47 protein-coding genes and 2 riboswitches (1 of these 49 running past the window's edge) are annotated in these 57671 nt (G+C 57.2%); of the genes, 27 read left to right on the top strand and 20 right to left on the bottom strand.

Annotation, left to right across the window (positions count from 1 at the left end):
* From JAO77_RS23870 to JAO77_RS24665, 3 genes are all read left to right on the top strand, one after another.
* Positions 1 to 903, top strand: the end of a protein-coding gene (locus JAO77_RS23870; RefSeq protein WP_198993064.1) for a TonB-dependent receptor. Its footprint begins 1623 nt before the window's first position; 903 of the gene's 2526 nt are visible here — the last part of the coding sequence; its start codon lies beyond the left edge, outside the window; it ends in the stop codon at positions 901 to 903.
* Positions 904 to 1075: 172 nt separating this feature from the next.
* Positions 1076 to 2266: an erythromycin esterase family protein gene (locus JAO77_RS23865; RefSeq protein ID WP_198993063.1), complete on the top strand. Its 1191-nt coding sequence runs from the start codon at positions 1076 to 1078 to the stop codon at positions 2264 to 2266.
* 174 nt (positions 2267 to 2440) lie between these two features.
* Positions 2441 to 2995 carry a DUF4468 domain-containing protein gene (locus JAO77_RS24665; RefSeq protein ID WP_370550334.1) on the top strand — a complete coding sequence of 185 codons (555 nt, stop codon included), beginning with the start codon at positions 2441 to 2443 and terminating at the stop codon, positions 2993 to 2995.
* A 98-nt stretch (positions 2996 to 3093) separates the two neighbouring features.
* Here the strand turns inward: JAO77_RS24665 and JAO77_RS23855 are convergent, their stop codons facing one another.
* The 3 genes from JAO77_RS23855 to JAO77_RS23845 form a co-directional block, all read right to left on the bottom strand.
* Positions 3094 to 3822 carry a LytR/AlgR family response regulator transcription factor gene (locus tag JAO77_RS23855; RefSeq protein ID WP_198993061.1) on the bottom strand — a complete coding sequence of 243 codons (729 nt, stop codon included), beginning with the start codon at positions 3820 to 3822 and terminating at the stop codon, positions 3094 to 3096.
* Entirely contained in the window at positions 3813 to 4928 is a 1116-nt protein-coding gene (locus tag JAO77_RS23850) for a sensor histidine kinase (protein WP_198993060.1), read from the bottom strand. The genes JAO77_RS23855 and JAO77_RS23850 overlap by 10 nt, the downstream gene beginning before the upstream one ends.
* A 90-nt stretch (positions 4929 to 5018) precedes the next feature.
* Positions 5019 to 6110, bottom strand: a complete 1092-nt coding sequence (locus JAO77_RS23845; RefSeq protein WP_198993059.1) for a DUF5700 domain-containing putative Zn-dependent protease — start codon at positions 6108 to 6110, stop codon at positions 5019 to 5021.
* Positions 6111 to 7784: 1674 nt separating this feature from the next.
* Between JAO77_RS23845 and JAO77_RS23840 the strand changes: the two genes are divergently transcribed.
* The 11 genes from JAO77_RS23840 (at position 7785) to JAO77_RS23790 (ending at position 19456) form a co-directional block, all read left to right on the top strand.
* Positions 7785 to 8822, top strand: a complete 1038-nt coding sequence (locus JAO77_RS23840; protein ID WP_198993058.1) for a PDDEXK nuclease domain-containing protein — start codon at positions 7785 to 7787, stop codon at positions 8820 to 8822.
* 228 nt (positions 8823 to 9050) lie between these two features.
* A riboswitch (cobalamin riboswitch) is annotated at positions 9051 to 9241 on the top strand.
* A 120-nt stretch (positions 9242 to 9361) separates the two neighbouring features.
* A complete protein-coding gene (locus JAO77_RS23835) occupies positions 9362 to 9667 on the top strand; it encodes a (2Fe-2S) ferredoxin domain-containing protein (RefSeq protein ID WP_198993057.1) in 306 nt (101 codons plus the stop codon).
* A gap of 12 nt (positions 9668 to 9679) precedes the next feature.
* Entirely contained in the window at positions 9680 to 10555 is an 876-nt protein-coding gene (locus tag JAO77_RS23830; RefSeq protein ID WP_198993056.1) for an NAD-dependent epimerase/dehydratase family protein, read from the top strand.
* A gap of 8 nt (positions 10556 to 10563) precedes the next feature.
* Positions 10564 to 11502, top strand: a complete 939-nt coding sequence (locus JAO77_RS23825; protein WP_198993055.1) for a sirohydrochlorin chelatase — start codon at positions 10564 to 10566, stop codon at positions 11500 to 11502.
* Between the two features lie 3 nt (positions 11503 to 11505).
* Entirely contained in the window at positions 11506 to 12234 is a 729-nt protein-coding gene (gene cobI / locus JAO77_RS23820) for a precorrin-2 C(20)-methyltransferase (protein ID WP_198993054.1), read from the top strand.
* Positions 12225 to 13583, top strand: coding sequence for a precorrin-3B C(17)-methyltransferase (cobJ, locus tag JAO77_RS23815; protein ID WP_198993053.1), 1359 nt, complete (start codon positions 12225 to 12227; stop codon positions 13581 to 13583). Before cobI ends, cobJ begins: the two co-directional genes overlap by 10 nt.
* Positions 13584 to 13598: 15 nt before the next feature.
* Positions 13599 to 14789, top strand: a complete 1191-nt coding sequence (gene cbiE, locus JAO77_RS23810; protein WP_198993052.1) for a precorrin-6y C5,15-methyltransferase (decarboxylating) subunit CbiE — start codon at positions 13599 to 13601, stop codon at positions 14787 to 14789.
* Positions 14786 to 16660, top strand: a complete 1875-nt coding sequence (cobM, locus tag JAO77_RS23805; RefSeq protein ID WP_198993051.1) for a precorrin-4 C(11)-methyltransferase — start codon at positions 14786 to 14788, stop codon at positions 16658 to 16660. The genes cbiE and cobM overlap by 4 nt, the downstream gene beginning before the upstream one ends.
* A gap of 161 nt (positions 16661 to 16821) precedes the next feature.
* Entirely contained in the window at positions 16822 to 17631 is an 810-nt protein-coding gene (gene cobK, locus JAO77_RS23800; RefSeq protein ID WP_198993050.1) for a precorrin-6A reductase, read from the top strand.
* Between the two features lie 7 nt (positions 17632 to 17638).
* Positions 17639 to 18703: a cobalt-precorrin-5B (C(1))-methyltransferase gene (locus JAO77_RS23795; RefSeq protein WP_198993049.1), complete on the top strand. Its 1065-nt coding sequence runs from the start codon at positions 17639 to 17641 to the stop codon at positions 18701 to 18703.
* Between the two features lie 54 nt (positions 18704 to 18757).
* Positions 18758 to 19456, top strand: coding sequence for a hypothetical protein (locus JAO77_RS23790; protein WP_198993048.1), 699 nt, complete (start codon positions 18758 to 18760; stop codon positions 19454 to 19456).
* 159 nt (positions 19457 to 19615) lie between these two features.
* Here JAO77_RS23790 and JAO77_RS23785 read toward each other — a convergent pair whose 3' ends face one another.
* A complete protein-coding gene (locus JAO77_RS23785; RefSeq protein WP_198993047.1) occupies positions 19616 to 21607 on the bottom strand; it encodes a magnesium chelatase subunit D family protein in 1992 nt (663 codons plus the stop codon).
* 85 nt (positions 21608 to 21692) lie between these two features.
* Entirely contained in the window at positions 21693 to 25988 is a 4296-nt protein-coding gene (gene cobN, locus JAO77_RS23780; RefSeq protein WP_213019476.1) for a cobaltochelatase subunit CobN, read from the bottom strand.
* 263 nt (positions 25989 to 26251) lie between these two features.
* Here cobN and JAO77_RS23775 point away from each other — a divergent pair, with 263 nt between their 5' ends.
* The 7 genes from JAO77_RS23775 to JAO77_RS23745 all read left to right on the top strand — a co-directional run bounded on the left by JAO77_RS23775 (position 26252) and on the right by JAO77_RS23745 (position 35245).
* Positions 26252 to 26905: a hypothetical protein gene (locus JAO77_RS23775; protein WP_198993046.1), complete on the top strand. Its 654-nt coding sequence runs from the start codon at positions 26252 to 26254 to the stop codon at positions 26903 to 26905.
* Positions 26906 to 26930: 25 nt separating this feature from the next.
* Positions 26931 to 27130, top strand: a riboswitch (cobalamin riboswitch).
* A gap of 426 nt (positions 27131 to 27556) precedes the next feature.
* Complete coding sequence (locus tag JAO77_RS23770) at positions 27557 to 27850, top strand: hypothetical protein (protein WP_198993045.1); 294 nt, start codon at positions 27557 to 27559, stop codon at positions 27848 to 27850.
* Positions 27851 to 28532: 682 nt separating this feature from the next.
* Positions 28533 to 28907 (top strand): hypothetical protein, encoded by a 375-nt coding sequence (locus tag JAO77_RS23765; RefSeq protein WP_198993044.1) that lies wholly within the window; start codon positions 28533 to 28535, stop codon positions 28905 to 28907.
* A gap of 313 nt (positions 28908 to 29220) precedes the next feature.
* Positions 29221 to 31590, top strand: a complete 2370-nt coding sequence (locus JAO77_RS23760) for a TonB-dependent siderophore receptor (RefSeq protein WP_198993043.1) — start codon at positions 29221 to 29223, stop codon at positions 31588 to 31590.
* Between the two features lie 23 nt (positions 31591 to 31613).
* Complete coding sequence (locus tag JAO77_RS23755) at positions 31614 to 32321, top strand: ABC transporter ATP-binding protein (protein ID WP_198993042.1); 708 nt, start codon at positions 31614 to 31616, stop codon at positions 32319 to 32321.
* On the top strand, positions 32322 to 33719 hold the full coding sequence (locus tag JAO77_RS23750; RefSeq protein ID WP_198993041.1) for a DUF2705 family protein: 1398 nt from the start codon (positions 32322 to 32324) through the stop codon (positions 33717 to 33719).
* Positions 33720 to 33781: 62 nt separating this feature from the next.
* On the top strand, positions 33782 to 35245 hold the full coding sequence (locus tag JAO77_RS23745; RefSeq protein ID WP_198993040.1) for a DUF3526 domain-containing protein: 1464 nt from the start codon (positions 33782 to 33784) through the stop codon (positions 35243 to 35245).
* A 278-nt stretch (positions 35246 to 35523) separates the two neighbouring features.
* Here JAO77_RS23745 and JAO77_RS23740 read toward each other — a convergent pair whose 3' ends face one another.
* Entirely contained in the window at positions 35524 to 36171 is a 648-nt protein-coding gene (locus tag JAO77_RS23740) for a hypothetical protein (protein ID WP_198993039.1), read from the bottom strand.
* A gap of 662 nt (positions 36172 to 36833) precedes the next feature.
* Here JAO77_RS23740 and JAO77_RS23735 point away from each other — a divergent pair.
* Entirely contained in the window at positions 36834 to 37022 is a 189-nt protein-coding gene (locus JAO77_RS23735; RefSeq protein ID WP_198993038.1) for a hypothetical protein, read from the top strand.
* A gap of 418 nt (positions 37023 to 37440) precedes the next feature.
* Here JAO77_RS23735 and JAO77_RS23730 read toward each other — a convergent pair whose 3' ends face one another.
* The 6 genes from JAO77_RS23730 to JAO77_RS23705 form a co-directional block, all read right to left on the bottom strand.
* Positions 37441 to 38712 (bottom strand): erythromycin esterase family protein, encoded by a 1272-nt coding sequence (locus JAO77_RS23730; RefSeq protein WP_198993037.1) that lies wholly within the window; start codon positions 38710 to 38712, stop codon positions 37441 to 37443.
* A 429-nt stretch (positions 38713 to 39141) separates the two neighbouring features.
* On the bottom strand, positions 39142 to 40125 hold the full coding sequence (locus JAO77_RS23725; protein WP_198993036.1) for a glycosyltransferase family 2 protein: 984 nt from the start codon (positions 40123 to 40125) through the stop codon (positions 39142 to 39144).
* Positions 40115 to 40768 carry an LbetaH domain-containing protein gene (locus JAO77_RS23720; protein WP_198993035.1) on the bottom strand — a complete coding sequence of 218 codons (654 nt, stop codon included), beginning with the start codon at positions 40766 to 40768 and terminating at the stop codon, positions 40115 to 40117. The genes JAO77_RS23725 and JAO77_RS23720 overlap by 11 nt, the downstream gene beginning before the upstream one ends.
* Positions 40765 to 41475, bottom strand: coding sequence for a WbqC family protein (locus tag JAO77_RS23715; protein WP_198993034.1), 711 nt, complete (start codon positions 41473 to 41475; stop codon positions 40765 to 40767). The genes JAO77_RS23720 and JAO77_RS23715 overlap by 4 nt, the downstream gene beginning before the upstream one ends.
* A 56-nt stretch (positions 41476 to 41531) precedes the next feature.
* Complete coding sequence (locus JAO77_RS23710) at positions 41532 to 42995, bottom strand: lipopolysaccharide biosynthesis protein (RefSeq protein WP_198993033.1); 1464 nt, start codon at positions 42993 to 42995, stop codon at positions 41532 to 41534.
* A gap of 85 nt (positions 42996 to 43080) precedes the next feature.
* Entirely contained in the window at positions 43081 to 44163 is a 1083-nt protein-coding gene (locus JAO77_RS23705; RefSeq protein WP_198993032.1) for a DegT/DnrJ/EryC1/StrS family aminotransferase, read from the bottom strand.
* A 639-nt stretch (positions 44164 to 44802) separates the two neighbouring features.
* Here JAO77_RS23705 and JAO77_RS23700 point away from each other — a divergent pair.
* Positions 44803 to 45255: a hypothetical protein gene (locus JAO77_RS23700; protein WP_198993031.1), complete on the top strand. Its 453-nt coding sequence runs from the start codon at positions 44803 to 44805 to the stop codon at positions 45253 to 45255.
* A gap of 160 nt (positions 45256 to 45415) precedes the next feature.
* Here the strand turns inward: JAO77_RS23700 and JAO77_RS24695 are convergent, their stop codons facing one another.
* The 3 genes from JAO77_RS24695 to JAO77_RS23685 form a co-directional block, all read right to left on the bottom strand.
* The gene (locus tag JAO77_RS24695; protein ID WP_198993030.1) at positions 45416 to 45847 is read right to left on the bottom strand and encodes a DUF433 domain-containing protein; all 432 of its coding nucleotides are present in this window, start codon (positions 45845 to 45847) and stop codon (positions 45416 to 45418) included.
* A 249-nt stretch (positions 45848 to 46096) separates the two neighbouring features.
* Complete coding sequence (locus JAO77_RS23690; RefSeq protein WP_198993029.1) at positions 46097 to 47590, bottom strand: IS1182 family transposase; 1494 nt, start codon at positions 47588 to 47590, stop codon at positions 46097 to 46099.
* A gap of 155 nt (positions 47591 to 47745) precedes the next feature.
* Positions 47746 to 48162, bottom strand: coding sequence for a hypothetical protein (locus JAO77_RS23685; RefSeq protein WP_198993028.1), 417 nt, complete (start codon positions 48160 to 48162; stop codon positions 47746 to 47748).
* Between the two features lie 290 nt (positions 48163 to 48452).
* Between JAO77_RS23685 and JAO77_RS23680 the strand changes: the two genes are divergently transcribed.
* Positions 48453 to 49094, top strand: coding sequence for an AAA family ATPase (locus JAO77_RS23680; protein ID WP_198993027.1), 642 nt, complete (start codon positions 48453 to 48455; stop codon positions 49092 to 49094).
* A gap of 5 nt (positions 49095 to 49099) precedes the next feature.
* Positions 49100 to 49426, top strand: a complete 327-nt coding sequence (locus JAO77_RS23675) for a hypothetical protein (protein ID WP_198993026.1) — start codon at positions 49100 to 49102, stop codon at positions 49424 to 49426.
* A gap of 138 nt (positions 49427 to 49564) precedes the next feature.
* On the opposite strand, the gene JAO77_RS23670 is transcribed toward JAO77_RS23675, so the two are convergent.
* The gene (locus tag JAO77_RS23670) at positions 49565 to 50719 is read right to left on the bottom strand and encodes a replication initiation protein (RefSeq protein WP_198993025.1); all 1155 of its coding nucleotides are present in this window, start codon (positions 50717 to 50719) and stop codon (positions 49565 to 49567) included.
* 766 nt (positions 50720 to 51485) lie between these two features.
* On the opposite strand from JAO77_RS23670, the gene JAO77_RS23665 reads away from it, so the two are divergent.
* On the top strand, positions 51486 to 52049 hold the full coding sequence (locus tag JAO77_RS23665) for a Crp/Fnr family transcriptional regulator (protein WP_198993024.1): 564 nt from the start codon (positions 51486 to 51488) through the stop codon (positions 52047 to 52049).
* 116 nt (positions 52050 to 52165) lie between these two features.
* On the opposite strand, the gene JAO77_RS23660 is transcribed toward JAO77_RS23665, so the two are convergent.
* A complete protein-coding gene (locus JAO77_RS23660; RefSeq protein WP_198993023.1) occupies positions 52166 to 53596 on the bottom strand; it encodes an amidase in 1431 nt (476 codons plus the stop codon).
* A 1053-nt stretch (positions 53597 to 54649) separates the two neighbouring features.
* Between JAO77_RS23660 and JAO77_RS23655 the strand changes: the two genes are divergently transcribed.
* Positions 54650 to 54967, top strand: coding sequence for a hypothetical protein (locus JAO77_RS23655; protein ID WP_198993022.1), 318 nt, complete (start codon positions 54650 to 54652; stop codon positions 54965 to 54967).
* Positions 54968 to 55062: 95 nt separating this feature from the next.
* Here the strand turns inward: JAO77_RS23655 and JAO77_RS23650 are convergent, their stop codons facing one another.
* From JAO77_RS23650 to JAO77_RS23640, 3 genes are all read right to left on the bottom strand, one after another.
* The gene (locus JAO77_RS23650) at positions 55063 to 55338 is read right to left on the bottom strand and encodes a contact-dependent growth inhibition system immunity protein (RefSeq protein WP_198993021.1); all 276 of its coding nucleotides are present in this window, start codon (positions 55336 to 55338) and stop codon (positions 55063 to 55065) included.
* 185 nt (positions 55339 to 55523) lie between these two features.
* A complete protein-coding gene (locus JAO77_RS23645) occupies positions 55524 to 56090 on the bottom strand; it encodes a hypothetical protein (protein ID WP_198993020.1) in 567 nt (188 codons plus the stop codon).
* Between the two features lie 903 nt (positions 56091 to 56993).
* The coding region (locus JAO77_RS23640; RefSeq protein WP_198993019.1) for an IS3 family transposase at positions 56994 to 57671 on the bottom strand (678 nt) is incomplete at its 5' end.

Genomic DNA, 57671 nt, shown 5'->3' with positions numbered 1-57671 from the left:
ACCGGCATCCCTTACCGCAGCTACGTCACGCCGCTGCCCAATGCCAACCTGAGCTACACGCTGAGCAAAACCAGCAGCCTGCGCCTGGCCTATAGCCGCCGCATCAGCCGCCCCTACATCTACTACCTGAACCCCTACGTTGACCGCAGCAACCCCATCAGCTACTCCTACGGCAACCCGGACCTGGACCCCGAGCTGACGCACTCGGTAGAGTTGAGCTACAACAATTTCATCAAGACGACGTCCTTCAACGTGGCCCTGTCGGTGCTGCGCACTGGCAACTCCATCGAGCGGGTGAGCTTTGCCAGCACCCAGCCGCTGCTGCCCGTGCCCGACGAGATTGTGCCCGCCCCGAACCTAGTGCTGGAAACCAGCGCCAACGTGGCCAGCAACACGGCCTTCCAGCTCAACGGCTACCTGTCCGCCAAGCCGACCGAAAAATGGAGTCTCAGCTTGGGCGGTAACCTAGAGTACCTGCTGTTGCGCAGCACGGCGTTGAACTTGACGCGGCGCGGCTTTGCGGGCAACTACAACGTCAACACCTCTTATAAAGCGACCAAGACGCTGACGCTGCAAGGCAATCTCTACCACAGCTTGGCGCGGCCAGTACTACAAGGGCGCAGCAGCAGCTTCATCTACTACGGGCTGGGCCTGCGCCAAACCCTGCTCAAGGGCCGCGCCGACCTCTCGTTCAATTCCCAGTTCCCCTTCACGGCGCGCCGCACGTTTGCATACGAGACGAGTACGCCCGCCTTTTCGCAGCACAGCCGCTTCACCAACCAACAGCGGCAGTTTCGGGTGGGCTTCACCTACCGCTTCGGGCAGCAACAAGCTACGCGCCAGCGCAAGAGCATCCGCAACGACGATATCAAGGGCGGCGGGGGCCAAAGCAGCGGGGGCTAGCGACTGAGCAGCGGGGCAGCTTGCGCGCTGCCCCTAGGGTAGGCTAACCCCTCATCCTGAAAAGGGGGCAGCTCTTGTCGAACCTTCCTAAAGGCGCATTCCGCGAAGTAGCTAGCCCAGGCTGAGACGTTTTAGAATCGTTGGTTTAAGAAATATTATAAGCTCGCCTATTTTGCCTTTTCCGGACATGCTGTCTCGCTCCCCATTGCTTCTTTTCGGGGTACTACTACTGGGCTACCTCTTGGCCTGGCCCGCAGTCGGACAACCTAGCTTGGTGCAGGTGCAGAAGAATACATTTGCCGTTACGCCAGAACAGGCTACTTTACTCACGCCAGTTTTAACCGAGGTAGCCGCCGCGTCGGTCGTCTTCGTAGGAGAGTTAGACCATGGGGATGGCTCTACCCATCCCTTGAAAGTGAAGCTGCTGCAACAACTACGGCAGTTAGGTCGCTCAGTGGCGGTGGTTTACGAGGCCGACTTCTTCGCCTTGAATCACCAGGCCCAGGCACGCCCTTTAGCCGAACGGTTGCGCAGCCTGTACCCTGTCTGGACCGAATGTAGTCAATTTGAACAGGTTATACAGTATTTGCTCGCTCAAAACCTGGCCGTGTATGGGACCGACCCCATGCTTACTTCGGATTATTCGCAACAGCAGTTAGTCCCCTACCTTGATAGTTTGCTGCCGGCGCACGCGCAGAAGGCTGTTTTCCTGCAAGATCTAAAAGACTTGCAGCAGAAAACTTACTTTACCTCGACTAGCCCTGAGCGCCGGGCGCAATTTTTGGCCACGCTCCACGCTTACCATCTGGTAGTCAGCACAGGCTTTGACCATCAACTCTTACGCACGATCGAAGCCTTTGCCCACCATGTCTGGCAGGGGTTGGCGCCTAAACACGATGCCTACTATCGCGACCAAGCGATGGGGGACAATCTATTCTGGCTCACAACCACAGCGCTACGCGACCAAGCCGTCGTCTTTTTCGGGGCCAATATCCATATTGGCAACACTCAAGTCCTACCCGCTCCAAAGGCTATCACCACGGTGAAGGCAGCGTTTGATGCCCACCAAGGTGCACCGTCTTACGCCTTGGCAATGATTGCGTACGAAGGCGTTGCCAAACGGCCCACCCTGCCAAAGCCCTTCCCCATCCCGGCCTATATGGGCCAAGGCTTGGAGCAGAGCTTACATGACCTAGCCCTCCCGTTTGCCTTGATCAACCTGCGGGCACCCGATTTGCGGGCGCGGAAGTTCTACGTGCGCGGCTTCGGCCACGCTACCAAGCAGCAGGCGGTGTGGAGTCAGGTGTATGATGCCTTTCTCTATACGCAACTAGTAGAGCCGTGCGGACAAATAAGCAAGTAAGTAGCACTTTAGGGGTAGTAAGGTGGTAAATACTTTCCCTCTTGTTCCTTAGAAAAGCCACTTAACATAACGCCTCATCTCAGACAAACCTTGGAATCAGTACAGTTTTGGACTTGCTCAACTGCTGGTAGAATGTAGTATTTTGCCATTATGTCTTCTAGCTAATTGCCTTTCATGCGGCTAATTGCTCTGCTAACGCTCCTTTTCGGTGTTCATTCCCTGGCCTCTGCACAGACTAGAGCCGTGGATTTTCCACTAGATTCCGCTACCCATCTTGTTACTTACTCGGGCGTAGTGCCGCGCCCAGGGGCTCCCAAAGCAGAACTATATGCTCTGGCCAAGCGGTGGTTTACGGCTGTATTTTCCATTCCGAATGGGGAATCCGTTTCCTTCAATGAGGCGGCAGGAACATTAGAAGGTACACAACACCGGTACTATAACAATACTATCGGTGGCTCAGCGGTGCCTCAGACTAGCATCCTCTGGTACACTGTACGCGCAGCCGTGAAGGATGGGCAGTACAGTTACAGTATCAGCCAGTTTCGGCTGGCAAAGTACCCTGGCAATCCGACGCCTTATTTGCCGGCAGGACCAATTGAAGCCTTCATCTTAGCTCATCCGGCCAACCATTTTCTACGAGACCTTACAGACCAGCAGCGTCAACACGTAGAGGCTGCGGTAGAGAACTTTCTATTGAATTTTAACGGCAATATGAAGCGTAAGCCATGATTTTACAGACTGTAAACGACCGATTATAGCTTGTAAAAAAGTAGACTGCTTACCTTGGTAAACGTCTGTCCTAAAAAGCACTACGGCTTCTCGTTGGGTTATAGCAGGCCACCCGTTAGCAGCTCCCGTACAGCCTCCCGGTAGCTGATGCCGATCGGAACCTGCAGGCCATTGACGAGCTCTAACATGTTGCCGTCGAGGGCCACAATGGCACCCTGGTGGACCAGGTACGATTTGTTGACCCGCAAAAAGGCGGCCTCGGCTAGCGAGCTGGCGATGCGCGTCATCGTCACGTGCGTGAGGATGACCTGCGTGCGCGTGTAGACCTTCACGTAGTCCTTCATGCCTTCCACCAGGAGAATATCTGCCGCCGGCACCCGCCACACCTTCTTATGCTCCTTCAACAGCAGCACCTGCGCGGGGGCGGGTACGGGGGCTGCCGGGGGGCTCTGCGCCCCGAGGTACGCTTGGACTTTGGTGATGGCTTTGGTAAAGCGCTCGAACGAAAAGGGCTTGAGCAGAAAATCCACCGCATCCCCGTCAAACCCCTGCACGGCATATTCGGCGTACGCGGTGGTCAGCACCACGGCCGGCCGCGGGCTGGGTAGGCCCCGCAGTAAGTCCAGGCCGCTGAGCTGCGGCATGTTTACGTCGAGCAGCAGCAGGTCGGGCCGCAGCTGCGGCAAGTGACCCAGGGCGGCTACCGCGCTATCGAAGACGACGGGTGGGGCTAAAAAGGGCAGTCGGCCGACGTATTTGCGCAGTAGGTTCTGCGCCAACAGCTCATCGTCGATGATGACGCTCGTCAGTAGGGGCGCTAAGACCATAAACGTAACAACACATGGTGGCGCGTGGCGTCGGTGCGAATCTGCAGCGAGTGGGTGGCGGGGTAGAGCAAGGCCAGCCGCCGCCGGGTATTGCGCAGGCCGATGCCTTCGGCGGGCGGCCCCCCTTCGGCCGTCGGCGGCCGGGTGTTGCTGACGGCAAAGCAAAAGGTGCCCGTCTCGTCCCGGTAGGCCCGCACCTGCACCCAGGCCTCGTGCAGGAGCTGGTCCACGCCGTGCTTGATGGCATTTTCCAGGAATGTGACCAGCAGTAGGGGCGGGATGCGTTGTGCCCCCAGGTCCGGGGCTAGCTGCACGTCCAGGCGCAGGCGGCGCTGATGGCGAATTTGCTGGATGTCCAGGTACTCGCGGATAAAGGCCAGTTCGCGGCCCACCGCCACGTGCGGCACAGCCGAGTCGTAGAGGGCGTAGCGCATCATGCCGGCCAGGGCGAGCACGAGCGTGGCCGCGGTCTGCTCTTTGTCTTCGACCAGCGCGTAGACGCTGTTGAGCGTGTTAAAGAGAAAGTGGGGATTGATTTGCGCGCGCAGAAATTCTAATTCTAACTGCAGGTTGTCTTTTTCCAGGGCGACCGTGCGCACGCGCGCCTGAACCAGCGCCCGCCCACTTTGCAGGGCAAACGGCAGAAAGAGCAGCAGCAAAAACCGCGTGGCATGATAGTAGAGCAGGCCGTTGTGCAGAAACGTCCAGGGTCCGTGCTGAGAAAGGTTGCCTACCAAGCGATGGAAATAGGCGGGCATATCGGGATAGGCCGCCGCCACATACCCGTAGAGGTAGTAGTTGCTCAGGCAATAGAGGCCGAAGCTGATGAGCAGAATCGTCAGGCCGCGCAGCCAGGCCGCCCCACTGGTGCGGGCCCGGTGCACGGCGAAAGAGACCGCATAGAAGGTCAGCAGTACGGTCAAGGCGGCTTGCGCGCTCATTAGCCACGTCGCCTGCGGGTGCGCGGCGTCGCTGAGCCAGGCCCCCGTCAGCGCAATCCATTTGGCGTACACCAACCAGAAGACTAGGTGCTGGACCACCCTAGTGCGGCGGCTTTGCGCCGTGCCCAGCAGCCAATCGAGAATACGTGTAGTAGAAAACGTCATAACCTAGCCCGCCAACCCCGGCTGATATCTCCTCGCCAGGCTTAGCCCGCCCAAAATAAGGCGGTCGGCGCGGGATAGCTGCCGCATCGGTTAGCTGGCGGCGGGGTGAGACTTGGCGTACTGGCGGGCTAAGCGGCGCAGATAGCGCTCCGCCCGGGGCGAGAACGTGGGCGGGTGCTGGTGCCGCTGGTCTTTTTTGGCGGCTTGTTGGTAGAGTAGAGCAAAGGCGAGGGGGTCGTTAGCGTGGGCGAGCAGAGACTGGAGCAGCCCGTTTTGCAGAATGGTGTAGGCCATGAAGAAGCCCGGCAGGTGGCCATTGGTACCGTTGGTGAGTCCCCGGTAGAAGCGTAGCGACGTGGCGGGGCCACCGGTCGCCTGCACGCAGATGGTCGAGTCGAGCTGGTGAATGACTTTCGGGGCGGGGCGTAGCAGCCAGCGGCGTAGTTGGCTGGCCTCGGCCGTGTCCGCTTGCTGCTCCAGGGCTACCCGCTTATCAATCAGGTCGGCGGTGCCTTCGTTGAGGGTCATATAGAGGGCGGTTAGCAGGGACTCATCCGCGGCCACTAAGTGCCAGTCTTTGGTGCTGCGCAGGCGATGGTGCATCTCGTGCGCCTCTAAGATGCCGGGCTTGAGACGCAGCTGGTCGCGGGCATCCCGAATGCTGAAAACGATGCCCGCTTGTTGGGAGGTGGCATCATTGCCCAGGGCCACGTAGGCGAGGTGCAGGTTCTGAACCTTATAATGGTCGCGGGCCGGCAGGTACTCGTACGCCAGCGTGTACATCGACTCCAGGTACGTAGGATTCTGAGCCATGAGGGCCAGAAAAGCCCGGTCATCGGCTTCTTGCTCCTTGTAGTGGTTGACGAGGATGTAGTACCAGGAGCCGGCCTTGATTTTAGCTTGCCGTAGCGAGTCGTAGCGGGGGCGGTACACCACCTCGATGGCGCGGCGGTAGCGGCTCACGCTGGCCGTATCGCTGCCCCACACTGCCTCTACATACACCTTATTGTCTGGCAAGGCCAAAAACTGCTGCCACGCGGCGTTGGTTAACGGCTCGTCGCGGCGCAAGGCATCGGTGAGGCGCCAGTAGGCCTGGGCCGCTTCCGTCTGGATGGTTTGGGCCGGCGCCAAGCGAGCGGCTAGCAGGAAAAGCAACAGCAGGGGTAAGAAAAAAAGACGCATCTAGGAGCCGGGAAGGAGTGAATTACTGAGTGGTAAAGCACGCTGGCGGCGTCCTCGCCCTCAACTTTTTTCGACCAAGTAGCGGCGGCTGTAGACATAGTAGCCCCGTTTGGGGCATATGCGTAAGCCACCAGCTACCACGACCTTCGGATCGACCGCTCGCCCAGCAGGAAGAAATCGGTCGGTTTAGCGGCTAGTACACAGCAGCGTAGCCACTGCCAATGTTGCGACCTCTCGCAGCGAAGTACTATTTTCGGTCGACTGGCTCCCGAAGGCATGCTTTCCGAAGCTGCTTAGTAGTCACTATCAACTGCTTCGGTTTTACATAATGGTCGTTATCGGACAGGACAGCTCGTGGTAATTGCCAGCCATCAAATTTGAAACGGGCTGCATCCAGTCTAAGGCAAGCTATTAAATAGCTATAATCAAATTAATTAAGGATTATTGCGAGGGGCATATATCCCCGTGGCACGCCGCGGCAATTGCCAGAAGCCGACAGGGCAAGCTGGGGTGCTCAGCCAGGAAATGAGACTGAAAAAGCCCAAAAACAGTTAAAAAGGGCGTTTGCAGCCGCTGGGGGCACTTTGGCGTGAGATTGGCTTTTCGCGCTTGGCGACGCACGCGCTTCGCGGCAATTGCCAGCGCGTGTCTCGGGCGTTAGCGGCGGTTGCCACCCGCTAGGAAGGAGGAGAAGACCGAGCAGCGAGCGTTCATATATTCCGGGCAATTGGCAGGTTGGCAATTGCCAACCTGCCAAAGGGCGCGCACTGCGGCGTGGGTGACGCAATAAAAATGACCCATTTTTTGGAAGTAGTAATTTGACTACTAGCCGTTAAGGTAAAAAGTACGCAATAATCTGATTCCGGGTAGGCCGCCCAGATGTGCGTAGGGGTAACAGCCGGTCCCTGTAGGGTGGGTCACTCGCGTGCCTGACGACCCTTCTTCACGCCCAAACGCGGCCAGATATCCCCTCAGGTAGTCCCGCTACTTGCCAGTCTGGGTCAGCGTGTCACAGGGGGTGGCGCGCAAAAATGAGACGCTAAAAAAGCCAGTGAATATGTAATTTCTTCACCTACTGTACGATAGCAGTAGGCTAGTGAGCCGTATGTGAGACAGCGTTTCGCGGGGGGTACGGCGGCAATTGCCGCGTTAGCTCCCGGCAATTGCCGCCCGTAAACAGGGGCAATTGCCGCGGTACAGTGGGCAAAACGAGACCAGCGAAGGGTCGCCAGCCAGCAGCGGCTCGGCGCTCCACAAGCGGGCGTAAGACCGCGAATCAGTGACTTTACGCTCACTTCAGCCAGGTTGCAGCGAATTGCAGGTAGTGGGGCTCTGCTTAGAGTAGCATATAAACTACTTATTATCAATAATATAAGTCAATTAATTGAAAAAGTGACGGTTGTTACTTTCTCAACTATTTTTTCATAAATCGCTTGTAATGAGACTAGTAAGTAGTTTTTTCACCTTTTTACAGGCGCTAGCCCAGCGCAGCTGCACGACCCGCGCAGAAGGCAACCTGCAATTGCAGGTCGTCAGCAGCGGATATATGATACCTGCTATTTTACATATCTACAATTATAAGACACGCAAAAGCCATTCATTAGCACCTCGCATTCTAAGCTCTAGTAGCACTTCCGTTGTGAGGCGTTAAACCGCTCTGCCTACCTTGCCAGCATGGTTACCCCCGCTTTCCCTCTGGCTCCCCTACTCGACCAACTAAAAACGGCAATTCATACGGCTCGCCTGCGCGCCACGCAGGCGGCCAACGCCGAGCTACTCGACCTCTACTGGCGCATTGGCCAGCTCATTCTCGCCCAACAACAAATGCAAGGCTGGGGTGCGAAGGTCATTGATCAACTCTCGGCGGAACTGCGCCGCGAGTTTCCCGCGATGAAAGGCCTATCGGCGCGCAATCTCAAGTATATGCGACGCTTTGCCGAAGCTTACCCCGATGCCACCTTTGTGCAAGCGACGCTTGCACAAATTCCCTGGTACCATCACCTGACCTTACTAGAGAAGGTACCCGATGAGGCGACTCGCTTGCACTATATCACCGCAACGGCCCAGCATGGCTGGTCGCGCGATGTGCTCGTCCATCAAATCGAGTCCGGTCATCACCGTCGGCAGGGCCAAGCCATCACCAATTTCGCCGCCACGTTGTCGCCGGAACAGTCCGAACTCGCGCAACAAACTCTAAAAGACCCCTACCTCTTCGATTTTCTCGCTTTAACGGATAAGGTGTTGGAGCGCGACTTACAACGCGGCCTCCTGGAACAGATCACTCGCTTTTTACTCGAATTAGGTAGTGGTTTTGCCTACATGGGCCAACAGGTCCCGCTGGTCGTTGGCGACCAAGACTTTTATCTCGACTTGCTCTTTTATCACGTCCGCTTGCGGGCCTACGTGGTGGTCGAATTGAAAATCACAGAGTTTCGCCCCGAGTATGCGGGTAAGCTCAATTTCTATCTCACGGCAGTTGACGAACAGTTACGCCACCCCGAAGATCGGCCCAGTATTGGCCTTTTACTCTGTAAAAGCAAGAATCGCGTAGTGGCCGAATACGCTCTGCGTGATGTCCACAAACCCATTGGCGTGGCCGAGTATCGACTTGGGGAGCCGCTCCCCACGACGCTACAAGATGCCTTACCTAACCTGGCTGAGTTAGAGCAGCAGTTGAATGCGGCAGTACCCCCACAAAAGGAGGAGCTGTAGTCCAAAAAATGGCAACAAAAAAGGCCTCGAAAACGCAGGTTTTCGAGGCCTTTTCGTGGGTTCTGTAATAGTCCACAAAAGACCCCTTATTCTACCTTTAATGAGTGACCACATTAATGAATAGCTATATACTGACTAGCAGCAGCAACTTGCCTAGAAGATTAAGCGCGATGCTGGGTTTATTGAGGTGCCACGCTTGACATCATATTGGAACGTCAAGTCAAGCCTACCTTTGCGCCGTTGAGTGGTGCGCTTTCGCTTGCGAAAGCACTTAAAAGGGAATCCGGTGCGAATCCGGAGCAGTTCCCGCTGCTGTAAGTTCAGCCCCCGCACCTAAGTACATGCCACTGTAGCAACCGCTATGGGAAGGCCTTAGGTGTTGAACGAGCCAGAAGACCTGCCAGTCAGCTTTACCTCCACCTCGCTTTCGGGAGAAAAGCTGTGGGTTGCCAGCTCAGTGCCCCCCAGGTGCTGTTGGTTGCTCGTTGCCTTTGCCCATAAGCGCCAGCTTTTATAGGCTGAATGACTTGCGGCTACTCATGGCAAAAGACCTTTCTCTCGTTCAGCGCACCGCCTTTATCTGCAACGGTGACTCTTGCCTGAAGAAGGGCTCGGGCGATACCACCATACAGCTGCGAGCCGCTATTGTGGCAGCTGGGGCTAAACCCCAACTGCATACTGTGCGCACCCAGTGCACCGACCAGTGCCCGCACGGCCCGGTGGTGTTTGTGCACCCCGAAGGCACCTGGTACCAGCACGTCACGCCCGACCAGGCATCGGCATTGGTAACGCAGCACTTACTGGCTGGCGAACCAGTGGCCACCCTCGTTTTGCACCAGGGTTAAGCGGCAGTCATCATGGCAGCTACTTCTTCTAACATTAAACCCTTACAACCATCTGGCCAGCGCATTAGCGTGCTGGGTGGCGGGTGGCTGGGCTTGCCGTTGGCACAGTACCTAACAGTCCAGGGCTACACAGTGCAGGTGTCGCGCACCACCGCGGCGGGGGTGCAGCAGGTGCGCGAGTTCGGCCTAGGTGCCCAAGAAGTAAACCTAGGGGCCGAAGCCCCGCTGGCCGACGGCTCGTTTTGGCAAGTACCGACAATGCTCATTGCTGTGCCACCCCAAGCCGGCCAGCCTGCCGCGCAGCAAGTAGCCCAGTATCAGCGGCTAGCCGAGCGGCTGCGCGCCAGTGGCGTCCGGCACGTGTTGTATGTCAGCTCGACCTCCGTGTATGGCGAGGCCAACGCCGAGGTGACGGAGGCTACCCCCCTCGCGCCCCAAAAACCGGGCGGCCAGATAGTGCGGGCGCTGGAAGAAGTATTGCAGCAGGAAGCCACGCTGCAAACCACGGTGCTACGGTTTGGCGGGCTGATAGGCTACGACCGGCTGCCGACCGACGCGGCCGCTATTCAACGGCGCAGTCGGGCGGCTGACACCCCCATGAACGTCATTCACCGCGACGACTGCGTGCGCATTATCTACGAAATCGTGCGCCAAGGAGCCTGGGACGAGGTGTTTAATGCCTGCGCCGACGCGCATCCTACCCGTCGCGAATACTACGCTGCGGCCGCAGTAGCGCTAGGCTTCACTCTCCCCGACATGGGGCCAGTACAGACGCTGCCGTATAAGGTGGTAAATTCTGATAAGCTGAAGGACACCCTGAAATACCAGTTTTTGTATCCTAATCCACTGGCGGTTTTCGACGCCCCTAGGTCATCCCTCACTCACTAAACGGACGCATGGCAACCAAACAAGGCATTTTGATTTGTGGACACGGCAGCCGCGATAAGGAGGGCACGGCCGGCTTTCAGGAGCTAGTGGCCGGGCTGGTGCCACGCTACCCTGACCGCATTATTGACTACGGCTTTTTGGAGTTTGCTCACCCTATTTACGCCGCTGCTGTGGAGCGTATGTACCAGCAAGGCGTGCGAAATATCACGGCTATTCCGGCCATTCTGTTCGCCGGCGGGCATGCTAAGAACGATATACCATTCGAGATGAACTCGCTGCAACAGCAGTATCCGGACCTGAAGATTACCCTAGGGCGGCACCTAGGTATCTCGGCGCCGCTCTTGCAGCTGGCTCGCCAGATGGTGCAGCATGCCGAAGCCGGCCACCCGCCCGTGCCCCGCGAGGAGTGCTGCCTGCTGGTGGTAGGCCGCGGCACCAACGACCCCGATGCCAACTCAGAAGTAGCCAAGCTCACGCGCCTCGTGTGGGAAGGCCTGGGCTTCGGCTTCGCCACCACCGCTTATGTGGGCGTGACCAAACCGCTGCTCGCCGATACGCTGCCGCTGGTGGAGAGCCTGCCCTACCGGCGCGTGGTGGTGCTACCAATATTTCTGTTCACTGGCGTGCTGCTTAAGCGAATATACAGTCAGGTGGAGGCACACCAAACTATTTCGTCTAAGGAGTATCTCTACACCTCGTCCTTCGGCAGCGACGAATTGCTGCTGCAAGCCGTGGATGAGCGCATCGCCGAAGTCGAGTTCGGCAGTCCCAATATGAACTGCCAGCTCTGCAAGTACCGCACCCAAATGATTGGCTTTGAAGACGAGGTAGGCAAGGAGCAAACCGGCCACCACCTTAACGTAAAGGGCATTCTCTTCGAAGAAGAACAGAAAATTGGGGCAAAAAAAGGGCTGCTGCCGCAGCTCAAAAACCTGCTCGGCATCTAGCGCATGGCCCCTACTCCAGCCCCGACAGGCAAAATTTATGGTGTGTCGCTCGGCCCCGGCGACCCCGAATTGATTACTGTTAAAGGCCTGTGGGCTTTGCAGCGCGCCGACCTCATTTACTACCCCGGCTCGGTGCAGGCCGATGGGCAGCAGAGCAGCTACTCCCTAGGTATCCTGCGCGAGCTGGGCTTAGCCGAAGCCAAGATGCGCGGCTTGTTTCTACCCATGCGCACCGACCGCACGGCGGCGCTACAAGGATATGAGCAAGTTTTTTACCACATAAAAGCCGATTATGAAGCCGGGCGCACGGTGGCCTTCGTGAGCGAAGGCGACAGCACCTTTTACAGCACCTTCGCCTACCTGCTGGCGCACCTGCACGAACACCAATTGCCAGTCGAAATCATTGCTGGCGTGCCTTCCTTTTTGCTGGCTACGGCCGCGCACCAAGTGCCGCTAGCGGTGCTGCGCGAGAAGGTAGCCGTCATCCCGCTGCTGGCTAGCGTGGCGGCCCTCGAAGGCTACCTGCGCGAGTTTGAAACCGTCGTGTTAATCAAGGTGCGGGGCGCGCTCGACTACGTGCGGCCGGCCGTGGCGGCGGGCCATGCCACGGCCTACTACGCCGAGCGCCTGGGCACGCCCGCGCAGTACCTCACCACCGACCTAGGCGAGCTGGCGGGGCGCGAGCTACCCTATTTTTCCCTCCTTATTTTGAAGAGCTTGCTATGCAATTAAGTGTCATTGGCATTGGCCCCGGCTCGGATGCGTACCTAGTGCCGGCGGCGCAACAGGCGCTGGCCGACGCCGACATTGTGATTGGGTATCACTATTATTTTCAGTTCGTTAATCACCTGCTCAAGCCCAGCTGCGTGAGTTTGGGCCGCGAGCTGTCGGAGGAAGAAGCCCGCGCCGAGCTGGCCGTCAATAGCTGCCAGCTGGGCACGCACGTAGCCGTTATTAGCTCCGGCGACGCGGGTATCTACGCTATGGCCTCGCTGGTGTACGAGTACGCGGCGCGCCAGCAGCGCACCGATATTGAGCTGCAAACGCTGCCCGGCATCAGCGCCTTTCAGGCGGCGGCGGCGCGGCTGGGTGCGCCCATCGGCCACGATTTTTGCTGCCTCTCGCTCTCCGATTTGATGACGCCCTGGACCACGATTGAGAAGCGCATCACGGCCGCCGCGGTGGGCGATTTCGTGACTTCGCTCTACAATCCGCGCAGCCAGAAGCGCAACTGGCAGTTGAGCCGGCTGCGCGAGATTTTCCTGGCGCACCGGGCGCCCACTACCCCCGTGGCCATCGTGCGGCAGGTCACGCGGCCCGAGGAAACCATTCATCTCACTACCCTGGCTGAACTGGATGTAACGCTGGTTGATATGTTTTGCCTGGTGCTGATTGGCAATTCGCAGACCTACCGCTTCGGCGAGTTTCTGGTGACCCCTAGGGGCTACCTGGCTCGCAAGCCCGCCACGGGGGCTGAGATTCAGGACGAGAGCTTCCGCCAGATTTGGGCTGAGTTGCAGCGTACCGACCTCTCGGCGGCCGACCAGTGGGCCGTGGTGCGGTGCATTCACAGCACCGCCGACTTCGAGTATGAGCAGCTCTACTACGCGCAAGACCAGCCTTTAGAGCACTGGCACGCCTACCTAGCAGGCGGCGGCACGGTCATCACCGACGTGACGATGGTGCAGGCCGGTATTACTCGTGCCTACCGCGAGCAGCACGGGGTAGAGGTACTGTGCTACCTCAACGATGCGCGCGTGGCCGACCTCGCCGAGCGCGAAGGCCTGACGCGGAGCCAGGCCGGGATGCGGCTGGCCCTGGCCGAACACCCTACCGCGCTATTTGTGGTGGGCAACGCACCCACGGCCTTGTTTGAGCTAGCCGAGCAGGTGCAGGCGGGCCGCTGCCAGCCCGCAGGCATTATCGCCGCGCCGGTGGGCTTCGTTAATGTGGTGGAGGCCAAGCTCAAAACCAAGAGCTTACCGGGTGTGCCGCTCGTTATCATTGAGGGGCGCAAGGGCGGCAGCAGCGTGGCCGCCAGCATCGTCAATGCCGCTTTCACCTTGCAGCAAGCGCTGTAAGCCACTTATTTCTTGATGCGACACTATACCGTAGTTGGCCTACCTAATACCACGCCCGTGGAACTGCCCGCCGAGGTGAGCCGGCTGATAGCGGCGCATGCGGTGTTCTCGGGCGGGTGGCGGCATCACGAATTGGTTAAGAGCCTACTTCCCAGGCCCCATATTTGGCTACCCATTGGTGGTGATATGCCGGCGCTGTTTGCTGAATACCGGGCGATAAGGGCGCCAATTCTGGTGTTCGCCAGCGGCGACCCGCTATTTTTTGGCATCGTGCGCACCATTCAAACGCATGATGCGGCGGCTACCTTAGCTGTATATCCGGCTTTCAACAGCGTGCAGCGGCTGTGCGCCAAGCTAGGCCAACCCTACGAGCGAGTGCACAACACGTCGGTGCACGGCCGAAGCTGGCAGCAGCTCGATGAGGCGCTGCTGCGCTACGAGCCGCTCATCGCCGTGCTCACCGATGGCGTGCGCACGCCGGCTGCCATCGCCCAGCGACTGCTAGACTATCAATTCAGTCACTACGAAATGCTGGTGGGCGAAGACCTCGACGACCCACACGAGCGCCTAGGGCGCTACTCCTTGACCGAGGCCGCCCAAGCCGAGTTTCTGCCCCTGAACTGCGTGCTGCTGCGCCAAATATCGGCCCCCACCCGCAGTTGGGGCCTCGACGATGCGGCCTTCGTGGGGCTGCCGGGCCGGCCGGGCATGATAACCAAGAAGGCCATTCGTCTGCTCAGCCTCGCCCAGCTAGGGCTAGCCGGCAAGCGCGTGTTTTGGGACGTGGGCTTTTGCACGGGCTCGGTCGCCATTGAGGCGCGCCGGCTGTTTCCGCAGTTGGCCGTGGTGGCCTTTGAGCAGCGGCCCGAGTGCAAAGCCATCCTAGACACCAATGCGCGGCAGCTTTCGGCGCCCGGCATCAGGGTAGTGATGGGCGATTTCTTTGCCCAAGACCTGGCCGCGCTGCCAGTGCCTGAGGCCGTGTTTGTCGGTGGCCACGGCGGCCGACTGCCCGAGCTGCTAGCCCGGCTCGACGCGCTGCTACCCCCCGGCGGCACCGTGGTGCTAAATGCCGTGCTGCCCGAGAGCCACGACCAATTTTTAGTCCAGGCGCACGCGCTGGGCTGGGAGCTGCCCGCGCCCCCCCAACGCGTGCAGCTCGACGAACACAACCCCATCTGGGTGCTGACCGCCCGCAAACCATGAAGAATAAGCCTACTGCCATCCTGGCCAGCACCGACCGCGGTGTGCTGCTCGCCGACCGCCTCTGCCGGGAGCTTGAAGGCGTCGTCGTGTTTTCGACCCGCCCGGGCGACGTGCCCACCGTGCAGTCCATAGCGTCTATTGCCGACTTTTTGGCCGCGTCATTTGCTGATTATGATGCCTTTATCTTCATCGGAGCGCTGGGCATCTGCGTACGCAGCATTGCGCCCTACGTGCAGGACAAGGCCACTGACCCAGCCATCCTCAACCTCGACGACCACGGGCAGTTTGTGCAGCCGGTGCTTAGCGGGCACCTCGGCGGGGCCAACGAGCTGGCGCGCCGCCTGGCGCGGGTGCTCGGCGCGCAGGCCATTATCACCACGGCCAGCGACTTGCAGAATATTTGGGCCCTGGATACGCTGGCGGCGCAGTTTGGCTGGCAAGCCGTACCTAGCCAGTCGCTCAACCAGCTGATTTCCTTGTTTGTAAACAACACCAAAACCGCACTGCTGCTGGAGGTGCTGGACGAGGGCACCCGCTACCTTGAAAAGACCAAGCCGGACTTTGTAGACGTGTTTTATGACCGGGAGGATATCGAGTGGGACCAATACCAATTGGTACTAGCCGTGACCTACCGCCCCGTAGTGGCCCCAGTGCCGGTACTCACGTTTTACGCGCCCGTGCTGCACCTAGGGATGGGCTGCTCGCGCGACATCGAAGCCGACTTGCTAGAAGCTTCAGTGCGCGCCCAATTAGCTACGCAACAGTTAGCGATAGAGTCGGTTAAGTCTATTAATTCTATCGATATCAAGCACGACGAAGTAGCTTTTCTAGCGCTAGCTGAGCGTCTAGGGGTGCCACTGCTTACCTACCCCGCCGATGCGCTCAATACTCAAACCATCCCTAATCCGTCGGAGGTAGTCTTGAGCAAGCTCGGCGTGCCCAGCGTAGGCGAGGCCGCCGCTCAGTTGGCTAGCGGCAACGGCAACCTGCTGCTGGAAAAGCAAAAAGTCACGGTGGCCTCGGGTAAGAAGCACACCCTAGCCGTAGCGCTCGATGCCACGGCCGAGCGGCGCGGTGTAGTCGCCATCGTGGGCGCGGGGCCGGGCGATGCCAGCCTCATCAGTGTAAAAGGCAAGGAGTTACTTGAAGCGGCAGACTTGATTCTTTATGCCGGCAGCCTGGTGCCCGAGCGCCTCACACACTACGCCAAGCCCGGCGCGGTGGTGCGAAACTCGGCCAGTATGACCCTGGAAGACCAACTAGCGTTGATGACCGAGCACTACGAGCGCGGCCACCTCATCGTGCGGCTGCACTCCGGCGACCCGGCTATTTATGGGGCGATTCAGGAACAGATGACGGAGTTTGACGAGCGCGGCATGGACTACTTCATCGTGCCCGGCATCTCGGCGTTTCAGGCCGCGGCGGCTAGCCTGAACTCGGAGTTTACCATTCCAGAAGTAGTGCAAACCATCATCCTGACGCGCGGCGCAGGCAATACGCCCCTGCCCCCGCACGAGGACCTAGCGGCGATGGCCCAGCACCGCGCCACCATGTGCATTTTCTTAAGTGCCACCATTGCCAAGCGCGTACAGGCACAGCTGGAGGAACACTACCCCGCCGATACGCCCGTAGCTATCCTTTACCGCGTGACCTGGGACGATGAGGAAATCTACACCGGCCAGCTCGCCGACCTGGCCAGCCTCATTCGTGAGCACAAGCTCACGCGCACGGTACTCATCGTGGTGGGCACGGCCATCGGAGCCCGCAAAAACCGCTCGCAGCTCTACCACCCCGATTGGAAGCACATTTTCCGTACCGGCAAGCCAGCTAAGGTTAAGAAACCTAGAAAGCAGGCTGACAACGGCCAGTAGCTTATTGCTGAAGTAGCTAACTTGAAAAACGTCTGTCATGCTGAGCTTGCCGAAGCATCTCTATCGCCTATCCAGGGCCGCTCAACGAAGCAGTAGAGATGCTTCAACAAGCTCAGCATGACACCCAATATTGCCGTTTTTAATAGTCAAAAACAAGCCTAATGCTTACCTCCCTCGCATCTCTACCTACTAAAACCATCCTGGTTTTTGGGGGCACCACGGAGGGTAAGCAAGTGGCGGCCTGGCTAACGGACACGGAGTATACTTTTTGGTATTCGACTAAAACGCAAGTAGAGGTGAACCTGCCGCCCAATGGCCGCTACCGTTGGGGCGCATTCACCACAGCGACGTTGGTGGAGTTTTGCCAACTGTACCGGGTAGGGTGCCTCGTGCACGCCAGCCATCCGTTTGCCGAGGCGCTGCACGCCACCGTGGCCGAGGCTAGCCAGCAGCTAGGCCTGCCGGTACTGCGGCTAGAGCGAGAATATCCGCCGCGCCAGAAACACCCTCTTATTAGGCATGTATCTGACTATGAAGAAGTAATAACTCGCCTGCGTGCCGCTGGGTTAGCTCCCGTGTTGGCCCTGAGCGGCGTGCAGACCATCGAGCGACTGCGCGGCTACTGGCAGCATCATCCTATGTATTTTCGGGTGCTGCCCCGGGCGTCGTCGGTGGCACTGGCCGACCAGGCGGGACTACCGGCCGACTGGCTGCTGCCCGCGTGGCCGGGCACCGATGTAGCAGAAGAAATGGCACTCATCCAACGCCTAGGGGTACAGGCCGTGGTCACGAAGGAAAGCGGCGAAAGCGGCTTCCTCTCGGTGAAGCTGGCGGCAGCGCTGGCGGCAGGCGTGCCTATTTTCGTAGTGCAGCGGCCCACCATGCCGGCGCACTTTCGCCCCGTGGCGGGCGAGGGCGAGTTGCTGGCTTACTTACACACGCACCTACATGGGCTTACGGCCGGTTCCTGAAGGACCTTTGCGCTCCGGCTACACCACCGGGGCCTGCGCCACGGCTTGCACCAAGGCGGCCCTGCGGGCGCTGCTGCGGCAGGAAGCGGTGGTGGAAGTCGCCATCACGCTGCCGGGCGGCGAGGTGGTGGGGTTTGCGCTGCACAGTTGCGAGTACGACGCCAAACAGGCCCGTTGCGCCACCTTCAAGGATGCCGGCGACGACCCCGACGTGACGCACGGGGCCGAAATCAGCTGCACAGTTTCGCTCAACGATACTGGTGAGGTTGTCTTCCTGCCCGGCGAGGGCGTAGGCACGGTTACGCTGCCGGGGCTAGCCATTGCGGTGGGCGAGCCGGCCATCAACCCTGTACCTCGCCAGATGATGCGCGCCGTGGTGGCCGAGGTGCTGGCCGAGGAAGGCGCGGACCCCGGCGTATCTATTAGCGTGGCGGTGGCCGGGGGGGCGCAGTTGGCCCAGCGCACACTCAACGGCCGTTTAGGTATCGTGGGCGGCATTTCCATCCTAGGTACTACCGGCATCGTGAAACCTTTTTCGGCCGAAGCCTACGTAGCGAGCATCGTGCAGGGCATCGACGTGGCCATAGCCAATGGGCTGACGGAAGTGGTGATAAACTCGGGCGGCAAAAGCGAGAAGTTGCTGCGCCACCTCTTCGCGCACCTACCCGCCGTGGGCTTCATCCAATACGGCAACTGGATAGGTGAGACATTGGAAAAAATTGCTGCCTCGCCCCTAGCTTCTTTCACCATGGGCATCATGCTGGGCAAGGCCGTGAAGCTGGCCCAGGGCGCCCTCAACACTCACAGCAACCAGTCGAGCTGGGATAAAGATTGGGTGGCCGGGGTAGCCACTGAGGCCGGCTACCCTGCCGAGCGGTGCGCGGCCATTGCGCAGCTTACTTTAGCCAGCGGCCTCACCGAACTGTTTCCCTTCTCGGCTACTGAGCCGTTTTACACCGTGCTGGCCCGTCATTGCCACGCCGTTATTGGCACCATCACGGGCACGCGGCCCTGCCGGCTGGTGTTGATTGATGCTACTGAGCAATTTATCACGTATGCGTTTGATTTTTAATCAACTGCAAAATAGCGTTACCCTGCTTTAATCATTTGCTCCTACCCCCACCGCTTGCTTTATCCTCTCCTGATTGATTCGCTGCTGCTCGGTGTGCAGCACTCCTTTGAGCCCGACCACATGGCGGCCGTGTCGGTGCTAGCCACCGAAAAAAAGCGCTATAACACGGGTTACGGCAAGCTCATCTGGCGCTCGTCGCAGTGGGCCCTAGGTCACTCACTCACGCTCATTATCTTCAGTGCCTTGGCATTGGTGCTGCGCTCAGCCCTGCCGCTGAGTTTTTCGCGCTGGGCCGAATTGGCAGTAGGCCCAGTCATGATTTGGTTGGGTTGGGAAGCTATCCGGCGCAACCACCAGCTCAAGAAACTGATGGCCGAGCACAAGAAATTTGCCGAGCACGCTCACCTTACCAATGCCCTGCACCTGCACGGCAGCCAGGGCGAAGAAATCGCGATGAATGTACTCAGCCGCTCCTTCTGGGTAGGTATGCTGCATGGGCTGGCCGGCACGGGCGGGGCCTGCGCCGTGGCCCTCACGCTGGCCGCCAAAGACACGCGCACGGCCATCGGCATCATTGCCCTGCAAAGCGTTGGTATTGTGGTCGCCATGACGGCTTACAGCTGCGTAATGGCCTTCTCGGTATCGCGGTTTATCGAGCGTAATCAAGTAGTATTCAAACTAATAAATGCCGTTGTCGGCGTGGTATCGATTGGCGTAGGCTTACTCTGGATTTACAACGGCTTTGCGGGGTAAGCATGCTGCTACTGCCCTGCTTGCACTAGCGCGGATTTAGCGGCAAGTTGGTGTTAGTACTAGCAACATAATGTGTTCTGCGGGTTTATGTAGCCTTGCCGCTAGCGCAGCAGTAGAGGTGCAGCCTCCACGTCATAACTAGGCACGAGTTACACTGCGCTAAACTCGCGCTAGCATCTGATTATTAACCGTTAAAATAGTGTTGGTTAGCGACGTGGCAGATAACTCGTCGAGTGGCAGGTATTGTGCGCCTAGGGCAGTGGCCAGCTCGGCAGCCTTACCTAGGCGCAGGTAGCTGGTATCGGTATCGAGGACTAAGGTGGGGATATTTTGCGTGCGCAGTTGCTCGGCGAGTTGCTGGGTTTGCTGGCCAGCATCACCGCCACCGGCTAGGGGCACATTGGCTTTGCCATCGCTGAGTAGCACTAGTAGCGGCTGTAAGTCAGTTGGGTAGTCAGCTCGCGCTAGCAACTGCGCGGCTAGTTGCAGGGCATGTGGCAGCGGTGTGCGCCCGCCCGTGGGCAGCGTGCGCAAGGCTTCTTCGGCTACGGCCACGCTGCGGGTGGGCGGCAGCAGCACCCGCGCTTCTACGCCCCGAAACGCAATAACAGCTACAGTATCGCGCTGCTGATAGGCCTCAGTGAGCAGGCTGAGCACGGCCCCTTTCACGGCTTCCATGCGGCGGCTGGCGCTCATCGAGCCCGAGGCATCGACCACGAGTAGCAGAAAGGTACCGGTCTTGCTGCTACGCACTTTTTGGTGCAGGTCATCGCGGGTAATTTGGGCCGCCGCGGGGTCGCGCAGCACAGCTTGGCGCACCGTCGCCTCAATGGCCAGCTCTGACGGAGCCCGGTCGAGCACGGCCCGCATGTACTGGCCCCGCGCGGCGGGCACGCTGGCCCCGCGCTGGCCAGTGGCTAGGCCTACGAGTGGTGCATCGGGCGGCGCTGCCTCCACCACAATGGGCCGGGTTGGCGCCGTCGGCCCAACAGTAAATACCTGCTCGGGGGAAGCTTCCTGAGGGGCGCCTAGTGGGGTATTATCCTCCTCAGGTGCCGCATTATCTGCTGCTGAGGATGGTTCTTCACTGGGCTGAGCTGAATTGCTAGGTGGGGTGGGTGGTTGGGGCGCAGTATCGGGAGTAGGTAGTGGGGCCTGCTGCATCAGCTCATCCAGGGTTTGGGAGGGAAGGCTAGGGCTGTCAAAGGGTTGGGCGCGCCGGCGGTGAGCCAGGGCCAATTCGGCGGCGCGGCGCACATCGGCGGCGGTCACAGTGGTGCGGCCTTCTAGGGCGGCTAGGGTAAGGGCCGTTTTATACAGCACGATATCGGCGCGCAGGCTGGCCACTCCTAATTCAGTGCATAGCTGGCTGATGAGCGTGAGCAGGCCTTCGGGCATCTGCACGGCAGGCAGCAGTAGTTGAGCGGCTATCAGCTGCTGTCGTATGGCTGCTTGCGCAGGCTGCCACTGAGTTTGAAAAGCTGCCGGGTCGCGCTCAAAGGCGATGCGGCGACGTACTACCTCCGTACGCTCGGCCACGTCACGCGGGGCCGAGATATCCACCATCAGCCCAAAACGGTCGAGAAACTGCGGGCGCAGGTTGCCCTCTTCGGGGTTCATGGTGCCGATGAGCGCAAACCGTGCCGGGTGGCTCACGGCCAATCCTTCGCGCTGCACGGTGCTCACGCCAGTGGCCGCTGCATCGAGCAGCACATCGACTAAGTGGTCGGGCAGCAGGTTTACTTCATCGATGTAGAGCACGCCGCGGTGGGCGGCGGCCAGCAGGCCGGGTTGCAGCTTTTTCTGGCGGTCGGCTAGTAGTCCTTCTAGGTCGAGGCTACCCAGCACGCGGTCTTCGGTGGCCCCTAGGGGGAAATTGACGAAGGGCGCGGGTAGCTCCCGCGCCACAGCGTCGGGCTGGTGGCACACTGGGCACAGGTCCGCCGGCTGGCCGGGCTCACAGTTAAACGGGCAGCCGGGCACGGCTAGGATGGGCGGCAGCACGTCGGCCAGGCCGCGCACGGCGGTGGTTTTGGCCGTGCCTTTGTCGCCGCGCAGCAACACGCCACCTAGGGTTGGGTTTACGGCACACAGCAGCAGGGCTTGCTTCAGCATGTCTTGGCCGACCAGGGCGGCGAAGGGGTAGTTCATGGGTAAGTATAAATTCAAAATGCAATCCTAACGCCTTGCACCCCCGGCCCCTCCGGGAGAGGGGCCGGGGGTGCAAGGCGAGCTGCTACTCATTGCGCGCTTCCAGCAGCGTCTCACTTTGCAAGTAGACTGCCTGCAACGCGGCAAGCGTTTCGGGCGCGGGCGCAGCCCACATCCCCCGCTGCGCCGCCTCCAACAATCGCTCGACAATGGCATTCAGCGCCCACGGGTTGCTCTCGGCAAAGAACTCCTGCATCCCAGCATCGAGGGCGTATGTTTCAGCCACTTTCTCATACATCCAATCATCAACTACCTTAGCTGTAGCGTCGTAGCCGAATAGATAATCCACGGTAGCCGTTAGCTCCAAGCCGCCTTTGTAGCCGTGGCGCTGGATGCCAGCCAACCACTTGGGGTTGACGACGCGGGAGCGGAACACGCGCAGGGTTTCCTCCTTGAGGTCGCGTACGGCGGGGCGGGCGGGGTCCTGGGTGTCGCCGAAATAGTGCTTAGGCTGCTGGCCTGTGAGGCTACGAATGGTGGCAATCATGCCGCCGTGAAACTGCAAGTAGTCGTCGCTGTCGAAGATGTCGTGCTCGCGGTTATCCTGGTTGTGCAGGGCTACCTCCACGCCCGCCAGCCGCTGCCGAAACTCGGGGCGGGCATCGGCACCGCTCGCAGCACGGGTGTAAGCGTAGCCGCCCCAGTTCACGTAGGCCTGGGCAAAATCGGCATCGCCCTGCCAGTTTTTCTCGTTGATGAGCGGTAGGATGCCGGCCCCGTAACTACCCGGTGCGGCCCCAAAAATGCGGTAGCCGGCGCGCTGCTCGGCTTCTTCGGCGGGCACGTCCAGCGCGTGCAGCTCGGCAAGGTCCCCTAGGTAGTGCTTACGCACGAAGTTCTGGTCGAGCGGCTCGTCGAGGGCCAGTACGAGCTGCACAGCATCGTCCAGCAGTTCAATGAGGTGCGGGAAGGCATCGCGGAAAAAGCCGCTGATGCGGGTAGTCACGTCGATGCGGGGGCGGCCTAGCTCGGCCAGCGGAATCACCTCCACGCCCGTTACGCGGCGGCTTTGGAGTTGCCACACGGGGCGCACCCCTAGCAGGGCCAGGATTTCGGCCACGTCGTCGCCGTGGGTGCGCATGGCGCTGGTGCCCCACACGCTTAAGCCCACGCTTTCGGGGTAGCGGCCGGTTTCCTTGAGGTGGCGCGCCAGCACCTCGCGGGCTAGCTGCTGGCCCACTTCCCAGGCCGCCTGCGAGGGCAGGGCACGGGGGTCTACGGCGTAAAAATTGCGGCCGGTGGGCAAGATGTGGGCCATGCCCCGGGTGGGTGCGCCGCTGGGGCCGGCTGGCACGTAGCCACCCCCTAGGCCGTGGAGTAGGTTGGAAACCTCGTCGTAAGTCTGGGCCAGGTTAGGCAAAAGCTGCTGGCCTACAAAGGCTAGCGTTTGCTTTACCTCGGCTAGGCCGGGCTGACTAGGCGCCACATTCAAGGCTTCAAACAGCGCCTCATCGAGCAAATCGGACCGAAAGTGCCGCTGCTGCCACACCAGCAGTAGGTGGCGCGTTAGTTCGTCGAGCACTTCCAGCGCGTCCGCACCCGTCACCACGGGTCGGCCGGCTAGGGCCTTAAACTGTGCGCCTACTACCGCTAGCTTTTGGCCCTTAGCTGCTAAAAGCTGTTCCAGCTCAAAGCCAAACAATGTGGCTAGCCCGGCTTGCAAGCCTGGCACGCCGAGGTTGGGCAGGCGGGTGAGGGCTTGCAGCATATCGACCAGCATCTCGTCCTCGGGCGCCTGGCCCAGGATATGCAGGCCGTTGCGAATCTGGGCGGCGCCCAGTTCGCAGAGGTAGCCGTCGATGTCTTCGATGAGGTGGGCCACGTCCTTGCCGTCCATCTCGGCCAGGCTCACGGGCACGCCTTCGGGTGTCATGTCATCGTCCCAGTCGTGCACGTGGTCGCCGTGGTCGCGGCGCAAGAGCACGGCCAGGTCCTGGTCAAGGTTGGTTTGCTTGACTAGGTCCCAGATTTGGCGTTGGAGCAGCGGCAGCTTGGCCGGGTCGAGCACCTCGACCTGGTAGTACTCATCGACCAACTGCGTAAGCTGGGCCAGCTCGCCGTAGCTGTCGGCCGTGGTCATGGGCGGCGTGAGGTGGTCCAAAATGGTGGCGTGGGCGCGGCGCTTGGCCTGCGAACCCTCGCCGGGGTCGTTGATAATAAAAGGGTAGAACAGCGGCAAATCTCCCAAGAACGCGTCGGGAAAGCAATTCTCCGATAGGCCAATGCCCTTGCCGGGCAGCCATTCCAGGGTGCCGTGCTTGCCCACGTGCACTAGCGCATCTGCCCCCCAACCGTCGCGCAGCCAGCGGTAGCAGGCGTAGTAATGATGGGTAGGCGCCAGGTCGGGTTGGTGGTAAATGGCGTCGGGGTCCATGCCGTAGCCCCGGGGCGGCTGGAGCATCACCAGCGCATTGCCCAGCTCGATGCCGGCCAGGGCAATGTGCCCGTCGTGCACGTAGGTAGCGCCGGGCGGCGGGCCCCACTGCTTGGTCATTTTCTGCTGCAACGCCTCCGGCAGTTCACTGAACCACTGCGCGTATTGCACAAACGACACTTGCCCCACGGCCCGACCTAGCTGCTCGGGCGTGAGGTAGGTTTCGTCGTACGAGCAGCGGTCGACCAACTCGTGAATAAGGGCGGTACCGGTCGGTGGCAGCTCACCTAGGGCGTAGCCTTCAGCCTGCATGGCGTGCAACAAGGTCAGCAGCGAAGCCGGCGCATCTAGCCCCACGGCGTTGCCAATTTGCGAGGCTTTGCTGTTAGAATTGGTGAACACAAATGCTACCCGCTTCTCTGGATTCGGTACTTGGCGCAGCCGGGCAAAGCGCCGCGCCAGACCGGCTACCCGCGCCACGCGGTCGGGCACGGGCGCGTAGCCGGTGGCCTCGCGGTTTTTCTCCTTAAAGGAAATCGGCACCGTGATGAGGCGGCCATCAAACTCGGGCAGCGCCACGTTCATGGCCGTGTCGAGCGGGTTCAAGCCACGGCTCGATGACTCCCAGGGCCCGCGTGCCATGCCGCTCGTGATGGCTTGCAGCACCACCACATCGAGCTGCTGCAGCGCCTCCACCGACCACCCTGCGCTGGTGGGCCCGTCAGGGTTCACTTCGCTCATGGCGAAGGATACGGTATTAATCAGCACGTCAAGCAGCGGCCCGTTTTCACCTTGAAAAAAGCTGAATGCCCACGGTGCACCCGTGTCCACATCCACGGCTTTGAGCGAAGCTGTGAATACTGGCAAGGCATTGACGCCCTGCGCTTCCAGCTCGCGCACTAGCGCATCGACAAAAGCCAGGTTACCGCTTACCCAGTGGGCGCGGTAGAAGAGCACGCCCGCCGTGGGCTGGGCCGGATTACGCAGGCGCAGCCAGTCGGCTAGGTCGGCGTTTTCGGGCAGGTCGGGGTGATAGAGGCCGTGCTCGGGCAGCGTGACTGGCGGTTCGTAGCCGAAGCCGGTGAGCAGCAAGTGGTCGGCCAGGTAGTAGAGCAGCGCGGTGAGGTTGGCGTAGCCGCCGGCCTGCAAGTACCCTAGGGCCTCGTGCAGCACGGCCGGCGACACCGTGGACACGGCCGCCAGTTCGGGGTTCAAATCGCCCGCGCCGCTCAACACCAGCAGGTGCTGACCCTGGGCCTTGGCCCGCCGCACCAACTCCTGAAAACCGGGGATGCTGCTCGGCCGGCCCAGCACCCGCAACACAATAATGCGCGCGGCGGCCAGCTCGCGGTCGAGCAGCTGGGCCATGTGGGTTTCATTCTTGATGCCCAGCAAGTTGATACCAACCGTTTTGGGAAAGTCGGTGGGCAGCTCCTGCACGCTGCGATGCAGCGTCAGCAGGTCGGTTTCGGCGTGGGTGAGAAAGGCAATGCCCTCGGCCGCAACGGGCGCGGCAACGCCGGCCGCGTCGGTCGTCTCGGCACCAGTCCAGCTGTAAAACTGGAAGACATACTCGGCCAGTTCGGCAGGCGGGGCGAGGTAGCCATCGGCGGCCACTAGGCTGTCGATATAGTCGAAAATGGCCAGCACCTGCCAGTCGCTATTGATGGAGTGAAACCAGGTCGAGCGGCCGTCGAAGAGCAGCGTCACCACATTGGCCAGTGTGCAGGGACCTAAGCAGCCGCCTTTGGTCATGTGCACGGTATTGCGCAGCTTGCGCCGCAGCCACTCGCTTTTGTACAAATCTACGGGCACGGCCGCGTAGCCCCTATCCACCCGGCCACAGCAGCAGGCGTTGTAGCAGTACGAAAGGTGTCCCCGGCGCTGCACTAGGTTAATGGCTTTGCCGTCGGCACGCTGCACACGTTGGCGTTTGATTTCGCGCATAGGGATAAGAATAATGGGTGACTATTGAGCAGGCATAATACTTTGAATTTCAAAATATTGATTTTGAAAAACGTGACTGTCGGCTGGCAGCGGTGCCAAGTTTTGCTGACGCAAGGTATCGGTTTGCTGACGCTGCTACAATTGGCCCGCCAGTATGTTTGCCCGGCCCTCATGCGCCTGCCGCCAAGCCTACTCGCGGCCCGATGCAATTTCTGGCCTTCTCCCGACTTGTCTTTTTCCGAGGCGCGCTGACTTACCCACTCATGCTCAATCCCCTGTTTTTTGATTCGCTGCTCCTCGGCATCCAGCACTCGTTCGAGCCCGACCACATGGCGGCCGTGGCAGTGCTGGCCACCGAGCAAAAGCAAGGCGCGAGGCGGCTGTGGCGCGTCATTTGGCGCTCCTCGCACTGGGCACTAGGTCACTCGCTCACACTCATCGTGTTCGCTAGCCTGATTATTCTGCTCAAATCGAAGCTTTCGCTGCATATCGCCGCGCAGGTTGAGCTAGCTATCGGGCCGCTCATGATTTGGCTGGGCATGCTGGCTATTCGGCGCAACTTCATAAAGCCTAAGCCTTTGCCTACCAAAGTCCCCTCCCCCATTGGGCCACCGACGGGGCTTAGCCGCTCGTTCTGGGTGGGCATGGTGCACGGGCTGGCTGGCACCGGCGGCGCCTGTACCATTGCCCTTACCCTAGCCGCTCGCGATGCCACAGCCGCCGTGTGGATTATTGTGCTGCAAAGCGCTGGCATCTTGGTTTCTATGACCACTTACGGGTGCCTGTTTGCCTTTTCGGCCACGCGGTTTTCGAGCCGCTGGCAGCCCTCGCTCAAGCTGCTCAACTACGTGGTGGGGGCCTTTTCCATCGCCATTGGGGTGTACACACTGGTGGAGAGCATACAGGGACTGGGCTAACGGCATTATTCAACTAAATACCCCTACCTTCGCCCCAGCAATTGGTAGTCGCTTCCGCGGTGCGGGGCGATTTTAAAAGGGAATCCGGTGTAACTCCGGGACAGTCTCCGCTGCTGTAACCCTCTCATAAGCTGTTCGATATCTAGTGCCACTGTCCCTTTGCGGATGGGAAGGCCGTCGGGCAGTGGGGGAAGTCAGAAGACCTGCCACTTGCTTCATACAGTCCCGGCCTTCGGCAGAAAGGCGCGTCGTACCATGCCCTACCCCTCGCTTACCCCCGGCCGCGCCGGGGGCGTAGTTTTCCGTATTTTTTGCTGGCCCCCGGGGGTTTGGCGCGCTCGCCTGCTAGCCACTGCTTTGCGTGGCTCTAGGCAGATGCTCTCTAGTCTATTGGGCATAAAATCAATAGTTTGCGTATGCTGCGCGTTGGGTTTAGTGACAACGCATTCGGCCACGGCCCAAAGCATAGCTGCCCTGCGCGGTACCGTCACCGACCTATGCTGGGGCCAGCCGAGCGGCACGGTCACCGATACGCGTAGTCAGTTTCGCTTGGCGAGTCGGAAACCCAGTACTTGCGACTTGCGCGGCAGGACTACATGTTATGATTTTAGTAATCAATTAATTATATCATATGTCGACGAAGTACGGGGCGTGGCCCATACTCTGTCTGCGACTAACCTCAACCTGGCCGAAGCGACAGAGAGCCAGCCCCACAACCCCAACCAGCCGCTGAGTTCTCTCAACTCGACCCACGACTCGCTGCGACTGGTACCGAGCCTATTGATTGCGCAGCACGCGAGCGACGGCAAGGCCAAGCGGCTATTTCTTCGCGGCTTCGACGCTGACTTTTTAGCGCTCAGAAGACTTTATGCAACGCGTCTCGGCGATTTTACCAGTGCTGGGGCGGCTAAGTTCACTACTAAATCCAGCCTCAACCACAGCTAAGAGAAAGCTAATTACAATACTTAACTGTACACTAACGCCACTTGATTAGCTAAGCAAAGCGTTTAACGCTTGCTTAGCTAATAGCTCACGCTTCGGTAGCCTCGCCCCAATAAATCAATTTTACACTCGGCCTTTTCTTCTATTGAAAGTTGAACGCTAGCATCTTCTAAGCGGATTACTTATGGCTAGCCAATGACAACCTGAAGGAACTTCTCATTCCTTGTTATTTAATGCGCAAACCAACTGACCACTCACTCCAAAAGCATGTAGCTGCTTATGCTCCACGCTTGGTACCGCCTAATGGGTGGGAAGCGATGACTCATCATCAGGTATGGCTCCATTGCTTGCAAGAGTTGAGTGACTATGAGGCTGACCTACCCTTTGAAGAAGCGGAAGATGTAATGCAACAAGCTCAGGCCGCTCTGTACCATAAACACCAAATACTTTTCAAAGCGAAGTTTCCGACCTCGACATCGTTTACTTCAATCACTCCTTGGGACCATTCTACCGTTTGGTTCGGCGGCATAAGCAACTGAGTTTAATTATTTGTTTTAAGCTGTATCAGTTCGTGCCATCATTGATGTGATTTCTTCACACTGGCATGTCCAAAAGAAGCTTACTTAGTTATGTAAGCCGTTAAAATGGGTTCTAACCTACCTTTGTAGCTGTTCAGGTTTCTATTGTGAAGGCTTTTTTCTCCTACTTACTCATTTTGCTCGTGCTGCTGCAAACGTTCAGCCGCGAAGTGTTGGTGGTAGATTTTACTTTGAACCGGGCCATAATCACGGCGCGCTTCTGCGTCAACAAGACCCGTCCCCAGCTGCACTGCGATGGCAAGTGCTACTTTGCCAAACAGCTCAAGCAGCAGGAAGAGCGGGAAAATAAGGCTCCTAATCCCTTAAAAGAGCAAGTGGAGATGTTGCCAGTAGCCTTCCAAAGTCAGGTGCCCGCGGCGCCTGTATACTGGGCCAGCGCGCCCGTAGGCTACGGCCCACACCGGACGGCCTGGGTGCCAGCTAGCGCCGCCCACGGCATATTTCGCCCGCCGCAAGCGTAAGGCAACTACCTAAAGGGCAGGTTGGTGACTTCTGTGCTAGGGCGCAGGGGCTAGCCTATGCATTTACTTACTACGGGGCTCTAGGGCAACTACGTCTGTGGCCGGTCGCTTGGCGGCCGTGCCACCTACGGGTCAGCTTCAACGCGCTGCGCACGGAGTGTCTTTACGCTAGCTAGGGTGGATAGCGGAGCAGTTGCCTGTATACAGGCGAGCCTGCGACTACGCCTTGGTGCCCCTCGGATGCCAGCTTGTGCTAGCGGTCCTTGCCTAGCCCTAGGCTCACTTTCATCTTATTTCTTCTGGGTTGCCTTTCATGAAACAAGTCGTATTCACGTGCTTTTTACTGCTGCTGACGGCGCGAGCATTTGCCCAAACGGTGGTGCACGGCGTGGTGCGCCAGACCGATGGCCCGCAGGCGGGTGCGCCCATCGGCGGGGCCACCGTCAGCAGCCCACAGGCCAGCCAGCCTACCACTACCGACAGCACCGGGCGCTTTGAGCTGCGCGGGCGCACGACTATTACCACGCTCCTCGTCAATCACCTAGGGTACTTGCCGCAAACGTTGCGCGTGAGCGACAGCCAGCTGCTCACCATCGGCCTGACGACTGACGCGGCCACTACGCTGGGTGAGGCCGTGGTCACGTCGAAATATTACCGGCAGTATACCACCCAGACCGTGTCGAGCGCGCTGCGGCTGCAAACGCCATTACTCGAACTGCCCCAGAATATTCAGGCCGTGACGCCGGAGGTGATTTTTGACCAAGGCAGCTTCAACCTGACCGAGAGCGTGAGCCGCAACGTGAGCGGCGTGACGCGGCTGGAAATATCCAATAACCTAGGGCCCTACCTTTTCATGCGCGGTGGCCAGATTGCCTCCCTGCGCAACGGGGTGGACTTGACGCCCATCTACCGCGGCCCCGTGCCCGACGATGCGGCTGTCATCGAGCGGGTCGAGTTTGTGAAGGGGCCGTCGTCGTTTATGAACAACATCGGCGACCCGGCTGGCAGCTTTAACACCGTAACCAAGCAGCCCACCAGCACGCCGCACTACGGGCTAAGCGCCATGCTGGGCAGCTACGATTTCTACCGTCTGGCAGCCGACCTAGGTGGCCCGCTCACCAAATCGGGCAAGCTTCAGTACCGCCTCAACGGCATGGTGATGCGCAGCAATTCCTTCGTGCAGGGCGATTTTAACAAGCGCCTGCTGGTGGCCCCGGTGCTGAAATACCAGTTCAGTGACCGCACTTACCTGGCGGCCGAGTACACGTTTCAGGCGTTTAGCTATGGCCTGTACAGCCCCATCGTCATGACGCCCAACGGCTTCGGCAGCTTGCCTAGGGACTTCACCATCAGCGAGCCCAGTCTGGAACCCATTCGGGTGCAAGACCACTCGGGCTTCCTCACGCTGGGGCACCAGTTCAACGCTAACTGGCAACTCACGGCGCGGGGCGCCTTTTTGCTCGATAAGGCGGAGGGCATTTACCTCTGGGTGACGGGCGTGAACGCGGTCAACCCTAATGTGCTGCTACGCAACCCCAAGTACGACCTTAACCGCGCGCAGGTATTCTCGCAGCAGGCCTTCGTGAACGGTAAGTTCCGCACCGGTCCGCTCACTCACCAGCTGCTGGCCGGGGTCGATGCTAATCAGAAGAAGTTCTTGGCCGACAGCTACGTAGAGTACAACACAACCCGCACCTCGACCGGCGCCACGCAGCTTGTGTACTATCCTCTCGACGTGAGCAATCCTCAGTACGGCGCAGACGTGCCGGGCTACACGGCCCCCAATGGGCTAGCCTCCCGCAACACCGAGCAGACTATCACTTATTACTCGCTATACGCCCTCGATGAGGTAGCGCTGCTGGCGGACAAGCTGCGCATTACACCGGGCTTGCGCTATACCTCCGTGAAAACCAACAACCTGGTATCGGGCGTAGCGAGCAGCTCTAGCGACCAAGTGGCCACGCCGCGGCTAGGCATCAGCTACAGCCTGCTGCCTAGCTTATCGGTGTACGGGCTCTACGACCGCACGCTGGTGCCTCAGGCCGGCACCACGAGCGCCGGCGCGGCCATTGCCCCGCAAAAGGGCGCCAACCACGAGCTGGGAGTGAAGAAAAACTGGTTTGACGGGCGCTGGACCTCGGCCGTGGCCGTGTACTACATCACGCGCTCCAGCATCATTGCCACTGACCCTAACAATAGCCTCTACCGCATTGAGGTGGGCGAAAACCACGCCCAAGGAGTGGATGTGGACGTCGTGGGCCAAGTAGTGCGGGGCCTGAACGTGGTAGTGAACTACGCCTACAACGACTCCAAAATCGACAGCGACGTGAACCCGCAGCTGGTGGGGGCCCGCACGCCGCTCTACGTCAAGCATATCCAAAATACCTGGCTCAACTACGAGCTGCCCGCCCGGCTGGTGCGCGGCCTGAGCTTCTCCCTAGGGTACCAATACCAGGCCGGCCGGACAGGGCGCTACGCCGTGGCTAGCCCCTATGCCATTCCCGATTACTTCCGCCTCGACGGGGGCGTGGGCTGGCAGTCGGCCCACCTCAAGGTGAACCTGCTGGTCAACAACCTGCTCAACCACGACCTGCTCGCCTCACCCTGGCTGCGCAACGGCCTCTACTACTGGGTGCCCCAGGCCGGCATCAACGGCCGACTCTCGGCGAGCTACACGTTTTAAGAATTCGTTTTTTGATTGACTGCATGCTAAAAGCCGAAAAACTCACCAAGCGCTTCGGCGCGCACCTAGCCCTGGATAGCCTCGATTTGGACATCCGGAGCGGGGAGGTGTACTGCCTGCTGGGCTCCAACGGGGCCGGCAAATCGACCACCATCAACATCTTCCTGGGCTTTTTGCCCGCCACCAGCGGGCGGGCCCTCATTGACGGACTCGAAGTGTCGGTGAACAACCACGCCACCCGCAACCTGGTGGCCTACATTCCCGAAGTGGTGAACCTCTACCCTACACTGACGGGGCTAGAAAACCTGGCCTTTTTCAGCGGCTTATCGGGCTACGCTTACTCGCGGGCCGAGCTTGCGGACTTCACCCAAACGGCTGGCTTGCAAGCCAGTGCCCTCGACCAGCGCGTGGGTGGCTACTCGAAGGGCATGCGCCAGAAGGTGGGCATTGCCATTGCCCTAGCCAAGCAGGCCAAGGCGCTGTTTTTGGATGAGCCCACTTCGGGCCTCGACCCACACGCCAGCAACGAGTTTGCGCAGGTTATCACGCGCCTCAGCAGTCAGGGCGTAAGCACACTCATCGCGACCCACGACCTGCTGATGGCCAAGAACCTAGGTCATCGCATCGGCATCATGCACCAGGGTCGCTTGCAGCAGGAGCTGCGCTCGGAGGCCGTATCCTACGCCGAGCTCACCGACCGCTACCTCACCACCGTCAACCAACTCGCCTAGATGATTCAGCTTATTGTCAGAAAAGAGCTGACCGAGCTGCTGCGGACCACCAAGGTCACGTGGCTGCTGCTGGGCCTGGCCGCGCTGCTGGGCCTGGCCCTCTATAATGGCTATGCGTACTCGACCACCCGCAGCGCGTTTTTGCGCGAGTCGCAACAAACTACCTACAAGCAGTTTATCTCGCAGGGTGACAAGAACCCGCACCTAGGCGCGCACTTCGGCTTCTACGCTTACAAGCCCACCGCCGACCTGGCCCTGGTCGATAACGGGTTGGAAGACTACACCGGCAACTCGTTTTACTTGGAGCCGCACCAGCGCGGTGTGGTCAAGTTTCGGGAAGTGAGCGATGCTACCGGCCTGCGCAGCTTCGGCTTTCTGAACGTGGGCTACTTTGCGCAATTCATCTTGCCGCTGTTTATCTTTTTGCTGACGCACAGCATCTTCGCCAAGGAGTGGGAAAACGGTACCATTAAGATGGTGCTCAGCACGCGGGTAAGCGCCCGGCAGCTGTTTGCGGGCAAGCTGCTGGCCTGCGGGCTGCTGGTGGGCGCGCTAGTAGCGGTGCTAACGCTCGGGGCGCTGGCTCTGCTGCTAATCCAACACGGACTGGCCGGGCTAGGTCGCCTGCTGCCGGCCTACGGCTGCTACGTGGGTGGGCTACTGCTCTACGCGCTGTTACTTACGGTGCTAGGCGTAGCCGTGTCGCTGCTGGCGCGCAGCTCGGCGCTGGCGCTGGTGGTGCTGGCGGGCTTCTGGCTGGTGGGCGTGTTTCTGGTACCTAGGCTAGCCAGCGAGCTAGCGCGGCGCGCCCACCCGTCCATTACGGCAGTGGAGTTCGACGACCAAACGTTTCGCGACAAGGAATACGGGGTCGGCAACGAGGGCACCAAGGACTACCGCCGGGCGCTGCTCGAACAACGCACCCTGGCCCAGTACCACGTCAAGCGCCTGGAAGACCTGCCGGTTTTCTACATCCCCATCACCATCGAGTACTTTGAAGAAACCGACGGCCACGTGATGGACCGGGCCTACGCGGCCATCGAGCGCAACGAGGCCCGCCAAAACCAACTAGTGCTAGCCAGCGCTGTGCTCTCGCCCTTCCTAGCGTTCCGCGATTTCTCGCTGCACCTCACGGCCACCGACATGAACACCCACAACGACTTTGCTCAGCAAGCCGAGGCGCACCGCCGCCGGGTGGGCGTGGTAGTCGATGCCTTTTACCAGAAGAACACGGTGGCCAGCAACAACTTCTGGAAGACCGTGCCGCAGTTTGCCTACGCGGCGCCCGACCTAGGCTGGCGCCTGGCCAATGCCGCCGCGCCGCTGGCCATTCTGCTGGGCTGGCTGGTGGCCGCTGGGGCCCTGGCCGCGTTGGCTTATCGCCGCCTGTGGGCCTAGGTCCACCCGGCGCTTCTTCTCACGGCCGGGCTCTGTTGGCCCCGCCCTTACCGTATTTTACCATGCAGGCTTCCCTGTTTCGGGTGCTGTTTCGGCACGAAATCACTTCCTTATACCGTAACCGGGTGCTGGTTACGCTCTTTTCCATCTTATTCGTGCTGCTGGTGGGCGCGCTCTGGATTGGCAGCAGCCTGCTGGGGCAGCAGCAGCGCACCATGGGCCGCATCCGGGCCCACCAATTAGAAACTCAGGATAGCCTCACGGCCCGCATCCGGCGCATCGAGGCCCACGGTATGCGCTACCCCGGCTTTATCTGGGACGACCCTACGTTTGCTTATAACACGGCCCGCAACGAGGGCGCGCAGTACGCTGTGAAGCAACCGTTCGCCCTGCAAGCGCTGGCCACGGGCCAGAGCGGTGTGCAGCCGTTTTATTATAAGGTGTACATCACCCGCAAGCAGTACCTGGTGCACGAAAGCGAGATTGACAATAGCTTCCTGCAATTCGTGGGGCCGTTCGATTTCTCGTTTGTGGTGGTGTATCTGCTGCCTCTGCTCATCATTGTGTTCACTTACAATTTGCTGTCGGCCGAGAAAGAGCAGGGCACCTGGGTGCTGCTCAAGACAAGCAACCAGTCGATTGCCCGGCTGCTGCTGGGGCGGTTGCTCATTCGCTTTGGGCTATTCACGGCGTTTTTCTGGGCGGTCGTGGTGCCCCTGTTGACGCTGCTGATTGGGCCGAGCTTCCTGGCCAGCGCCAACTGGTGGTGGGTGGTGGCGTTTGTATCGCTGTATTTCGCGTTCTGGTTTGCGCTGGCGTTCTTGGTCAACAGCTTCTCGCTCAGCTCTAACCTCAATGCCATGAGCCTGATATTCTTGTGGCTACTGCTGGGCCTGCTGGTGCCCAACCTGCTGCAAACCGGCCTGAGCCGCACCTACCCTATTCCGAGCCGCATTGCGCTCACCACGGCCGAGCGCGACGCCACCAACCGCTACTTCGAGAAGGACGGCCAACTGCTCACCAAGGAGGTGTTCAACAACCCGCGCACGCTCATTCGGCAGGCGTCCATCGTCACACCGGGCATGGTGTATGGCTACGGCGTCATCGTTTCTAAAAGTCAAATAATAAAGGACCAAGCAACCCGCGTGGCGGAGGACAAGCTCTACGGCCAGATTGAAAAGCAGCAAGCCGCCATCCGGCGGCTCCAGTTGCTGAGCCCCGCCCTACTCTTGCAAGAGACGCTGGCTGCGCTGGCTGGCACCCACTGGCACCAGTACAATGAGTTCAGCCGCGACGTAGACGCATTTCGCCTACGTACCCAGCAGTTCTTTTACCCCAAGATGGCCTTGGAAAGCACATTCCGCACCTTCACGGTGGCCGATGCTCAGGCCATCCCGCAGTTTCGGCCTCAGGTATACGCTGACTATACTTGGCTGCACCTAGGGCAATCGTGGGCCCTCTACGTCGGCGTAGTGCTGGGGCTCGGACTTTCAGGCTACCGGCAACTGCTTTACGCTAGCCGCTAGAAGACAATCAGCTATTAATATTCTACTGCGATTATTTATCTTAGCGGAGCAAGCGAAAAGCAGGAGTATAAATTAATCTACTAATTGCATTCTGCGCCACTTTTGCACTCTAATGCAATGATATACAACCTCATTCAGTCCAATAATCCCCCTTGTCGTCGCAATTGCTGTGTGAATCCAGAAGCTAGTCGAGTTCCTGCACACTGAAAGGGCTTGAGCTTTCACAGTCCTTGAAGGTTCGTTTAAGGATTGTGAACTTGCGATTAGGTCACGTGCTTTTAATAGCGTTTCTGAAGCTGCTGCCCGGCCTGCTTCCAAATGCCTCTGTAGCTAAATAGCCAGCGCCGGCCTTTGCTATCACAACGCAGGTGCTGTTGTTCCTCCTGTGTCCGAACCGTATCCTGTACTCGCCCTTTTGCGATGCGTACCACATAATGAATAGGTGGATCAGCTGCGCTGTTCTGACCCGTTAGGTACGTGCTTCCCTGGCAGGCGCAAACGTCATCCAGTTGATTCAGGAACCCCGCAGTGGCAACCGGCTGCCATCCCTTTCCCGCCTGAGAGAACAACTTGCCTGTTTTTAAGAACTTAAAGCGAGCGCCAGCGAAGTAAGAGTCGTCATAGGTGGTATCATTCACCGAATTGTCTAGCTCAGCTATCGCTTGGATAAGCTTCCACTTTTTGCCTACCCGGTCCTGCATTTGGTGTACTTTCCCATCGTAAGTGACCACTTGCAGCGCTTGGCCAGGACGAGAGTAGAATTCATAGGGGAAAAAAGTATGGGTGTCAAACTCTTGTCGGGTCCACGTCTCGCCGATATCAGTGGAATAGGCCAGTAGTGAATAAGCGGGCTCATGGATACCCGGCCAGCTGTCTAATTCCCACAAGACATGATGCTGGTCGATAGTCAGGTACTTGAGGTACAAAAAATCAGGGCTTTGGCCCTGGTCGTGTAGCCCTTTTCAATGCTTGCCCGCATCAGTCGTCACCGCTAGCCCGCCCTGCCACTTCACGGCGATTAAGGTATCCCCGTTGACCGGCAATAAATCAAACACGCCAGAGTCAGACCCGGTCGGTAGATACACGAGCTGATGCGCCCACGGTGAAGCAGGTTGGGGGAGACAGCTTGTGGTACTTGTTTTTGCTGCTGGCCACAGGAACTCAGCACGAATCCACCAAAGAGAAGCGACCGCCAGTTAAGCATCAGCGAAGAGATGGTAAGTAAGGAGAGAGTAGGCCGTACAAAGCCTGTCAAAACAGTCTATTTGCGAAAGCTAAGCTTAAAAAGAATGCTGGCTTCACGGTGAAACAATCCGTCTTTTAAAAATAGTCCGATAACGTTTTTTTATGTTTAGTAGATAGTCCTTTTAATTACTTTTCAACACCAATAAGAGCGTATTCGAATAGCAAAAGGCCCCTAATCATTCACTTGTGAGCACAAGTGAGTGATTAGGTTGCGTGCTGGCTCCTCTTGCCTTAAGCAGTAGCAAATAAAGTGGGATACTCCCATGCACGCTTTGCTAGCCTATAGTACTTCCTCGTACTTGCAGCCACTTCCTAGCAGTAGCTCTTAACTTTATAAGGCCTTATGCCCCAACTTGTCCCCTTCTTACTGGCTACCCAAGCGCTACTCCTCTCTGGGCAAAGGCTAAGCACCCTGTTGGGGAGCTACCACCTGCCCGCACCTCGCGCGCAGCAGTGCACGAGCCGCGACTCCGACCAGCAGCTGTTAGGGCGCATTACGGACCAGGGGGGCACCTGCGTTATTACGTCTTAGCAGAATCTTACCTGGTCCAAGCGGCGCTCCTTAACCATGGTCACAGCCGCCTGCTCTTTCTCAATGCGCAGCACGTGCCTATCGCGCAATATGTGGTAGGTATGCCCCATGAGTTACCCTATCAAGTGCGTCATAACGCGCTCTACTTTAAAGCAAGTAGCAACAAGGGATCAGCCCAGGTGTGCCACATACAGCTTGGGACGCGCTTACCCCAGCGCTTATGTGTAGGCGCGGTCGAGTGCTATGAGCGAGAAAGCGCTATCCTCCCAGCTTTTAAGCTGAATCGATAAGCTGACATACTGAAAGTGGCCAAGACTACCCGGTATGCGGCGCTCGGGTAAGGGAAAAAGCTGTCACCAGCCTTTTTACGTGTTATAGTCCGTGGTTTCTAACACGTAAAATGGCAGTAGTGCTTATGCTACCGGGTCGGGTGCGCCGCCTGGTAGGACTGCGCTGCGGAGGTCTCGTGCAGGTAAAACAGGGCATCGAACGCTTGGGAGAGGGGTGCGTGCCACAAAAACTCCCTATTCGCGCCGCCAACCGGTCCCGCTGCCCCAATAAACCGAAACTTCTGGCGCTTGGTCAGCCACTTGCTGGTAGCGGCGGCGCTGCGTAGGTTGAGAAAGTAGTTGGGTGGCGTTGCCTGGTCGAGCCACGCCTCGAAGGCGTTGGAAGTGGGGGGCGCCAGCACGAGGGCCCAGGCCGACCCGTCCGGGTTTAGGACGCGGGCCGTGCCGTGGCCGGTGGCGAAGCCCACGGCTACGTAGGCCGGCCCTAGCTGCTTGGACAAGAACCATCCCATTTGCGGTTGGTCCCCATCGCGCCGTATGTGGGTATTGTGCGCCCACAACACGATTTTGGCCGCCGGCTCTTGCCCAAGCAGCCAGGTGACGTTGGTAGCCATCGCCTGGTCGCGCGTTTCTGCTCTCAGCTCGGCCCGCTGCCGCAGTACCTGCCCGTGCTGCTGCAGCGCCGCGGGGGCTGTCACCGCTTGCAGGTGCTGCACCAATTCGTCCGAGAGGCGCACGAGGCGCAGTTTAGTAGCCGGCGACGCCTTATTGAGGGCGGCGTAAGTAGCGCGCAGATCCCGCACGCGCCGCCCTAACACGGTATCGGCCCGCTGGGTGGCGAAGTGCTCGAGACGGAGCAGGTTGGGCTCGGGGTTTTGCATATCAATGCCCACGTAGCGGATTTTGGCGGCGTGCTGCTGATTGTAGGCCCGCATCCACTGCACCATGTCCCAAAATTCGGTGGTATTCCAGATGTCAAAGCCCACTGCCTTATGCACCGTGAGCGAGTCACCTTCCCCTGTCTGAATGTACTCGTTGAGGATTTCAGCGTACCCGTAATCGACTTCGAGGGCGAACGTGGTGAAGCCCTGCTGCGTGACCAAGTATTCCAGCAGCCGGTGCTTGAGCTGAAAGACTTCGTGCGTGCCGTGCGTGCATTCGCCCAAGCCTACTACCCGCGCGGGCGCCACCACAGCGGCCAGCGGGGCCAGGTCGGCAAACCCGCTGCCAGCCCGCACCGCCGTCAGCGGGGTAAGCTGCTGGTTGAGGCGGGCAATATCGGCTGGTGCCTGGGCGCGTAGCTGATTAAAAGCCAGCAAGAGCAGCAAGGTTATCCAGCTGTGGGCTAGCTGGCTGGTTGGGGTAGTTGGGCGTCCGTTTGGGGCGTGGCTTCTGCGCATGGGGCTACGAAAAAAGCACCTGTCTGGCTCAGCAGGAGTGGGAAAGTAGCCGATAGATGCAGGGCGGGCCACAAGCGTTGTCTAGCTAGGAAATAAAAAGGTGGCCTAGCGGTTGCCGACAAGAGATAATTAATAGCCTAGCTACTAGTTAAGTACTAACATGCGTTACTCTTCCATGCAAGCCAAAACCGCACTTATTTCAAGAGTAGGGATATAAGCATAGTTATGTAAAGGGATAAAATGAAGAGGGACAACTAGGATAAGCTAGATGCGGTTGCTTGCCTTCATACAATAGCACGTAGAGACAGGTGGTCCTTATAGACACGGTGTACTAAGTTTTAGTAAGCTGCAACTAGTCGCGTATAGTTCTAGCTTAAAATACCTACCAGTTTATCTAGGCAGCTTTTCTACTAAAAGAGAGGCATCGCCCTACAGGATCTTTGTTTTGGCTTGCCACTGGGTGCGCGCGTTGAAAAGTAACGGGCTCTTGGCAGTAAGATAGAGCACCGCATAGCGGTAGTGGAACAAGCCAAGGTGGTGATACCCAACCAGCAGTTCTTTAGTGAAACGCAGGCAGCGTTGGGAGTACAAACGGTACTTCGGGTAATCGCCATCCTGCAACGATAATTGGGTAAGGTGGTAATGAAACCACTTTAGAATGGGGTTTATTTCCTTGCTATATTGGTAGTTAAAGTGCTTGTTAATGGCGGTGTACAATTCAACCATTCGCTCCCAGTACCGGTACCCGTGCAATAGGGTGGTGGCGCCGCTATCGTGCCGGCGGTATACGGCCATAACGCCCGGCAATAGCTTCAGCTGGCCAAACGACGCCAGCAAGATAAAGAAAGGAGTGTCGCCCACTACCGCATTGCGGAGCCACTCGGGATACTCGGTGAGTAGCTGATTACGGAACACAACCGAAGCGGTCGGAATAAGCCATTTCCCAATCAAGTCCGGAATGGCATAGTCGGTCTTGGTATAGGTCTGAAACAGCTCCATCGCCTTGCTAGGGTCCTGCTCAAACTTCATCCAGCAGTTATGAAAGCAGAGTACGTACGCCGGATGTGCCTCCAGAAAATCTACCTGCTGTTGGAGCTTCGACGGGTCGGTCCAATAGTCATCGCCCTCGCAGAACGCGATGTACTTACCGACGCAGGCCTCGCGGGCCAGGCGAGCATTAGTCTGGGCACCTACGTTTTGTGCGTGTAGCAGCAACCTAATTTGGTCGGGATAGCGCGCCTGGAACTCCTGGCAAATCAAACGGGTACCGTCGGTGCTACAGTCTTCTCCAATCACTACTTCGAACGGGAAAGAAGTCTCTTGGGACATGATACCATCTAGGCAATCCCGGAGAAAGCGCTCATGGTTGTAGGTGATGACCCGCACGCTTACCAGCGGCTCCTTACTGCGCATGGCGTAGCATTTTAGCGGGGTTACCTGCCCAAACTTCCAGTTCGCCCACGTCCTTGAGCAGCACGCTACCCATTGCTAGGGTAGCGTAGTTGCCGATAGTAAGAAACTCTCGCACGGTGGCATTCATACTAATGTGCACTCCCTCGCCTACTTGTAAGTTAGAGCCTGAGCAAGAGCCGGCGGCTACGAATGTATGCGCCCCAATGGTGCAATTGTGGCTGATAATGGCCCCAATCATCACCCGGGTGCACTTACCCAGCTTCACGTTGGTAGAAATGATGGCATGCGGCATTACCACGCACCCAGGCCCTAGGTCTACATGGGCGGCTATGTACGCGGTAGGGTGCACAAACGTGGCCAACCGGTCGTCGGGGATGGCCAGGGAGTCGAAGAGCGCAATCCGCTCCCGCTGCCCGTCTATCTTATAAATCGTATTGAGGAAGTAGTAGCCTTCGTCTAGTAGCCTCGGAATGTCTTGCAGCCCACCTTTGACGGGGTAGCCTTCTATTTCCTCGCAATTATCCCGGTCGTTCACGTAGCCGCAAAACCGGTATTCTTGGCTGCCCCGCTGGGCCGCATCGAGCATGGCATTCCCGATGACAGAGGCATTGCCCTGCCCCCCTAGTATTAGCACGTTCTTCATAAGAGTTGGTAGGCTAGTAAAAACGTTGTGATATCCTCTTTTTTGTTGTTCATCAGGACATCGATGATGGAGAGCCAGGGCACAAATTCCTTACTCGACAGGGGTTGCGCATACTGAATAGACAGGGGCTTCACGAAATGAAGCGCGATGTCGTGCTGGGCAAAGAAGTCTTTGGTGTATAGCGCTTCGCCGCCTATGGCATTCAGGTATTGGTCGCCGCCTTCTTGCTGCACTATGTCTACTAGACGGGCTCCTTTGCTGAAGTGGGCATTCTGGTAGGGCCGCTGTGAGCTGGTAACCAATGGCGTGGCGATACCTAAGTAGGCGCATACGGCCCGGATACTTTGAGCAGCCACTTCCGCGATGGTGGCGGGGCCGCTAAGCTCCAGTACGCTTTGCACCAGCGGATATACCTGCTCAAAAAAAGGCGCTTTTCGGTAAGCTGTCTCCAGCGTCGTGCGCACTTTCCGCAGCTCTTTACTTGACCAGTCCACCAGTACTTCGTTAATCAGCTTGTTCTGGCTGACGTCAAGGCAGGGGAGCGTAAAGACGTGCTCGGCGCCTTGCAGAAGGATGCGGTTACGGTTAATCCAGCCTTTTTTGATGTAGTTCACATCATCATACAGCACGAATAAATCGGCCGCCGCCACCAGCTGGAAATACCCGATGTAGGGAAATAAATACGGCTGCATGATGGCGATTTTCATAGGCTACGTTGGCTAGGTAGGCTTGGTACTAATGCGTTCCGACAAGGCAGAAGCCATTAGTTTGCCATGCGCATGGCGAGGTATTTCTCCCTGGAGAAGTCGTATAGGTAAAGCAGGTTTTTTCGATTGAAGAGCGCTGCCAGCAGCAGGTAAGTGGCCCCGCCCGCGAAGCACCACAGCAGCAGGCTCCACCAGGTGAAGACGTGTAGCTGCTCGCTGCCCCACAGCACGAATAACCCCATGCCCAACGCCGTGCAGAAATTGGGCAAGATGTCCCGCAGCTGCTGCACAAAGCCGTAGCCAATAAACTGTTGGGAGTAGTGGGCATTAATTACCAGCGCCAGGCAAGACTGCGCAATCTGCCCATAAATCAGGCCCATGACTCCCCAGCGGTACGTGAGCAGCAGGCTTACTACGACCAACGCTTTTTTGATTACTTCCAAGATGAGAAACAGGTCAGACCGCTTTTTCAGCGTGAGAATATTCAGGTTCAGGGTATGAATGGGGTACAGCAAACCCACAAACGTTAGGCCTTGCAGCAAGGGAATCACGCTAGCCCACTTGTCGGTGAGTAGCACCAGCACGATGCTCTTGCTCAGCCCCATCAACCCCATCAGGAGCGGGAAGTAGGCAAACGACACCAACTGCATCAGGCGCTGGTAAGCCTGCGCCAAGCGAGGTGGGTCGTCTTGCAGCTCAATCAAAACGGGGTAAGATACCCGGCCCGTTACCTGCGCCACCAAGGTCTGCGGAATGTCCCTCAGGTTTGCCGCCCGGTTGTAGAAACCTAGGGCAGAAGCGGAGTAGAACTTGCCAATCAGCAAGGGGTAGATATTGCGAAACCCCGTATCGAGCAGGCTAGATAGCAGCAGCTTCGAGCCGAACCCAAAAAAATCTTTGAACGAAGCACTTGAGAACGTGAGCGAAGGAAACCAGGAGCGGGTCGCCCAATAGAGCACGTTGGTGATGATGGCATTGAGCAACTGCCGCACTACCAGCGCCCAGTAGCTCCACCCTAGGTAGGCGAGGTACAACCCGATAGCGCCGGAGAGAACATTGCTCACCAGCGAACGCAGGCTAATGGTGCGAAAATCCAGCAGCTTCGTTAGGCGGATGGTCTGCACGACGTTCAGGGAGTTGAGCACGAGGCTGATGCCCAGCACCCGGATAATGTCGGTCAGGAGCGGCTCTTTGTAAAACTGGGCAACCAGCGGCGCCCCGATAAAGACGATAGCGTAGGCCGCCATGGACAAGCCCAGATTGCTCCAGAACACCGTGTTGTAATCCTCGGGCGTAGCCTCTTTCTTCCGTAGCAGGGCGCTACCTAGGCCCGCATCCGTGAACGGCTGAAGCAAGGCGATAAAGACCGCCACCATTGCTATCAGGCCGAACTCACTAGGTCCCAGAATGCGAGCCAGAAAAACTGAAATCAAAAAATCGCTGAGTAGGTTGCCGAAGCGCTCTCCCGTCAACCACACCAAGCTTACGGCCGCCCGGTCTTTTAAGGTATTTTCCTTCATAGCTCCGCAGCAAGTACGCCACAAACAAGTAAAGGCAGCGGGAGAATCGGCCTAGCCAGTTCCCGCCGAGCGGGGTCGGCGGTGCTCAATACCGTTCGGCGCGAAGGATAGCCCGACAAATCATTTTCACCTCCTCCATAGACAAATCGTGGTACAAGGGAAGGCACAATACCCGGGAGGCGATATCGGCAGAAACAGTCATCTGCTGCCCTGGCTGTACGTAGCTTAACGTTTCCAGCGAGGGGTAGAAGTACCGCCTAGGGTAGACATACACGCCGTGCAAGGCCTTGACCATCTTCAAGAGCACGGCTTCGCTTTCAAACAAAACCGGGTAGTAGGCATAATTGAAGCCAGCGCTCGGGTGCAGAAAGGGCGTGCCTATACGCAAGGACTTAAGCATGTGGTGGTAGGTTTCGGAAAGCTGCTGCCGCCGGTCCAGAATTTGCCCGACGTACCTGAGGTTGCATAAGCCCATGGCGGCGTGAAACTCGCTGTTCTTGCCATTAATGCCCACTCCCTGGAAGGTATCGGGGCCATGAAAGCCAAAATTCCGCATATGCGCAATCTTATTGGCCAGGTCCGCGTCGTGGGTGATGAGTGCCCCACCCTCAATAGTATGAAATAGCTTGGTCGAGTGAAAGCTCAGCGTGCTGATATCGCCCTGGTGCAACACCGAGCGTCCTTGGTAGCTGGTGCCGAAGGCGTGGGCCGCATCGTAAATGACGCGCAACTTATGCTTAGCAGCTATTGCCGCTATTTCTCTCGCAGCACAGGGATTACCAAAAACATGGGTAGCCAAAATAGCACTGGTTTGGGGCGTAATAGCCGCTTCAATCAGCGCAGGGTCAATGTTGTACGTAGCTGGGTCTATATCAACAAAGACGGGAGTACAGCCCTCCCATACAATACTGCTCGTTGTGGCAATAAAAGAAAACGGCGTGGTGATAATCTCCCCTTGCAGCCCTAATACTTTGATTGCTAGTTGTAGCGCAATGGTCCCATTCGTTACATAGAACAGATGAGGTACGCCAAAATAGTTTTTTAGTGTGAGCTCTAATTCATTGACCAAGGGTCCATTATTGGTAAGCCATATCCTTGACCAAATTCCCTGTAGGTACTGGTTGTATTCGTCTTGGGGCGGTAGAAAAGGTTTTGTAACATTTATCATGTATTGAGTTTATCGACAAGCAAGTCGGATTCAGGTGAAGGGCAAATAGAAATCAGTAGGTTGTTTTCTATTATTACTTGCCTTCTACCGCAGCAGCGCTACCGTTCCTAGTTACCTGTTAAGGGTTATAGCTATGCTTATCCAACGGCCATAAGGTGATATTATTGAAGTAGTACTAAATATTTGTATTTTTTTGTTTATATTTTTTCCTTGTATTATTAAACTATTTTACTGTTATAATGCTGTTAAGGTTGCTTAGACGGAAATTCAAAGCATTTCATTTTTCAACTTCAAAGCACTGTATATAAATAATATAATATACATTAAAGCTTAGTATAATATTAAAAAAATAATATAACATACTCCTAATTGGCTCGGAAAGGCCCTCCTTTTGGACGCACCTAAACGAGCCACCGGCTACCTCCTTTCTAGCTCATTAGGGCATCTTGGAAGGGCTTTCTGAGCCATGCGCCCCGCGCCCTACTTTTTGAACCCCCTCTCAGTTCACCTAGGATGTTGAGTCAAATCACTGTTTTCCTAACCCGGAAAAGCACTGCGGAATGCCAGCACTATTCCCGGGGAGCCCTCGTCTATATTCGCTCTGCTAATTAGCTGAATTCAATGCGTCCTCTTTTGCTTGTGTTACCTACGCTCAGTCTGCTCTCAGGGGGTTGCCACCCCGCACCGACGCTACGCGAGGCCGACTTAACAAACTATGGGCGCGGCAAGTATTGGGATGAGGTGTACTCCATCGATATCTACGGCCGCCTCAACGGCTCTTACCCCACCCGATACGGGCAGCCCCACTTGTCGTATCGCTGCGACTACTTCGGCGCGAAAGGGCAGGTGGTCCATTATCTGAACACGGATTCGATTACTGTCGTGGACCGGGGCTCCAACTCCGACGTGCGCTACAATCCAGACCAGTTTCAGCTCTGCGACAGCACTTTGATTTATTGGCATGACACCTTAAAAGTGGTAGCCCTTACACCGAAGCTGCTGGTCTTGGAACATGAGTTTGACCACAAAAAAGCCTTGCGCATCTATGTGCCGAGCCGATACCAACAGAAGCGGGTACAGCTAGTGGAATAACTTTCCGTTTTATGATTAGAAAGGTATTCGAAAAGTCCTCTTTGAAAGGACTTCAAGAACCGACGTTTTCTAGGAGCGGGTACACTTTTCCAAGTGCATCGAGGCTGTACAATTAAACGACTGTTTTTCTGTACAAGCGCGCAGAGGGAAATGCGCAGGATTAGCTCCTTAATTCTGGATAAGCAACTAGCAACTCTTCTGCCATTTTCCAACCCGCAACCCCCGTCTCCTCTTGGATAAATTGTTCCTTCGTTCCAAAAAATATCCCGCCTTCGTATTTGGTCATTATACCGCCGTCTTTAAGCACGATCTCTTCTAAGTTATCCAGGTAGCTCATGTCTTCCACTTGGCTACGCAGCAGGCAGCCGGCGCAATACGTGTTTTGACTTGTTTTTTCCGGGATACAGCGTCGGAGAGAGCAGTACGTCAGGGCCGCTTTGATTACGTCCAAGGGTATGTCGAACTCGTGCGCGTAGTGCTGGTAACCGCCGTCCAACTTGAGGTAAGAAACGACATCATATACGGTTGTTCGCCTATTGGGAATGGTAGGAGCGCCCCCGCAAAGAAGCGGGATTCTTGCTATGTATTCCATGGCATAACGGCTGTTATTGCGTTCGTCACACGGGCGCTCTTTTTGGAACCCTGCCTACGTCGGGGCAGGGCAGGCAGTAGAAACAGCGAAGAGCCAGAAGCCAGAAGCGAGAGGCAGTTCGTTACTTACACAAAAGAAACGCTCATTTTTTGAAAAGCCACAGGCCGATAGATTCTCTTGCCCTCCAAAAAAGGACCGTGTCTGTTGCAGAACTCTGCGCTACTTCGGGTGTACCCAGCCGCGGAGGTTTTACGGCGCTAGCCAGCGGCCAAAAAGCCCCAAAAAGGCCCCCTGAAGCCGCTGGTGGCGGTCTGCTGGGCAGGCCAGGGCCATGCTTCGCACCCGGGTGGACTGATACTTGAGGAGCTTTTTGAGATTGTAGGCCACCGCACTCAGCACCATTGCCTTATGGGCGGCTGCTTGCCCCTTGGTGTTGACCCGACGCAGGCCATAGTGGTGGAGCAGATTGCCAAAGACTGGTTCTACCGTGCCCTGGCGCACGCGGCGTCGGCGTTGCCCCGCTCGACTCTGCTGACGCTGCCAGGCGCGCAAGTAAGCCGCATCATAGGGCGAGCGCACGAGCTTCTTTTGCGTGGCTGAGGGCACGCAAGTGGGTTTGAGCGGGCAGACTTGGCAGTCGCGATACTCGGCTCGATAGTTCTTGAGCCAACTCCCGTCCTGACTCGTGCAGTAGTTGCGGAAAGGCAGCAGCTTGCCGGCCGGGCAGCGATAGGCGTTCTTATCTGACTCATACGTAAAGCCTTCTATTACTGGTTTGTACTTGCCAAAAACCGGAATCCAAGGCGTGATGCCGCGTTGTTCGAGAAAGGCGTAGTTGAAGCCGTTCGAGTAGCCGGTATCAGCCAGCACTTCGCGCAGCGGGACGTGCTGCTTCGTCAAGCGCGTCTGCAACTGCGCGACTAGGCGGGGCAAGTGGACGCTGTCGCGGCTATCGGCCAAGTCGGCCTGCACGTGACTAATCAGGCCCGTGGCCGTGTCCACGGCCAGACTGCAGAGATAGTTCAGGGCCCGCGCCTTGCCGGGTTTGACCGAGATACGCGCGTCGGGGTCACTGCCACTGGTGTGGGTCTTGTTGCTTAAGAGTTGGGCCTTGGCATGCTGGGCACCTAGGCCGCCCCCGCCCCGTTGCTGCTTGGCTTGGCGCGTGGCCACGCGCCGCAACTCGTGCGCCGGTGTGGCCGGCGCGGCTGCGGGTAGCGGCGCCGCCGGGCGCTCGTCCACGACCCGTAAAGCGGGCGTGGACTGCTTGGGGCGCAGACTCTCGAGCGAGGCATTGGCCTTGACGGGGGCGGAATCGATGGCCTGCGTCTGACCTACCACCAGGCCCGCGGCCAGGCACTGGGCAAACACCTGATCAAAGAGGTATTCAAACACGGCCGCCGGATAGAGCTGGCGCGTGCGGCTGATGGTGGAGTGCCAGGGTAGCTCCTCGTCAAGGTCGTAACCTAAGAAGTACAAGATGTCCAAGCGCAAGGCACAATGCTCAACCAGGCGCCGGTCACTGACCAGGTTTTCCAGGCGGCCCACCAGCACCAGCTTAAAGAACACGACGGGGTCGAGCGAGGGCTGGCCCGTGTGGCTGTAGATGTCCCGCGTCTGCTCGTAGAGAAACGACCAGTCGAGTAACTCGGCTAATCGGCGATACAGATTGTGGCGGGGCACGCGCTCGGACAAGCGAAAGCGCAGCACGACGCGGTCGGGGAACTGCTTGTGGCCTTGCATACACCCAAGATACCACCGGCTAATCACCTACTTCTGCAACAGACACGACCGTTTCTTGGAGACTTATCTCTACAGCCTTAGCGACCTATACTGGTCAATTTTACGGGACCTTTTGTATACCCTTTCTTGTAGGCTAGCCTTCAACTGTTTTACAATTACTGTCGGTAGCCACTAGCAGGCATCAGGTGAATCTGCGTTTCGAGGGAAGTACTCTGCTGGTGAAAGCGCCCTAAGGCACCGGCTAATAACAGCTGGTCGTGAGAGTTGTCCTCTAAAGTGGCCAGTAGCCGCACGTAGTAGAGGCGGATGGTGGTCATTTCATCAAAGGCGATACGCAGGCGATGCGGCTTATGCTTCCCGGAGCGGGGCTGCAAGTCCATTAAGGCTAAAGCTTGCAGCCGTTGGGTGAGCTTGGCCAAGGGTTTCAGGCTTAACGCTTCAGGAGTGGTCCAGCGCTGCTGGTCGATGTCACGGTATAATAGTTCTTGATAAATAGTGTTGAACGCATTGTAGAGTAGCACGGCCATACCGCTATCGAGCTCGACACGACGGCTAAGATGAGGAAGCTTCATATGGTAGGAGGAAGCAACTTAAAAGTCCTCCGTAAAAATTGTATATCAGCGTTGAATTTACTCAGCTAGCCCTTGCACGTTGCCATGTACGTGTCAGAAAATTTAGTCAATTATTTCACATCTTAGACGTGTATTCACGCAGACTAAAAGTTGAATCAGAGGCCTAATAGGCCTTAAATATAAAGAGTAATACCCACCTAGTACTAGGTGTATAATATCACTTATTACTAGGTGAGTATTTAGTTGCAATTTTACACCTAGATTTGCACCTCAACCTAAAAGCTAAGCACATGATTTTCACCGTAGGCGGCATTAAGGGCGGTACTGGTAAAACAACTATCTCTACAAACCTAGCTGTCTGGCTTTCAAAGCAGGGAGCTGATATTCTACTAGTCGATGCTGATGAACAGGAATCGGCTTCTGATTTCACTGCTTGGCGCGACGAAACCCACAAAGGAGAATTGGGCTACACCTTGGTGCAACTGACTGGGGGGGCAGTGCGCCGCCAAATTGAACAGCTCCGCCCCAAGTACGACCACATTGTTATTGATACAGGTGGGCGAGATACGGCAAGCCAACGAGCAGCACTGTTTGTGTCGGATGTGTACCTGCTACCCTTCGCTCCTAGAAGCTACGAAATCTGGACCCTATCCAAGGTGTTGGCTTTGCTGAATGAGGTCCAGCCGGGGCGTCTTACCCCTCTGAAGATTTACTCTTTTCTGAATAAGGCAGATACCCGCGGCCAAGACAACGGGGAAGCCACGGAGGTGCTACGTGAAAACGCAGAACTGAATTACGTAGATTTTTCAGTGGTCAATCGCAAGGCATTTGCGACAGCTGCTAGCAAAGGGCTATCCGTCTTTGAAGCCCTGCCGCACGATGAGAAAGCAGTGGCAGAGTTGGAAGCATTGTTTCACCACATTACGAAGTAAACAATATGGCTGTCTCTCCCCCACCCCGTAAACCTGCGGCTAGTGCGCCGGAGCCGTCTACTCGCAGCAAGCTAGACGAAAAGAAAATAGATGCTATCATAAATCGAGGCAGCTCCTCAGTAGCTTCAAGTGCTCCTGATGCAGTTCAACTCAAGAATTTCAACATCAAAATTCCGGCAGACACCTTAGTGAGTATAGATGAAGTACGAGCTAAGCGCCCTCGAAAACCGACCAGCCCTAAGCTTGGCATATCTACTCAAGATTGGCTGCTAGAAGCGATTGCGGAGAAACTAGAGCGAGAGCAGAAGAAATATAAAGTAGGTGCAGTTTAGCACCTATAAATAGGTTCGTTTTAACACCCAATTACACAAACAAACAGCACCCTCTTTTGCACGTGGTTTTACACTTATTTTAAGGTGTAAAACCACGTGCAAAAGAGGGTGCTGTTTGTTTGTATATAATTCTGCTAGCTAAGCGGATAATTGTTCCTGTAGCTGATTAATTTTTGCTTGTACTTCAGCTAGGGCTACTGGCCTAGTATCGTCATTATATATGACAGCTGTTTGAACAAATTTCAGGCTGTTTTGAGCATCTTCGAGTTCACTCAGGAGCTTTTTACGCTGAGCAGTTAAAGCAGGATTGACTTTCTTCTTAGTAGTGCTAGCGTTGAGCTTCTGCTGATACTCTGGTAGCAAATAGCCATCCGTCAGTGCTTTGAATACAGCCCCACCTTCCTTCTTAATTTTTCCCGTCCGAACCTGACTTTTCACAGTATCCAAGACATAGCGCACGTAGCCGAGGTCATAGTCGCCTGCAGCTAAGCGGGCTTGGATAAGCGGTAAACTAGCCGCAGACACTCCGACCCCCAATACCGCGGCTTCCCACTCGCTATAGTCGTTGCTTGATGCAGTGGCAGGCTGGCTCGTTGAAACAGGCTTAAACGAAAATTTGATTTCTACTACCTCTCGACCTTGCTTGATGGCTTCGTAGGTGAATGGCAAATCGGTGGCGGCCAGTTCTGCCTGAGCGCGGTCAAGTATGCGAGCGCGAAAGTTGTTAAACCGGTCGTACTCCTTGTCCAGTCCCAGTATGGCTTTTAGCTCATCAAGGCGGATAGTGCGCTTCCCAAAAGCGCCATACTCACGTAGCAACCAATAAATGCGATAGGAACTAGCGCTTTTCAGTTTTAACAACTCCGCTAGCTGGGCCTTGGTGAAGTTGTCACGCAGCTCCAGCAAGTAGGGTAGGAGCAGGTCATTGAATTGCGCTTCAATCATACCTTCCCCTTCTAGGTAGGTCGCATAAGCTAGCAGAGGAATGACTGTAAAACTAGGTTTCTTTAGCGGGCGGCCGTCGGCACTCAGCTTCTCGATAGTCAGTGTGCGACTAGCGAAGTCTTTCAGCATCCGTCGTACCTGGTCATACACATTGTTGCTGCCGGTATTTGGCACAATCTCACGTACCAGCAGCTGACACTTGCTGAATGTTGAATCTGTGCGTTGCAGCCGCGCTAGTAGCGCGAGAAATAGCCGGGCTTCGTGCGTGTTCAAGTCAAACTTGGCATTGACTAACGCATTGTGCTGCACGACCAGCGGATTGGCAGATATTGTTGGAGTTGTTTCCACAAAAAAGTCGGGCTATCGGTAAGGATACCCAAAAATAGGTGCAAATAATCGATACGACTACAAGTTTTTATTTTTGTAGTCGTGATACCCCCTTTTTGTAGTCGCATCACCATGCTTTCGCCCCCTTTTTGTAGTCGTGTCGCCCCCTTTTTGTAGTCGTATGGCCCCCTTTTTGTAGTCGTGTCGCCCCCTTTTTGTAGTCGTATGGCCTCGTTAATATTTGAAAATCAATTAGTTATGACACCCGTAAACTAGTAAAGTTTATAAAGAAAATAAACAGCTAGTTTATTTTAGGAGTTTTGATTTCAAAGGTTTGGGAAAGAGCAGGGTACGTTGAGTAGTCTACCACCTGGGGGCACGCCCCCTTTTTGTAGTCGCATTATGGAGAAAAATCCCTTATGCGTTCAATAGTGGCTGTTTTCGACGATTTTTAGCTATGTGATACGACTACAAAAAGGGGGTGACACAACCACAAAGGCGAGCAATCACGACCATATCATTCTACGCTACCTCGAAACGAAGGCCAAACCAGGCGAAAATGTAGCGGCGGCTACCATGGCGCTACTGAAGAGTACATTCCCGGCTATTTGGGCCGCTAACTAACTGCTAATCAACTAGTATATAATAGTATTTAGCGTGTTTTATGGCCCTTGTGCTATTATAAACTACCTAGTATCGGTGGCATTTGAGCCCATCTAGCGCTTGAATTAGCCAAGCCGGTTGAGCTATTCTATGGCCTGCTCGCTGCTGCTCTCTTTTTACGTTTATGTTTGAGGTATTTGCTCACTACATCCGCCAGCAGGCGGCTCTTACCGAGGCAGAAATAGACCTGCTGCGTGCCCGTAGCGTCGTGCGGAAGTTGCGCAAATGGCAATCTTTGCTGCACGAAGGGGAAATCTGGCGGCTCCACTGCTTTATTGCCAGCGGCTGCTGCCGACTCTATCGGTTCAGTGAGGATGGCACCGACCATACCCTCAGGTTTGCCGTCGAGAACTGGTGGCTGATGGACCAGGAAAGCTACCGCACCGAAACGCCCTCGGTGTACAATATGGAAGCGCTAGCGGCTACCACTGTCATCACGTGGACGAAACCAGTCTGGGAAGAACTCATGCACGAGATACCGGCCCTGAAAGCGTTTTCTGATCAACTGCTTTCCCGCAGCTTTGAAGCCGGCCAGCGCCGCATTTTCTCGCTTATCAGCTCGCCGGCCGAGGCCAAATATTTGGAGTTTCAGCAGACCTATCCCTTGGTATTCAACCGCGTTCCCTTGCACATGGTCGCCTCCTACCTGGGTATGTCGCGCGAGACGCTGAGCCGTTTGCGGCGGTAGGATGCTAAGGGGGCCTTAGCCACAAAAACCCTCCTAGATAACCTAGGAGGGTTTTTGTGGCTGGCTTACAGCCTATTGTGAGCCGCAGGACCACGCGCGCCACGCGTTGAGCTAGCTTAGAGCGTGGGGTGCAGGTCGCGCACCGGGCTCACCGACTCCAGCAGCGTCGCCAGGTGCAGCACGGTCGATTCGGCCCACCAGTTGCCGACCAGTTGCACGCCGATGGGCAGCCCGTCGTGGCTGGTGCCGAAGCGGATAGACAAGCCTGGCAGCCCGGTCACGTTAAGCGGTACGGTCGCGTTCTGAATGTAGGTCGCGGGCACGGTCTGCCCGTTGATGACCAGCTCGGACAGCCCGTGCGCATGGGCCGGCAGGGGCAGCACGGGGCACAGCAGCGCGTCGTAGCGCTGGAAGTAGGCAGCGAAGCCATCGCGCAGCCGCTCGGCGGCTTGCTCGGCCAAGATGTAAGCCTGCAGAGCCGTGTCGGGGGTACCTAGCATGGCCTTCGAAATGGCGAACATCTCGGCTTCGTGGCCCGCCGTGGCTTCGGCAAAGGCTGGCTTTAGCTCCATCACGTGCAGTTGATTAAACAGGTCCAGCGGATGCTCCTGCTCGAGGGCCGGAATGCGCACCGGCTCCACGAGGCAACCGGCGCCGTGCAGGGCCTCGGCTGCGGCCTGCACGGTAGCGGCTACCTCCGCGTCAATGGGTCCAAAGCCCGGCGCTACCAGCCAGCCTACGCGCAGGGGCCGGTTGGGGGTCGCACCTACCCCCGTATCGAAGTGGGGCGGGAGAATGGCGAAGCCGTCCAGTCCGTCGGGCCCGGCCAGCAGCGAATACGCCAGGGCCACGTCGCGCACGCTGCGCGCCATCGGGCCCACGTGCCAGTTGCGGCGCGGCACGCGGGGCCAAATACCCGTCATGGGGATGCGCCCGTGGGTGGGTTTGAAGCCGATAATGCCGGTATTGGCGGCTGGCCCGCGCACCGAGATGGCTAGGTCAGTACCGAGCCCGAGCGGCGAGAGCCCCCCGGCAATGGCCGCCGACTCGCCGCCGCTCGACCCTCCGGGCGTGCGCGCTAAATTCCAAGGGTTATTAGAGCGGCCAGTGAGTAAGTTATCGGTTTCGGTAGAGTAGGAGAACTCCGGCAGGTTGGTCTTGGCTAGTAGAATAGCGCCCGCTTGTTTCAGGCGGGCTACGCTGGTCGCATCCGTGTCGGGGGTGCGGCCGCGGAAGATGGGCGAGCCACGCTGCGTGAGTACTTGGGCGGTGTCGATGGAGTCCTTCGCCGTGAAGGGTACGCCGTGCAGGGGTCCGAGGGCTGCGCCGCGCATCACGGCTTGGCCGGCCGCGTCGGCCGCTTGCAAGGCCTCGTCGGCTAGCAGGGTCACGAGGGCGTTGAGCGCGGGGTTGACGGCGCTGATACGGTCAAGGTGCGCCTGCACCACTTCGCGGGGCGTTACCTGCTTGGTGCGGATGAGGGCGGCCAGCGCTGTGGCATCCTGGTAGTAGAGGGGCTGGTTGGGACTGTTGGCGGCAGCTTGCATGGGGTGAGTTGTTAGGGTTGCGGCAGCCCTCGTTCCCACCGTGGGAGGTCCTGGTTGCCGAGGCAAAATTGGGCAGCCCTGCTGCCGAGAAACGGCGTCAGCTGACACAATTTGGCCGTGACATTTATCACCCTTTTTTGTGGATCCTACGCGGCCCTAGCAGGCTACCGCCGTCTTTGGCAGCATATCCCGCGGACACTGCTAAGCCAACAGTGACCGAGTACACAATCGAGACCACAGTCGACGCGAAGCCTGACGTAGTGGGCCAGCAAGCGTACTACTGCTCATTGTTATTAGAGACAGCTTGCCACGCGTTGAAAACGAGCGTCACCTTCCTAAAACTTACAGGAAAAGACGTTTTAGGGAGGTGCGTTTAAGTAAAGTGGCAAAACCGGCCTTCCAATGGACTTTAACTTTTCGACGCGGCTGGTGGCTAACCTAGTATTTTGCCGAGCGTGCTGCAGCTGTCTATCCCAATCTTTCACAATATGCGATTGGCCACTGTCCTCCTTACTTTCTGCTGGGTGCTGGGTAGCTGGCAACGCACCCGTGGACAAACAACGGCTACTACGCCCTATGCAGACCCAGATGAAGTTCGTCTAGCCGACCCCCTCGCTTTGGTTAAGGCCAGGCGAAAGGCCTTCTCGGCCTCGGAGCAGGCAGCGCTTTGTCAAAGAGGAAGGGGATTTATTAAATTGGCTTGCCAGGTTGACAGCAGTGGACACATTCAGGCCATTACTGGCGTGACGCTCCACCAAGCGGCACAGTCCCTGTCGCCAGCGCTGCTCAACCGGTGGAAGGAAAGTGTGCGCCAGTACGTGGTTTTTCATGTGCCTGCGGTTGATAAGAGCCCTGAAATGAGCCGTTACAGGCGCCCCTCCATCGTACTCCCGTTGCGCGCATTCTGCCAATGAATGTTGAATGCAGAACGGATTTGGTGTTTGTCACATTTTCTAAACGAGCCTCGCCCAACGTGACAGTCGAGTTTATAACGTTAATTGAACGTGGGTTTAATTAATGTTATAAACTCGGCAATACCGTATATATGTAGTCATGGGATATGAATATGGTTTCGTCTTTACAACACCATTAAAGCTGCCTCAATTAGAGGAACTCACCCATCACTTGCAACTCGCTCCCCGTTGGTTTTTAGTGCAGGTAGAACAACAAGCCAGCGGCTATCGACTGAGCTATGCCTATGCAGCTTCAGGGCCAATAGCGTGGGACGAAGACTTCTTGCTAATAGTGTCCGAACGAGAAATCTATGTGCTCCTACATACGGCCACCGCAAGTCAGGAAGCTGGTGTCCTCACCTGGGTTCAGGAATGCGCAGCTACGCTTGGTCTAGCAGGTATTCTATCCGATATATGAAAACCGCACCGATTTCCAGACTTGTCCGAGAAGCCCTTTTACGTGTTGTAAACGGTGGTTTGTAGAATGTAAAAAGCGAGATACTATAGCCGGTACTAACCTGCTAGTTCTCTTCTGACCATTCGTAACCAAGCTAAGTTTTCCTCTTGAGTAGCAAAATAGCGGTTTGCGTCATCAGCTGCTTGCTCCCAGCACGAAGTATCGACTATCAGCTTATCCAATTCTGCTACTACTTGCTGTAAAGCACTCTCTTGTATCTCCGATTTGTATTCAGCCACGACAACCTCATCAGTTAGATTATCTAAATCAGCATCAGGGAAGTAAGCTGCAAAGAAATTCCACAGTCTAGGATATTTTTCTACAAAGCTCATGCTTTTGAAGAGAATAGTTAGTGACGCTTATAACTCATAAAAGTACCACGTTGATAGTCAGTTGCGCAGATGAGTAAAACCGCACTGATTCCAAGGCGTGTCCGAGAAGAAATTTTATGTTAAGTGACTTTTTCTAGGTCAGAGGGTGAATAGTCGCAAGTCTCAACTGCCCCCAAAATCCTAGTTTATTCTTCCTGTATTGGTTGGTGAACATTTAGCAAACGCAATCTATTCGGCGGCGAGAGGGCAACTTCTGCTTCCATGAATATGTCCGAATCAGGAATGCCTAACCGGGTGTAAAACACGAATTGGCCCTGCTGATGCCGCCTAAAAGCGGTACGCGAGAGTGCCCATTCCTGCACAGGACCAAGCTCTTGGGCTACTGGATTGTCTTTGAAGAGCGTTTTGGTTAGTTGCGCGTGTGCCCACAGCTGTTGGCCCTGAGCAATCGTAAGGTCACTCTGGTAATTGTGCGAGATAGCTAGTGCTGGGCCAGCATCTTCCGTGATGGAATCGACCACCGCGCTATCGTTGAGGCAGGTTGTAACTACCCGTACGCGATAGCGTTCGCGCCCTGGTAGCAAGGTATCGTACCGGTCGATAGTATGGTCCAGCGGCCAGTAGGTGCGCCGGAGCACGGGCGTGGTAACTGGGGCTTGACTTACCGCTGACAACTCTGACGCTGGATGGTTCGACGAGGTGCAGCCTGCAACGGCCAGCAATGCTAAAAACAGCAAAACGAAAGGTTTCATACAGCAAGAAACAGCTTTTCAGCATATGCTCAGTCGAATCATAAGCTCAGCATTCGCTGTCTGCGAAAAGGACCCAGTGGGTACCTGCATTCAACGCTTCCTCTGGAGCTTGTCACATTTCTTAAACGAATGTTTAGAAAACGTGACAAACTCGACTATAGCTGCTTATATAAAGAATGAGCAGCAAAGGGGCGTTGCTGCCTCTCAGAACGAATGTCCGGTCGAGCTCAGACTAGCCCCTTACCGTCTTTAGCGCAGGGTGAGGGAGTCAAAAAAAGTTTTGGCTTGCGTGCTTCTAGGTTGGTTTCTATCGGAGGAAAGAAAAATGAGCAAATAAGCCTTGTACTCGCTTACCACGCAACGCCCGTAGTACAGGTGGCCTGACTTCGCGCCAACTGGACTGTCATTAACTACGAAATCAATCCCTCTGTACCCGTCAACTGTCAGAGGCAAACGGTTCTGTAACGTGCCGCCTTGGCCTACCACTTGTTGGAGACACTCGGCGTATATCTTTTCGCGGTGACTGTCGTGTAGCCCATCGCCTGCCATTACGTTCCAAGTTCTAACTGAATAGAAGCCAGCGGAGTCTCTAGCTACAAGCTCTTTGCTTGAGGAAGAGCTATCCGCTTGTATGATAGTGAACGGAAGCAACACAGAAGCTCGGTCATCTAGATCAGTTCCCGCTAGTTTAAGCGAAACGCGCGCCCAAGGAGAAGATTGAAAAGCGCATATGCCAAAGCAGAGAAATACTAGCCAGCCTATAAGAGCCGTAGTCCTCATCGACTGCGAAAATAAAGAGGTAGGGGGATTGACTACCATTAGCTATTGACCTAGGGTAGGTTAAAGGAGGGTCGATTATGTGGGGGGTGTGTATGGGGTGGTCCAGTAAAAACGGACAGTGAGCTAAGATAAGCTGGTTAGGCAGTCGCGTTCGAATTGGTGCGGGGAGCGATAGCCCAGGGCGGAGTGGCGGCGGTCGAGGTTGAAGTAGGCGTCGAGGTAGTAGGCCACCTCCAATTGAGCCTCTTCGAGGCTGGCAAACGCGCCGCCGTGGGGTAGCAATTCGATTTTGAGTGTGCTCCAGCCGGCCTCGGCCTGGGCATTATCATAGGGATTGCCCGGCCGGCTAAAGCTGGCCAGTGCCTGGGCTTTTTCAATGCGCTTCCGGCACGCCAAGCTGGTGTATTGACTGCCACGGTCGGCGTGGATAATCAGGCCAGGAGCCGGCTGGCGTAGCGTCAGGGCCTGCTCCAGGGCCGTGAGCACCAGCTCGGTGGGCATCGGCTGGTCGAGGTGCCAGCCGACTACGCGCCGCGAACAGGTATCACGCCAGGTCGCCAGATAGCACCAGCGCCCGCCCAGCAGAGGCAGGTAGGTGATATCCCCCACCCAGACCTGATTGGGGGCGGTAGTCGCAGGCTGGCCCAGGAGCAGGTTTTCGGCTACGACGGCTGCGGGGTCGGCTAGGGTAGTGCGGGGACGGTGCGGTCGCGTGCTCAGCGCCCGCAGGCCACGGCGGCATAGCCAAGTGCGCAACGCATAGCGCCCGACGGCGTGGCCTGCGGCGCGCAATTCTGCCCG

Source organism: Hymenobacter sp. BT559, assembly GCF_016427535.1.
Lineage (GTDB): Bacteria > Bacteroidota > Bacteroidia > Cytophagales > Hymenobacteraceae > Hymenobacter.
Note: the sequence above shows the minus strand (reverse complement) of the source record. Positions and strands in the feature narration are given on the sequence as shown.

Coding starts and splice junctions, on each gene's coding strand:
- JAO77_RS24665 (WP_370550334.1), top strand. CDS start 2,441: ATGCGGCTAATTGCTCTGCTAACGCTCCTTTTCGGTGTTCATTCCCTG.
- JAO77_RS23855 (WP_198993061.1), bottom strand. CDS start 3,822: ATGGTCTTAGCGCCCCTACTGACGAGCGTCATCATCGACGATGAGCTG.
- JAO77_RS23850 (WP_198993060.1), bottom strand. CDS start 4,928: ATGACGTTTTCTACTACACGTATTCTCGATTGGCTGCTGGGCACGGCG.
- JAO77_RS23845 (WP_198993059.1), bottom strand. CDS start 6,110: ATGCGTCTTTTTTTCTTACCCCTGCTGTTGCTTTTCCTGCTAGCCGCT.
- JAO77_RS23840 (WP_198993058.1), top strand. CDS start 7,785: ATGGTTACCCCCGCTTTCCCTCTGGCTCCCCTACTCGACCAACTAAAA.
- JAO77_RS23835 (WP_198993057.1), top strand. CDS start 9,362: ATGGCAAAAGACCTTTCTCTCGTTCAGCGCACCGCCTTTATCTGCAAC.
- JAO77_RS23830 (WP_198993056.1), top strand. CDS start 9,680: ATGGCAGCTACTTCTTCTAACATTAAACCCTTACAACCATCTGGCCAG.
- JAO77_RS23825 (WP_198993055.1), top strand. CDS start 10,564: ATGGCAACCAAACAAGGCATTTTGATTTGTGGACACGGCAGCCGCGAT.
- cobI (WP_198993054.1), top strand. CDS start 11,506: ATGGCCCCTACTCCAGCCCCGACAGGCAAAATTTATGGTGTGTCGCTC.
- cobJ (WP_198993053.1), top strand. CDS start 12,225: ATGCAATTAAGTGTCATTGGCATTGGCCCCGGCTCGGATGCGTACCTA.
- cbiE (WP_198993052.1), top strand. CDS start 13,599: ATGCGACACTATACCGTAGTTGGCCTACCTAATACCACGCCCGTGGAA.
- cobM (WP_198993051.1), top strand. CDS start 14,786: ATGAAGAATAAGCCTACTGCCATCCTGGCCAGCACCGACCGCGGTGTG.
- cobK (WP_198993050.1), top strand. CDS start 16,822: ATGCTTACCTCCCTCGCATCTCTACCTACTAAAACCATCCTGGTTTTT.
- JAO77_RS23785 (WP_198993047.1), bottom strand. CDS start 21,607: ATGAACTACCCCTTCGCCGCCCTGGTCGGCCAAGACATGCTGAAGCAA.
- cobN (WP_213019476.1), bottom strand. CDS start 25,988: ATGCGCGAAATCAAACGCCAACGTGTGCAGCGTGCCGACGGCAAAGCC.
- JAO77_RS23775 (WP_198993046.1), top strand. CDS start 26,252: ATGCTCAATCCCCTGTTTTTTGATTCGCTGCTCCTCGGCATCCAGCAC.
- JAO77_RS23760 (WP_198993043.1), top strand. CDS start 29,221: ATGAAACAAGTCGTATTCACGTGCTTTTTACTGCTGCTGACGGCGCGA.
- JAO77_RS23755 (WP_198993042.1), top strand. CDS start 31,614: ATGCTAAAAGCCGAAAAACTCACCAAGCGCTTCGGCGCGCACCTAGCC.
- JAO77_RS23750 (WP_198993041.1), top strand. CDS start 32,322: ATGATTCAGCTTATTGTCAGAAAAGAGCTGACCGAGCTGCTGCGGACC.
- JAO77_RS23745 (WP_198993040.1), top strand. CDS start 33,782: ATGCAGGCTTCCCTGTTTCGGGTGCTGTTTCGGCACGAAATCACTTCC.
- JAO77_RS23735 (WP_198993038.1), top strand. CDS start 36,834: ATGCCCCAACTTGTCCCCTTCTTACTGGCTACCCAAGCGCTACTCCTC.
- JAO77_RS23730 (WP_198993037.1), bottom strand. CDS start 38,712: ATGCGCAGAAGCCACGCCCCAAACGGACGCCCAACTACCCCAACCAGC.
- JAO77_RS23725 (WP_198993036.1), bottom strand. CDS start 40,125: ATGCGCAGTAAGGAGCCGCTGGTAAGCGTGCGGGTCATCACCTACAAC.
- JAO77_RS23720 (WP_198993035.1), bottom strand. CDS start 40,768: ATGAAGAACGTGCTAATACTAGGGGGGCAGGGCAATGCCTCTGTCATC.
- JAO77_RS23715 (WP_198993034.1), bottom strand. CDS start 41,475: ATGAAAATCGCCATCATGCAGCCGTATTTATTTCCCTACATCGGGTAT.
- JAO77_RS23710 (WP_198993033.1), bottom strand. CDS start 42,995: ATGAAGGAAAATACCTTAAAAGACCGGGCGGCCGTAAGCTTGGTGTGG.
- JAO77_RS23705 (WP_198993032.1), bottom strand. CDS start 44,163: ATGATAAATGTTACAAAACCTTTTCTACCGCCCCAAGACGAATACAAC.
- JAO77_RS24695 (WP_198993030.1), bottom strand. CDS start 45,847: ATGGAATACATAGCAAGAATCCCGCTTCTTTGCGGGGGCGCTCCTACC.
- JAO77_RS23690 (WP_198993029.1), bottom strand. CDS start 47,590: ATGCAAGGCCACAAGCAGTTCCCCGACCGCGTCGTGCTGCGCTTTCGC.
- JAO77_RS23685 (WP_198993028.1), bottom strand. CDS start 48,162: ATGAAGCTTCCTCATCTTAGCCGTCGTGTCGAGCTCGATAGCGGTATG.
- JAO77_RS23680 (WP_198993027.1), top strand. CDS start 48,453: ATGATTTTCACCGTAGGCGGCATTAAGGGCGGTACTGGTAAAACAACT.
- JAO77_RS23675 (WP_198993026.1), top strand. CDS start 49,100: ATGGCTGTCTCTCCCCCACCCCGTAAACCTGCGGCTAGTGCGCCGGAG.
- JAO77_RS23665 (WP_198993024.1), top strand. CDS start 51,486: ATGTTTGAGGTATTTGCTCACTACATCCGCCAGCAGGCGGCTCTTACC.
- JAO77_RS23660 (WP_198993023.1), bottom strand. CDS start 53,596: ATGCAAGCTGCCGCCAACAGTCCCAACCAGCCCCTCTACTACCAGGAT.
- JAO77_RS23655 (WP_198993022.1), top strand. CDS start 54,650: ATGGGATATGAATATGGTTTCGTCTTTACAACACCATTAAAGCTGCCT.
- JAO77_RS23650 (WP_198993021.1), bottom strand. CDS start 55,338: ATGAGCTTTGTAGAAAAATATCCTAGACTGTGGAATTTCTTTGCAGCT.
- JAO77_RS23645 (WP_198993020.1), bottom strand. CDS start 56,090: ATGAAACCTTTCGTTTTGCTGTTTTTAGCATTGCTGGCCGTTGCAGGC.